Here is a 57,362-nt window from a genome sequence, read left to right as displayed (position 1 = left end):
AGGCCCCTGAGAACCAAAGGCCAGAATCCCTTTGAGATCCGGATACCTGGACATCAGCTCATTGGTTGTGCGGATGGAATCATCCAGCGATTCCCCCACGCCAAATTTGTCAGTGACTAATTGCATTTTTGGGTAATGCTGCTTTTGATATTCCAGCGCGGCGTCGGTCCACTGCTGGTGGAGCGGCACCGTCAGGCTGCCAACGTACATTGCGTATTGGCCTTCATCGTGCATACAGGCTGCCAGCGCTTTCATATGGTTGATGCCATGGGTAGTTGCATCCACCAACTCAAAGTCCCAGTTGGCAAACTTCTGGCCCGGTGACTCGTGGGTAATCACTTTGATGCCCGCATCACGGGCGCGCTGCAAAACGGGTTCCAGCACCTTGGGATCGTTCGGCACCACGCCAATGATGTCCACTTTCTGCGCAATCAAATCCTCAATGGCCCGCACCTGTAAGGCGGGGTCGGCTGCGGTGGGCCCGACCATCCACGCATCGATCCCACTTTTCGCCGCTTCACTTTTTATCCCGGCCTCCATGGCGTTAAACCACGGAATGCCGCCAATTTTCACCACGATCCCCATACGTATTTTTTCTGCTGCCTGGGCCTGGAATGCAAATAACGCGATCAGTGTGCAGGCGATAAGCTGTTTTTTCATAGCGACTCCATTTAATTATTCATAAGCTGTACGGACTGAGGGCGTTGCGAACAGTCGATAATATTTACCCCGTTCCACGCCAGTTCCTGTTCCAGTTCTTTATCTTTTAATTGGTCAGTAATGAGAAAATCCACATCACGGTAATGGCAAACACGCGCGAATGAGGGCCGAAGAAACTTAGAGCTGTCCATTAATAAATGTTTTCGTTCTGCTGCCAGAATGAGCTGTTGTTTTAAATGTGCATTACGTTCATTCCCTTCGCGTAAATAACCGTCATTGCCCAGACTGCTACAGGAAAAAAAGATTTTATTTATTTGAAACTCTTTTAAGGGTTGTTCAGTCACGATGCCGTGAAAATCTTCATAGCGATCGGAATATTCTCCGCCCAGGCAGATCGTGCGAATACTGCTGCGCGCCGCCAGCGTCTGCACAATGCGCAGAGAATTGGTTAATACCGTTAATTCTATATCGGGTAACTGTCGGGCCAGATAAAAACAGGTGGTACTGCTGTCGAGTAATACACAGTCACCCACGCTAATAAATCCCAGTGCCCGTTTGGCAATAGCCATTTTGGCATCGACATGTTCATTAATTCGCTGGCGAAAAGATAATTCATATTCATTAATGCCACGATTATTTATTTGTATAGCCGCATTATATTGTTTAACCGGGACTGCACCGCCATGACTTCGCTGTAATATGCCTTTCTTTTCCAGTTGCGCTAAGTCCCGACGAATCGTTTCCTGCGAAACCTGACACAATGCGGTAAGTTCCGCGACAATGACACGTCCATTACGCATTAATTCATCAATAATTCTCTGCTGGCGTTCAATCGGCAACATGCTGGCCTCCGAGGGTTATAAAGTACTGGAAGGCGCGCGGCAAAAATGTGGCCTGAGCGTGGGTACGCAGGACGCTATTTTCACGGCGCACATAAAGAGATATTTGTTGGGTTTTTATGAAACGGGATGTAATCGTTATTATTAAAAAGTGATTCTGATCACCTTATAAGGGCTTTTTAACCTGAGAAGAATCTGTTGATAACCTTTTATGTTTAATCTTGTGACGACTATATCATGCCTGTTTTTGACCGTTTATGTGTATTTGACCGATTGCACGGGCGGGAATGTCCGACGAATCCGATTGAGCGGCGCGAGGTGAATCAGCATGATAAATATTCTGCAGACTTTATTGCACTTCTCTTGTCATAAAGCGGATGTTTTTTAGACGGTTAGCTGCGCTTGCTGAGCACTTCACAGAATGCGGCCTTCGTGACGTGCGCGATTGCGCTATCATCTTCCACTCAAAGAAGTTGGGGCTGGTTTTTCTTAATGTGGTATGGGATGAAATCGCTGTTTGCGTTGCCTTTTTTTATGGTAGCAGCTGTTCAGGCTGAGCCGGTACAGAAGCTGTTTTCTGACTGGCAATTAACCTGCAATAATGCAGCGCATTGCGTTGCGCGAAGCATACCTGGCGACAAAGGCCTGGTGATGACCCTTTCCCGCCACACGGGAACGGATGACCAACCTTTACTGCGCATCGATTACGGCAGCGCCTACAGCGGAGCGCTTCCTGGCCCGGCACTAAAAGATAATCTGTTAGTCGATCAACGCCGACTCCGGCCCGATTTCAAGCACTGGACGGTCGAACCGCACCATCTTGCCACCAGTAATCCCATCGCTATTAATGAGTTCCTTGAACTGACCATGGATGCCAAAAGCCTGCAACTGACGTTCAATGCCGGTCCGCAGATTTCGTTGCGCGGTATGAAGGCGGCGCTGTTATATATGGATGACGTGCAGGGACGGGTTAATGACATCAGTGCCTGGGTCAGGCGCGGGGAACGAAACAGCGTGCCGGCCGCCCCTGCGGTGCCACAGCTGCAGCCCGCCGTAGCTGCGCCTGCGCCACTGACGCGTGAAGAGACCAGTGGCCTTATCGATTACGGCACCTGGCGCGTGAATTCGGACAGCTGTTCGCTCGATCCGCTGCGCCGGGAAGTGAGCGTATCTCCCCTGACCGATAAAAAAGCGCTGCTGCTGGTGAGCTGTGAGATGGGCGCGTACAACGTTATCGATCTGGCCTTTGAAGTGACGCGTGCGCCGCCCTACGTGGCGCGCGGTCTGACCCTGACTCTGCCTTTTACGCCGCCGGGTGACACAGACCGCCAGCTTGAGCTGATTAATGCGGATTATGATGCGGCAACCGGGCAGCTCTATACCTTTGGCAAGGGACGTGGATTGGGCGACTGCGGCACGGCCACCCGTTGGCAGTTTGATGGCGAGCGTTTTGTTTTAGCCGAATACGCGCAGGAATCGACCTGCGATGCCTGGCACAGCAGTGACGACTGGCCCACGCTCTGGGTGAGCCAGTCAGTCACGGCGGATAGCCGCGGTTAAGGAATCGCCTGCACCATCATCGGTGAGCCGTTCTGATTGCCCACCAGCTCCGCGAGCAGGTTGTTGACGCCGTCGCTCATCGGGGTAAAACGCGTTAGTGGCGAACGGGTGACGACCACGAAAACCCCAACGTTTTGCTGCGGAATCATCGCGATATAGGTGATAAAACCACCGCCACCACCGGTTTTCTGGATAATGCCAGGACGACCGTTTGCCGGGCCCATATAAACCCATCCCATGCCCAGCGCGTCGGCTTTGCCCGGCACATCCATGCCATCGACTTTATGCAGCTGGTCGCGACGGTAGATCAAGGTCTGCAGGCGGTCGATTTGCGGCGTACGATGATTCACCGATGAGTTCAGAAACTGCTGCATCCAGCGCCCCATATCATCAGGTGTCGAATAGACGCCGCCGCTGCCAATCGCTGCCAGTGTGTTGTTACAGGGGCTGGCCCCTTTTTCCGCGACCATCAGACGGGCGCACTGTTCAGGTGACGGTGTAAAGGTGGTGTCTTTCATGCCCAGCGGACGGGTAATCAACTGCTGTAGCAGTGCCGGGTAAGGTTTACCTGCTGCACGTGACAGCGCATCACCGAGCAGATCATAACCAAGGTTGGAATAGGCCGCGTTGGTGCCCGGTGCGGCTTTGAGGTTGGCCTTGTTTAACCAGCTCCAGCGTTCACTCTGCGTGGGCCACACGAACACCGGACGATGCGGTTTGCCGCCGGGCTGTTCACGCGGCAGGCCGCTGGTATGGGTCGACAGGTTAATCAAACGAATGGGCTGACCGTCAAAACTGGGAACCCGTTTTCCGGGCGGTGCATATTTACTCAGGGGATCGTCAAGACGGATCTCACCGCGCTCGGCCATCTTTACCATCACTTCACTGGTCATCAGCTTGCTGAGTGAGGCGATGCGAATTAATGAATCTTTTTGCGGACGAATATTGCTGCCTGGCCGCGTATCACCAAAACTGGCGAAAACCCGCTGATTACCGTCTATCGCGACCAATGCCATACCGGTGGCACCGCTGGCATAGAAGATGTGCTCGGCATAGCGATCGACAATTTGCGATGCCAGCAACGGATCGGGCGCAACCTGCGCCATGCTTTTAAGGGGAAGCAAAGAAACCATTAAGGCCAGTAAATAAGGAGTGCGCATTTTCAACGGGGACGGCTTCGCTATAGAAATCGGGAGAAAGCCTATAGTAATGCGTTTGCGAATGACGGGAAGAGGGAAGGGCAGTTTTTTTTGTTTCGGATTACAGCACGCTGCCGGGCTGATAGCGCATCCTGGCCCAATGTGGCGGTCACCTGTCGGACAGGTTTCCCTTGTGCCGTGATGCCTGGGCAGCTTAGCGCCGACAGCGTCAATCCCGGGATAACATCATGCGCGTTTATACATTCGTCTGGGATGTCCTACCTTGCCATACAACATTTCCACCGTCAGAAACCCTGTTTCAACGCAGTGCTCCAGATAGCGGCGGGCGGTCGTCTTACTCACTCCGGTCTCGGCCATCACATCATCCACCGAAAAAAGGCGCGTCGTGGCTGCCGCAAAAAGCGTTTGTACCCGTGCTAAGGTATTTTCTTCAATGCCTTTGCTGCCGTTGTCGTGCGGATAGTTTTTTGCCTGTAACTGATACAGCACGTCCACATTCTTCTGATCGACGATTTTCCATGTGCGTTGCTGTTCCGCAAAGGCGATAAAATTGGCGAGCGAACGGTTAAGCCGCTTCCATGAGACTGGTTTAAGGACGTAATCAAAGGCCCCATTACGAATGGCCTGGCTACAGGTATCCATATCGCTGGCGGCCGTAATAAAAATAATGGAACAGTTAGCGTTTGCCAGGAGAGGATCGCCAATCAGCGTGATGCCTTTGCCATCCGGCAGATAATTGTCCAGCAGCACAAGCTGCGGCAATCTTGTTTCAAGCTGCTGCTTCGCCTCAGACAGCGAGTGCGCTATTCCAACCAGCCGCAGCTGAGGATGGTTGTTAATCAGTTCTGCATGAAGTTGAGCCAGTTCATGCTCATCCTCAACGATCAGGACATCAATAGGATCATGTTGCATTGCTGACCTTCTCCGTTTCCGTGGTGGGATACTGATTTATTTCCACACAGGGAATAAACAGCGAGAAAATAGCACCGCGCGGCAGGTTATCGCTCACCTCAATCGTTCCGCCGGTGCGGGCAATATAGCTTTCGATTAAATACAGCCCGATGCCGTGATCGCCTCGGGTTTTGGTTGTCACGCCGCGTTCGAACATATGCTCACGGATTTCAGGACGGATGCCCACGCCGCGATCGGCGACTTCAATGATCAGTTCACGTGCGTTGAGCTTAATCAGCACTTCGACAGGATCGTGCGGCAGTGGCGCGCGTTGGGTGGCTTCAATGGCATTGTCCAGAAGATTGCCAGTCACCGAGATCAGTTCGGCATCCGTGAGCGGAAGAAAGGGGCGATCCATCAGACACGCGGGATCAAAGTGGATATCTACGCCTTTCTCGCGGGCACGTACCGCTTTGCCCAGCAGCAAACCGCAGAGCAGGGGCGACTGGAAGCGGGTGGAGACAAAGTCCAGCAGCTCCTGTTCGTGCTCTGACTGTGCCTCAATATAATCGATCGCCTCTTCAAAGCGGCCCATGTGCAACAGGCCAGAAAGAGTGTTCATGCGGTTAAGCTGTTCATGACGCATAATGCGCAGATTATCGACGTAACGTTTTACCTGGCTGAGTTGGGCGCTGAGTGAGTCGATATCATTGAGGTCGCGAAAGGATATCACCCATCCCATCAGGGACGATTCCAGCATAATACGGACCCGGCTGGCGATAACGGTCAGCGAATTGAAGCGGCTAATCTCATCATGGGTATCTTTTTCCAGCATGACCGGCTGCGACAAAAATGGAACGGGTGAGATCACCTGGCTGACAGATTGCCCGCGCAGTTGTTCGGCGGACTGCGCCAGTCCAAGCAGTTTTCGCGCCGCCTGGTTGATCACTTCGATTCGCAGATGTTCATCGATGACGATAACCCCTTCATAGATGGACTCCATCATCGCTTTTTGCTGACGCACCATCAGGCCAATCTCACGCGGTTCCAGCGAGCAAATCTGCTTTTTAATATTGCAGGTAAAAAACCAGGAGAAGATGAACAGGGCAATAAGCAGCAGGGCAGCCACGATCAGAATATTGACCATATTGCTGAAGGTAATCGCCTCAAGATAGCGGGTGAGATAACCCACGGAGACAATGCCAATGACCTGGCCTTGAGCGTTAACAATCGGTGCTTTGCTTCGCAGCGAAATCCCCAGACCTCCAGTCCGTATGGTGGTGATACTTTGGCCCGAGAGTACCGCAGCGTTGTCCCCACCGACTAACGGCTTGCCGACTTTATCTTCACTCACGGAATGAAAAAGATGCAGGCCCTGGTGGTCACCAATAACGATAAAACTGGCATCGCTCTTGCTGGCAATCGTCTGCATCAATGACTGGATGGCCTGAATGTTGTGGTCCGCTATCTCTTTTTTAAGGTCAGGTATCTGCGCAATCTCCTCGGCCTGAACTTTGGCACGCATGCTCATTGCCTGGTAGATCTGTTGGTTGATGCTGACGTAATAATAACTACCCAGTAGCACGAACAGGGCAGACGTAAAAACAACGAGCGAAAGAAACAGCTTCGTTTGAAATGACAATTTCATGACGATTACACGTGCTTTGAATTAATAACATTACTGTATCATCTTTTTAACAATATGGGCCAACCCAGTATAACCCCATGATAAGCAGCATAAAAAAAACGCTGACTGTTTTTTTGACCGCGTTGCCGCCCCTTAACGTGGAAAAGCAGACGGAACCGCAATAAAAACCATAAAAACCACGGCGCGAATCAGGACGACGATCACTCAATTTAAAAAAGACCATTAAAACTTTATGCCAGACACCTTCCCCTTCACGTAATTCATCCTCTTTTAACGGCATCCTGAAAAAAAATAATGATGCAAAGAGGATAATAATGAGCACACCTGATGATTCTTTCTTGTCTGAGAAACTGTCCAGTACATCGCGCCGTAAAACCCTGAAAGATCAGTGGTGGCATATTATGGATAACTGGAAAGTCGGGATTATTCCTCTGCCGCTCTTCGTACTGGCGGGCTTGCTTATCGCGGTAGACTGCCTGAGTGGGACGCTGAAAAGCGATATTGTGGTCATGGTCGCCACGCTGGCTTTTTTTGGTTTTGCCTGTGGGGAGTTTGGTAAACGTCTGCCCGTGGTCGGCAGGCTGGGGGCCGCCGCGATTTGCGCCACCTTTATACCTTCTGCGTTGGTTTACTACGGTTTGCTTCCCGACATCGTGGTGACGTCCACGACGCAATTCTATAAATCAACCAATATTCTTTATCTCTACATCTGCTGCATTATCGTCGGCAGCATTATGAGCATGAACCGCACGGTGCTTATCCAGGGCTTTCTGCGCATCTTTTTCCCCATGTTGTGCGGAGAAGTGGTGGGCATGATTGTTGGCATGGGCGTCGGGCTGGCGCTGGGGTTGGAACCTTTCCAGATCTTCTTTTTTATTATTCTGCCGATTATGGCGGGTGGTGTCGGTGAAGGCGCGATTCCGCTCTCCATTGGCTATGCGGCCTTACTGCATATGGATCAGGGCGTCGCGCTGGGCCGTATTCTGCCCATGGTCATGTTGGGTGGCGTAACCGCCATTATTATCTCGGGCTGCCTGAACCAACTGGGGAAACGTTATCCGCACCTGACGGGGGAAGGCCAGTTGATGCCGAACATCGCCAATGTTGAACCTGAGCCGCTGCAATCCGTTTTTTCGGGGAAAGTTGACGTCACCGCGATTGCTTCCGGGGCGCTGCTTGCGGTGTTGCTGTACATGGTGGGCATGTTGGGTCAGAAATTCACCGGTCTGCCTGCGCCGGTTGGGATGCTGTTTCTGGCTGTGCTGGTCAAGCTGGTGAATGGCGTTTCTCCCCGTATTCTGGCGGGTTCTCAGGTCGTTTACCGGTTCTTTCGCACTGCTGTCACCTATCCGGTGCTGTTTGCCGTCGGTGTCGCCATTACGCCCTGGCATATTCTGGTCACCGCGTTTACGCTCACCAACCTGCTGGTGATTATCAGCACGGTCAGCGCGCTGGTCGCCACGGGCTTTTTCGTCGGGAAAAAGATTGGTATGCATCCGATTGATGTCGCGATTGTCTCCTGCTGCCAGAGTGGTCAGGGCGGCACCGGCGATGTGGCCATTCTGACGGCCGGTAATCGCATGGGCCTGATGCCGTTTGCGCAGATCGCCACGCGCATCGGCGGGGCCATTAACGTTTCGCTTTCGTTGTTATTGCTGAGCCATTTTTTGAAATAAACCTGTTCCATGAATAACGCCAGGTCAGGCTGCGTAAACGGCAGTCTGACCTGGCGTCCTGATAAAAGCGTTGGCCTGGCTGATATTCACAGAGGTAAGCAGGATTCAATCAGGGTAAACCCACGTCATCGCTCGGCAATAGCGATTAATCCGCGCCACTCAACGCCATCGCATCCCATACGCGCGTTTTCCTCTTCTGTTCCGCTGGGGTTCCCACTGAATGGAGCGTAAAGCAGGGCTTCAACGGCATCATGCACATCGGCTGTCGGGCAGGAAGATACGTGAGATAACGCGCGGGATGCCATGCTCACTGGATATCGGTATCTCGCCTGTTCAGGACGGATAACGAAGACCAGGCGGGAAGCGATCTGCGACAGGAAGCGGATTTCAGAAAGCCGCGCGCCAGCACAGGGCTGGCGCGCAGTGGTACGCTGAACGAGCGACCTTGCCGGATAGCGGCAGGACGCTCAGGCGGGCAGGGATTACGCCGGTTTCAGCAGGGCTTCAGCATGGCTGACGATGTTTTCCACCGTAAAGCCAAATTCAGCAAAGAGTTTTTCCGCCGGAGCCGACTCACCGAAGGTGGTCATGCCCACGATGGCACCGTCCAGTCCGACGTACTTGTACCAGTAGTCTGCAATGCCCGCTTCTACCGCGACGCGCGCTTTCACGGTGGAAGGCAGTACCGACTCACGGTAAGCCGCATCCTGCGCGTCAAACAGGTCGGTGGATGGCAGCGAAACCACCCGGACCTTATGACCGCCGGTCGTCAGCTTCGCCGCCGCACCCAGGGTAATTTCCATTTCGGACCCGGTGGCAATCAGGATGATGTCTGGCGTGCCATCGCAATCCTTCAGTACATAACCCCCGCGCTTGATGTTAGCCACCTGCTCTGGAGTACGCTCAGGCTGTGCCAGGTTCTGACGCGACAGGATCAGCGCAGTCGGGCCGTGATGACGTTCAATCGCCGCCTGCCAGGCCACCGCTGTCTCTACCTGGTCACAGGGACGCCATACGCTCATATTTGGCGTCACGCGCAGGCTGGCAATTTGCTCAACCGGCTGGTGGGTCGGACCGTCTTCGCCCAGACCAATGGAATCGTGGGTATACACCATAATCTGGCGAGCCTTCATGAGTGCCGCCATACGGACCGCGTTACGGGCGTACTCCACGAACATCAGGAAGGTTGCGGTATAGGGCACAAAGCCGCCGTGATGGGCAATCCCGTTACCAATCGCCGTCATGCCGAATTCGCGGACACCATAATGGATATAGTTCCCGGCCGGATCGTCTTTAATGGATTTTGAGCCTGACCAGATGGTGAGGTTACTCGGCGCAAGGTCGGCGGAACCGCCCAGAAACTCGGGCAGCAGTTTGCCATAAGCTTCCAGTGCGTTCTGCGAGGCTTTACGGCTGGCAATCTTTTGCGGATTCGCCTGCAGCTCCGCCACAAACTTCGCGGTTTCCGCTTCCCAGTTTGCCGGCATTCCACCGTTCATGCGGCGCTCGTATTCTGCGGCCAGCTCTGGATAAGCCTGCTTATAGGCAGCCAGTTTGTTGTTCCAGGCTTTTTCGCGCTCAGCGCCTGCCTGTTTGGCATCCCACTGCTGGTAAATCTCTTTAGGGATCTCAAACGCCGGGTAGTTCCAGCCCAGTTGCTTACGGGTCAGCGCCACTTCTTCTTCGCCTAACGCAGCGCCGTGGGCTTCTTCTTTACCGGCTTTATTCGGTGAGCCGAAGCCAATGACTGTACGGCAGATGATCAGTGACGGTTTGTCGGTGACGCTCTGCGCTTCCTGGATGGCCGCTTTCACAGCATCGGCGTCATGGCCGTCAATCTCACCCACCACATGCCAGTTATAGGCTTCGAAGCGTTTGTGCGTATCGTCAGTAAACCAGCCTTCGGTTTCGCCATCGATAGAGATACCGTTGTGATCGTAGAAGCCAATCAGTTTACCCAGACCTAACGTACCGGCTAGCGAGCAGACTTCATGGGAAATACCTTCCATCAGGCAGCCGTCGCCCATGAACACATAGGTAAAGTGGTCGACGATATCGTGATTAGGACGGTTAAACTGGGCCGCCAGCGTACGTTCAGCAATCGCCAGACCGACGGCATTCGCCAGGCCCTGGCCCAGTGGACCGGTGGTGGTTTCAACGCCCGGCGTGTAGCCAATTTCCGGGTGCCCCGGTGTTTTGGAATGCAGCTGGCGGAAGTTTTTCAGTTCTTCGATAGGCAGATCGTAACCGCTCAGGTGCAACAGGCTGTAAAGCAGCATGGAGCCGTGGCCGTTCGAAAGGATAAAGCGGTCGCGATCCAGCCAGGCGGGATTGGTGGGATTGTGCTGGAGGAAATCACGCCATAATACTTCGGCGATATCTGCCATCCCCATTGGCGCACCAGGGTGACCAGATTTTGCTTTTTGTACCGCATCCATACTTAATGCGCGAATGGCATTAGCCAACTCTCTGCGTGAGGACATAAAGGGTCTCCCTTGTTAAGCATCAGGGCGGGAGTGCTCCCGCCCGGTAAAAGAGGGGAAAACTAGAGGCGTGCCGCCAGCACATCTTCGAGTTTTTGCTGGTCAACGGCGAACTGACGGATACCGTCTGCCAGTTTTTCTACCGCCATGGGGTCCTGATTATGCTCCCAACGGAATTCAGCTTCAGACAGCGGCGACGGCTGATGGAAACACTCGGTTGACGGCTCCAGCTTACGTTCAATTGGCTCATCACTGTTTTGCAGCTCTTCCAGCAGATTCGGTGAAAGCGTCAGGCGGTCACAACCGGCCAGCGCAAGTACCTGTTCAACTTTACGGAAGCTGGCACCCATGATGATGGTGTCATAACGGTGCTTCTTGTAGTAATCATAAATACGGCGCACGGATTTCACGCCAGGATCTTCATCAGCGCTGTACGGGTCCATCGGTTTGCGTGAGTTGTACCAGTCATAGATACGACCGACAAACGGTGAAATCAGGTAAACACCGGCTTCGGCGCAGGCGCGCGCCTGCGCAAACGAGAACAGCAACGTCAGGTTGCACTGGATACCATTTTTTTCCAGTTCTTCCGCTGCCTTGATGCCTTCCCACGTTGACGCCAGTTTGATCAGAATACGTGAGCGGTCAATACCGTGCTCTTCATACATGCGAACCAGCTTTTCAGCTTTCGTGACGCACATGCCACGATCGAAGGAGAGGCGCGCATCCACTTCGGTCGAAACACGGCCCGGTATGCTTTTCAGAATTTCCATACCGAGGTTAATAGCCACTTTGTCGCTGGCATTGATGATCTGCGTCTCTTTGCTGCCGCCCTGTTTTTTCGCATAGTCGATGGCGTCATCAATCAGATGTTTGTAAGGCTGGAGAGCAGATGCTTTCAGAATAAGCGAGGGATTGGTGGTCGCATCTTGTGGGTGATAATTTCGAATCGATTCAATATCGCCACTGTCAGCCACCACGGTGGTGAACTGTTTAAGGGCTTCAAGCTGGTTCATTTCTACACTCCTTGAAAATACATTGTAACGAAAGGGAACACCTCTGGCCTCGTGCCCTAATCCGTGCAGACATTACGGGTCGCAGTAACGCCGACTCACCACATTGCAACAGACGGGGTGCAGTGAAAATGCGTTTTCTCTGAATGTTGTGCGATGAGGGTAGCGCGTCACCACCCGAGAGAGCATTTCTGCGGATAACGACTGCCCGGCTATTAAGAATAGCAGCCATGACAAATGACGCAGGCCAGACTGTAACAATCTGTGCCCTAAGAAATGAGGTTCTTTGAAGCGCCTCACCGCTTTGTGGTGGTCTGCTTTCTATACTGGGCGCTCACTCACCTGGCGAAGAAGGACGTCAAATGGATGACCAACTGAAGCAAAGTGCGCTTGATTTTCACCAGTATCCCACTCCCGGCAAGATTCAGGTGTCGCCGACCAAGCCGCTGGCGACGCAGCGCGATCTGGCCCTGGCCTATTCACCCGGCGTTGCCGCACCCTGTTTAGAAATTGCCGCCGATCCGCTGGCCGCCCATAAATACACCGCGCGCGGCAATCTGGTGGCGGTCATTTCTAACGGCACGGCGGTGCTGGGCCTGGGGAACATCGGGGCGCTGGCCGGTAAACCGGTGATGGAAGGCAAAGGTGTATTATTCAAGAAGTTTGCCGGCATTGACGTCTTTGATATTGAGGTCGATGAACATGACCCGGACAAGCTGATTGAGATTATCGCGGCGCTGGAGCCGACCTTTGGCGGCATCAATCTTGAAGATATTAAAGCGCCGGAATGTTTTTACATTGAGCAGCAGCTGCGGCAACGGATGAAAATCCCCGTGTTTCACGACGATCAGCACGGTACGGCGATTATCTGTACGGCGGCGGTGTTAAACGGTCTGCGCATTATCAAAAAAGCGATCTCAGACGTGCGGTTGGTGGTGTCCGGCGCGGGCGCATCGGCGATTGCCTGTATGAACCTGCTGGTCGCCTTGGGCTTACAGAAACACAATATTCAGGTGTGCGATTCCAAAGGCCTGATTTATCGCGGGCGCGAACCCAACATGGCCGAGACCAAGGCTGACTATGCGGTTGAGGATCAGGGCAAACGTACGCTGGCGGAGGTGATTGAGGGCGCGGATATTTTCCTTGGCTGCTCCGGCCCGGACGTGCTCACGCCTGAGATGGTGAAAACCATGGCAAAGGACCCCCTGATTCTGGCGCTGGCGAATCCGCAGCCAGAAATCCTGCCGCCGTTAGCCAAAGCCGTGCGGCCTGATGCGATTATCTGTACCGGCCGTTCTGACTTTCCTAATCAGGTGAATAACGTCCTGTGCTTTCCGTTTATCTTCCGCGGTGCGCTGGATGTTGGCGCGACCGCCATCAATGAAGCGATGAAGCTGGCCGCGGTTCACGCTATCGCCGATCTGGCGCAGGCAGAACAGAGCGATGTGGTGGCATCGGCCTATAGCGATCAGGACCTGAGTTTTGGGCCGGACTATCTGATTCCTAAACCTTTCGATCCTCGTTTAATCGTGCAGATTGCTCCCGCCGTGGCGAAAGCGGCGATGGATTCCGGCGTGGCAACCCGGCCGATTAGCGACTTTTACGCCTACCGCGAACAGCTCACGGAATTTGTTTATAAAACCAATCTGTTTATGAAGCCGATTTTCTCTCAGGCCCGTAAAGCGCCGAAACGTGTGGTGCTGGCCGAAGGGGAAGAGGTGCGGGTGCTGCATGCGACGCAGGAACTCGTGTCGCTGGGGCTGGCAAAACCCATTCTGATAGGCCGCCCGAACGTGATTGCCATGCGGCTGGAGAAGCAGGGGCTGAAAATCGAAGCCGGGAAGGATTTTGAAATCGTCAATAATGAATCCGATCCGCGTTTCAAAGCATACTGGAATGAGTATTACCAGATGATGAAGCGGCGCGGCGTAACGCCTGAGCAGGCGCAGCGCGCGGTGATCGGTAATCCGACGCTGATTGGTGCCATCATGGTCTATCGCGGTGAAGCGGACGCGCTCATCTGCGGCACCATTGGGGATTACAACGAGCACTACGAGATTGTGGAAAAAGTGCTGGGCCTGCGTTCTGATGTGAAAGTCGCGGGAGCCATGAACGCGTTGCTGCTGCCAAACGGCAACACCTTTATTGCTGACACCTATGTGAATGAAGATCCCACGCCCGAGCAGCTCGCAGACATTACCCTTATGGCAGCTGAGACCGTGCGGCGATTTGGGATTGAACCGCGCGTGGCGCTGTTGTCGCACTCCAGCTTTGGCACCTCAAATGCACCCGGCGCGCGTAAAATGCGTGACGTACTGGCGCTGGTGCAGCAGCGGGCACCTGAGCTGGAAATTGACGGCGAGATGCACGGTGATGCGGCGCTGGTGGAAAGTATTCGTCGGGAAATCATGCCCGACAGCCCGCTAAAAGGCAGTGCCAACCTGTTGATCATGCCCAATGTGGAGGCAGCGCGAATCAGCTACAACCTGTTGCGCGTCTCCAGTTCTGAAGGCGTAACGGTGGGGCCGGTGCTGATGGGAATGACGAAGCCCGTGCACGTCCTTACTCGTATCGCCTCCGTGCGGCGCATCGTTAATATGGTGGCGCTGGCCGTGGTGGAAGCGCAAACCCAGCCGCTGTAATGAAACGGGGCCGCATTCAACGATGCGGCCCCGTGTTAACCTTCGCCCTGCAGAGGGCTGGTTTGCCTGCCTGTCATGCGGGGCAGGCGGACAGACTTCACGCCGGCAGGTTAAGCCAGTTCTTCACCGGCAGAAAGTCACGGTAGAGCGCCGCTTCCGGCGAGTCTGGCTCAGGATGATAGTTATATTCCCAGCGTACCAGCGGCGGCAGGGACATCAGGATAGACTCCGTTCTGCCCCCGGTTTGCAGACCAAACAGCGTGCCACGGTCCCACACCAGATTAAACTCCACATAGCGACCACGGCGATAGAGCTGAAACTGACGTTCCCGCTCGCCAAAGGGCACGTGTTTGCGGCGCGCTACGATTGGCTGATAAGCGTCCAGGAAGCCCCGGCCCACCGCCTGAATCAATGCAAAGCTGTTTTCAAAGCCGGGCTGGTGGATATCATCAAAGAACAACCCACCGATGCCGCGCTGCTCGTCGCGGTGTTTCAGATAGAAATAGTCATCGCACCACTTTTTAAAGCGCGGATAGACATCTTCGCCAAAGGGCTGACAAATATCGAATGCCGTCTGGTGCCAGTGCAGTGCATCCTCTTCGAAACCGTAAAACGGTGTCATATCGAAGCCACCGCCAAACCACCAAATAGGTTCAGCGCCAGGTTTTTCGGCAATAAAGAAACGTACGTTGGCATGACTGGTCGGCACATACGGATTATGAGGATGAATGACCAGTGAAACGCCCATGGCTTCAAAACTGCACCCGGCCAGTTCAGGGCGATGCGCGGTAGCAGACGCGGGCATCTGGTCGCCATGAACGTGCGAAAAGTTGACGCCGGCCTGTTCAAAGACCGCGCCATCACGCAGCACGCGGCTTCGTCCGCCGCCGCCGCCGGGGCGCTCCCAGCTGTCTTCAATAAACTGTGCACCGCCGTCTTCGGCGGTCAGCTTGCTACAAATCTCATCCTGCAGATCCAACAGGAACGTTTTTACACGGGAGATATCAGGCATGTGATGGGCTTCTCTTGGTAAAAATTGGACGTGATTATAGCTTATTCATTACGACATTCGGCGATCGTACTCATCAAAGTAGTTGATTATTCCGGTGGCGATAGCCGATGCAATTTTTTGACGGAATGCGCTGGTGCCCAGTAACTGCTCTTCCCGCGGGTTAGTGATAAATGAGGTTTCCACCAGCACCGAGGGAATCGACGGGGATTTTAATACGGCAAACGCGGCCTGTTCCGTGTGCTGACTGTGAAGGTGATGCACCGGACGGATCTGATCCAGCACGTGTTTGCCCAGCGTAAGACTGTTTTTGATGGTATCCGTTTGCACCAGGTCAAACAGGATCTGCTGCAGATAGTGATCCTGCGCTTCCACCTTTGCGCCACCGACCTTGTCGGCATCGTTCTCTCTGTTTGACAGATAGCGCGCCATGCTACTGCTGGCACCGCGGTTGGACAGGGCGAACACCGAGGCGCCGTTGGCATCCGGGCTGGTATAGCCATCGGCATGGATGGACATAAACAGATTCGCGCCATGCTGATGGGCAATTTCCACGCGCTGATAAAGGGGAATAAAGTGATCGCTGTCGCGCGTCAGGCGCACCTCAATGCGCGGATGTGACTGTAGCTCACGGCGGACGTTGTTGGCGATTTCTAAGACAATATGCTTCTCTTCCGCGCCTTCTTCGCCCACCGCACCCGAATCAATCCCGCCGTGGCCCGGGTCGATCATGACGATGCGTTTACCGTTACTGGCTGGCGGCTTTGGCGAGGTGTGACGGGAAGAGAGAGAAGCCTGCTGTTCTTTTGCCTGTACGGCGCGCGGAGACAACACGGCCAGTGCAAGTCCTGACAGCAGAAGCTGGCGGCGGTGAATTAAACGTTTAAGCAAATGCATGTGCAGGTCCATAAGCAACAATAATGCAAAGTGTTATAGCGTAACGTTAGCGCCACGGCGATCTTTCAACCATTTCAGGTTATTACTTTGTATTTCAGCTCACTAACAGCCAAATCCCTTTTTTTTAACGTTGCCCCCGGTAGGGAGGGTTGCGCCAGCCGAAGAAAGCGTGATAATCAGCAAATTGTGGTGAATAGCAGGTAAAGAAGATGGAAATCCGCACCTTCCGCCAGGAAGACTTTGAAGAAGTAATCACGCTCTGGGAACGCTGCGATTTGTTACGGCCCTGGAACGATCCCGAGCTGGATATCGAACGCAAAATGCATCACGACGCCGATCTTTTCCTGGTGGCAGAAGTGGGCGGTGAAGTCGTCGGCACGGTGATGGGTGGCTACGACGGGCATCGCGGCGCGGCCTATTACCTTGCTGTGCATCCTGATTATCAGGGACGCGGTTTTGCCAATGCCTTAATGAACCGCCTTGAGAAAAAACTGATCGCGCGCGGCTGTCCAAAAATTCATTTGATGGTGCGTGAAGAGAACGATCAGGTGGTCGCATTCTATGAAAAGCTCGACTACGAAACGGTCGATGTGGTGTTACTGGGCAAACGTTTAATCGAAGATCGTGAATATTAATTCTGTCTGGCCACCGGAAGAGTACGATGATAAAGGCCAGTTGCGCCTGCCGTTTCTTTTCTGGCTGATTCTGCTGCTACAGTCACGGACCTGGTTGCTGTTGATTATGGCCGGCGCGTCACGTCAGCAGGGGAACGATCTTCTGGCGCTCTTTTATCCTGACCGCCAGGCCTTCTGGTCAGGCCTGGCGCTGGGCTTACCGGCGCTGTTTGGCCTGCTGTTGACCGGCTACCGTTCGCGTCTGCCAAGACTGTGGCGCAGCTGGCGGCAGGTCTTAATGCTCGCTATGGCGATTAATCTGCTCTGGCAAGGCGCTCAACTGTATCTGGCTGATTTTCTCAGCTCGCCGCTCCCCTTATTGTTGACGCTGTTCGATCTGCTGGCGCTGCTGTGGTTATTCAGCAGCATCCGGCTTCGCGCCTGCTTTGTACCGCAACAGTATCCCGAATAAACTTTTTGCCGCTTTGCGACTCCAATCAGTTCTGCCTTATTGTCCTTTATTGTTCTTTTATTCACAGGAGTTTTCATGAAAGCTGTTCGTTACACGTTACTGACTGCGGCCATACTGGTCAGTGGGTGTGCCAGTTCCTCCGGTACTGATGCTAACAGCAGCCAGCAGGTAAGCTGGTGGAATCCACTGAGCTACCACTGGTCATCGGCGCTGCCCTGGAACTGGTTTGGGTCCTCGCTGACAGCCACAGAGCAGGGCGTGGGTGGCATTAATGGCTCCACCGCCATGACCGAAGCCGCCATAAAAGAGGGGCTGAAAGGCAAGTACGATCTGCGCCAGGGCATGCGCGGTCATAATGGTCAGGTGGTGTCGTTCTGGCAGGCCATGGATGACGGCAAAGTAATGCTGGTGGTTTATGGCCAGTCGCAGGTTGACCGCATTGAAGTGCTGGACAGCCGCATTGCCAGCGCCGATGGCAGCAAAATCGGTGACGCGTTCAGCGCTAAATTCGACAAAGCCTTCAATAACTGCGTGCTGGCGAGCGGACTGGACAACCGTGACGTAGAGTGCCGCGCGCCCAACAGTCAGCATCTTCGCTATGTCTACAGCGGAACCTGGCACGGGCCAGAAGGGTTAATGCCGTCGGATGACACACTCAAGAGCTGGAAGCTCAGCAAAATTGTCTGGCAGCGCTAAGGCCTTTTCGTACCACTAAACCGCAGGGCAGACCCTCAGCCCTGCGCGTCCAATGCCATTTTCCCGCTATCTTCTGCCACCGCCTTATGCCTTTTTCGACTTTGAAATCAGCAAACGATATATAAAACCGTTACGGGTTTACGCTGAGTTATAAATAAACTGCTGTATCGGCAGATGAGATCTGCATCAAATTTCTTCAGGGTGAACCATGACCTTACCAGCGATGAAAAAAATCGTGAGCGGACTCGCACTGTCGCTGAGCCTGGCCGGTGCCGCAAACGCGACCGAGCTGCTAAACAGCTCTTACGATGTTGCACGTGAATTATTCGTCGCCCTGAATGCGCCTTTTGTCAGTCAATGGGATGCCAGCCATCCTGACGACAAGCTGACCATTAAGATGTCCCATGCCGGGTCATCTAAACAGGCGCTGGCGATCCTGCAAGGTCTGCGTGCCGATGTCGTGACCTATAACCAGGTCACGGATGTGCAGGTGTTACACGATAAAGGCAAGCTGATTCCGGCCGACTGGCAAACGCGTCTGCCGAATAACAGTTCACCCTTTTATTCCACCATGGCGTTCCTGGTGCGCAAGGGAAACCCAAAGCAGATTCACGACTGGTCCGATTTAACCCGTGACGATGTGAAGCTGATTTTTCCTAATCCCAAAACCTCCGGCAACGGACGCTATACCTATCTTGCTGCCTGGGGCGCTGCCAGCCAGGCTGACGGTGGCGATCAGGCCAAAACCCGCGCGTTTATGACGAAGTTTTTAAAGAATGTTGAAGTGTTCGATACCGGTGGTCGCGGTGCCACAACCACCTTTGCCGAACGCGGCCTGGGAGATGTGCTGATCAGTTTTGAGTCAGAAGTGAATAACATCCGCAACCAATACGGCAAAGATGACTATGAAGTCGTGGTGCCAAAAACCGATATCCTGGCGGAGTTTCCGGTCGCCTGGGTTGATAAAAATGTCGCGCAGAATAAAACGGGCGATGCGGCAAAAGCGTATTTGACCTGGCTGTATTCCCCCGAGGCGCAGAAAATCATCACGGATTTCTATTACCGCGTGAACAATCCGCAGTTAGTGGCGCAGCAAAAAGCCCGTTTCCCTGCCACCAACCTGTTTCGGGTGGAAGAGGCGTTTGGCGGCTGGGATAACGTAATGAAAACCCATTTCGCCAGCGGCGGCGAGCTGGATAAACTGTTAGCGGCGGGGCGGTAATCATGTTTGCAGCCAGCCAAAAACGCGTTCTGCCCGGTTTCGGTCTGAGCCTCGGCACCAGCCTGCTGTTTACCTGCCTGGTGCTGCTGCTGCCCATCAGCGCACTGATTATGCAGCTGTCGCAGATGACGCTGCAGCAATACTGGGACGTGGTCACCAATCCTCAACTGATCGCAGCCTACAAAGTGACGCTGCTGTCGGCCGGTGTGGCCTCATTGTTTAATGCCGTATTCGGCATGTTAATGGCATGGATTTTAACGCGCTATCGCTTCCCGGGCCGCACGTTGCTTGACGGGTTGATGGATTTGCCGTTTGCGCTGCCGACCGCCGTGGCGGGCTTGACGCTGGCCGGTCTGTTTTCCGTTAACGGCTGGTACGGACAGTGGTTTGCCCATTTCGATATCAAGATTTCCTATACCTGGATCGGTATCGCGCTGGCGATGGCGTTCACCAGTATTCCCTTTGTAGTGCGAACCGTGCAGCCGGTGCTGGAAGAGTTAGGTCCCGAATACGAGGAAGCCGCTCAGACACTGGGCGCAACGCCCTGGCAGAGCTTTCGCCGGGTCGTGTTGCCCGAAGTCGCGCCAGCCCTTCTGGCGGGCACTGCGCTGTCGTTTACCCGCAGCCTGGGTGAGTTTGGTGCGGTGATCTTTATCGCGGGCAACATCGCCTGGAAAACCGAAGTGACCTCGCTGATGATTTTTGTCCGCCTGCAGGAATTTGACTACCCGGCAGCCAGCGCCATCGCCTCGGTGATTCTGACGGCATCGCTGCTGTTGCTGTTCGCGATTAATACATTACAAAGCCGATTTGGTCGTCGTCTGGGAGGCCACTAATGGCAGAGATTTCGCAACTCAACACGGCCGATCGCCAGCCGGTTAACTGGAGTAAGTGGCTGCTTATTGGTATTGGCGCACTGATATCGCTGCTTCTGCTGGTGGTGCCGATGGTCTCCATCTTCTGGGAAGCGTTGTACAAAGGGCTGGGCGTGACGTTTAGCAACCTGACCGACAGCGATATGCTGCATGCCATATGGCTGACGGTGCTGGTCGCGTTGATTACCGTGCCGGTGAATTTAGTGTTCGGCACGCTGCTGGCCTGGCTGGTGACACGCTTTACCTTTCCCGGTCGCCAGCTGCTTTTAACGCTGTTCGACATTCCGTTTGCCGTATCGCCTGTCGTGGCGGGCCTGATGTATCTCCTGTTCTGGGGCATCAATGGCCCGGCGGGGGGCTGGCTGGATGCCCATAATATTCAGGTGATGTTCTCCTGGCCTGGCATGGTGCTGGTCACCGTCTTCGTTACCTGTCCGTTTGTGGTGCGCGAACTGGTGCCGGTGATGCTGAGTCAGGGCAGTCATGAAGACGAAGCCGCCGTGCTGTTAGGTGCCTCGGGCTGGCAGATGTTCCGTCGCGTTACGCTGCCCAATATTCGCTGGGCCATGCTGTATGGCGTTGTGCTGACAAACGCCCGCGCCATTGGTGAATTCGGCGCGGTATCGGTGGTATCCGGTTCTATTCGCGGTGAAACCTATACCTTACCGCTTCAGGTTGAATTACTGCATCAGGATTACAATACGGTAGGCGCCTTTACTGCTGCGGCCTTACTGACCGTGATGGCAATCGTGACGCTGTTTCTGAAAAGCATTGTGCAATGGCGTTTAGAGCAACAGCATAAACGCCTGCAACTGGAGGACAATCATGAGCATTGAGATTAACCAGATCAACAAATCCTTTGGTCGCACAGCGGTGCTGAACGATATCTCACTGGATATTCCTTCTGGCCAGATGGTGGCATTACTGGGGCCGTCCGGTTCCGGTAAAACAACGCTGCTGCGTATTATCGCCGGGCTGGAGCATCAGAACAGCGGTCAGATCCGTTTTCATGACCACGATGTCAGCCGTCTGCATGCGCGCGAGCGTCAGGTAGGCTTTGTCTTCCAGCACTATGCGCTGTTCCGCCATATGACGGTATTCGACAACATTGCCTTTGGTCTGACGGTGTTGCCGCGCCGTGAGCGTCCGTCCAGTGCCGAGATCAAGCAGCGCGTCACGCGCCTGCTGGAGATGGTGCAACTGTCCCATCTGGCAAACCGTTTCCCGGCCCAGCTTTCCGGCGGGCAGAAACAGCGCGTCGCGTTGGCAAGGGCGCTGGCGGTGGAACCGCAAATCCTGCTGCTGGATGAGCCGTTTGGCGCGCTGGATGCGCAGGTGCGCAAAGAGTTGCGTCGCTGGTTACGCCAACTGCATGAAGAATTGAAGTTTACTAGTGTGTTTGTGACCCACGATCAGGAAGAGGCGATGGAAGTGGCCGATCGCGTGGTGGTGATGAGCCAGGGCAGCATCGAACAGGTGGGCACGCCGGACGAGGTCTGGCGCGATCCTGCCACGCGTTTCGTGCTGGAGTTCCTGGGTGAGGTTAACCGCTTTGACGGTGAAGTTCATGGCTCTCAGTTCCATGTGGGCGCGCATCACTGGCCGTTAGGTTATACCTCAGCACATCAGGGCGCGGTCGATCTGTTCCTGCGTCCGTGGGAAATCGACGTTTCACGCAGGAGCAGCCTGGAAACGCCATTGCCTGTTCAGGTCTTAGAGGTGAGCCCTCGCGGTCATTTCTGGCAGTTGGTAGTGCAGCCAAGCGGATGGCAGAGCGAGCCATTCTCGCTGGTCTTTGATGGCGAACAAACCGCACCGCTGCGTGGCGAACGCCTGTTCGTCGGGCTACAGCAGGCCCGACTGTATCAGGGGGCGACGCCGTTACGGGCGGTTGCCTTTGCGCATAGCGCCTGATATTTTCTTTTTCACGCAGGGCGGGACAGTGTCCCGCCTTTTTAATGACCGTTATACCGCAATGATTCAGGCTGAAGCCTGAACGATGGCGGATAGCGTTTTGCCAGGAAATGCACCGTGACCACTCTGGAAGACACCATCGGTAATACGCCGCTCATCAGGTTGCAACGCCTGACGCCTGACAACGGCAGTGAGGTCTGGCTTAAACTGGAAGGGAATAATCCCGCCGGTTCAGTGAAAGATCGCGCCGCCTGGTCGATGATTCATCAGGCGGAGCGGCGCGGTGACATTACTCCAGGCGATCGGCTGATTGAAGCCACCAGCGGCAACACCGGTATTGCGCTGGCGATGATTGCGGCAATGAAAGGTTATAAGCTACGACTGCTGATGCCGGATAACATGAGCCAGGAGCGGCAGGATGCGATGCGTGCCTATGGTGCCGAGCTGGTGCTGGTCAGCCGTGAACAGGGAATGGAAGGCGCCCGCGATCGGGCCCAGGAGATGGCTGCTCGGGGTGAAGGCACCGTACTGGATCAGTTTAATAATCCCGACAATCCACTTGGCCACTACCAAACCACCGGGCCGGAGCTGTGGCAGCAGTCGAAACAGCGGATGACCCACTTTGTTTCCAGCATGGGCACCACCGGCACGATTACCGGCGTAGGTCGGTTTTTAAAAGATCATCATACCGGCGTCAAAGTGATTGGCCTGCAGCCGACCGAAGGCAGCAGTATTCCCGGCATCCGCCGCTGGCCACAGGCCTATATGCCGGGCATTTATCGTCCTGAGTTGGTGGATGAGATTATTGATATGGGCCAGCAGGAAGCCGAAGAAACCATGCGCGCGCTGGCGCGTCGTGAGGGCATTTTCTGTGGCGTCAGCTCCGGTGGCTCGGTTGCCGGGGCGTTGCGCATTGCCAAAGCCTGGCCGGGAAGCGTGGTGGTGGCCATCGTCTGTGACCGTGGCGATCGCTATCTTTCGACCGGCATCTATCAGTAGCGTGTCGTCAATATCGACGCGTTAAGAAAGGCTTGTGCTATCCGCCGGGGGCATAAGCCTTTTTTATTTGCCTGGGTTCGCACTATGCTTAATCGCATCTGTAAGGATCGCGTAAAACCGGCTGCGCATTGCGCTGACTCGGGTCAAAATAGCGCCAGTTACACATGAGAGATAACAATGAAAATCTTGCTGGTAGATGACGACGTAGAGTTAGGCACGATGTTAAGCCAATATCTGATTACGGAAGGCTTTGACACGCAACTGGTTTTAACCGGCACGGCCGGGGTTCAGGGGGCGCTGTCCGGTGAGTTTAGCGCCATGATCCTGGATATCATGCTGCCCGATATGAGCGGCACCGATGTGCTGCGCCAGGTGCGTCAGCAAAGCCGCTTACCGGTAATTATGCTGACCGCCAAAGGCGATAACATTGACCGGGTCATCGGGCTGGAGATGGGCGCTGATGACTATATGCCCAAGCCCTGTTATCCCCGTGAGCTGGTTGCGCGTTTGCGCGCCGTACTGCGCCGCGTTGAGGAGCTTGCGCCGCCGCAGGACAAGAAAGAGACACTGCAATGGGGCGAGTTAACCCTCAATTCGGCCAGGCGCATTACGGAATGGCGTGGCAAAACCTTTGACCTGACCGCCTCAGAATTTAACCTGCTCGATTTGCTGTTGCGCTCACCCGACCGTGTCGTCACCAAAGACGAACTGTCAGAAAAAGGGCTGGGACGACCGCGTGAGGCTTACGATCGTAGCGTGGACGTGCACATCAGCAACATCCGTCAGAAACTCAGTGCGCTGACGGCGGAGAGCATTACGATTGAAACCGTCCGCAGCATTGGCTATCGCATTCGATGAATCACAGCTATCGCGGACGCATGTTCTGGAAGATCCTGCTGGGCTTCTGGCTGGTGTTTGTCATTATCAGCCAGCTTATCTGGTTGGGGTTTTCGCTTTCCGGTACCCGACACCATCCACCTGAACTCCTGGTAACACAGCGTCTGGCTGACGTGATAATGGCGTCAGCGTCATCTGTGTTGGAACGTGAAGGGCCCGCCGCACTTGCGGTAATGACAGCGGAATGGACGCCTGAAGAACGGCAATTTCTCAGCATCAATCCCGTTGATGATCTTCAGTCTGACGCCACCGCAATCCCCTCCGTTTCCGAAACACCCGACAAATCACTATTTCCCGACCAGTTGGTGCGCCAGGTGCAAGGAGCCGATGGCAAGGATTATGAGCTCCTGTACGATCTCAGAGGCATGCGTGAACGGAGTCGGGAAGGGCGGCCGCACAGTTTCCTGAATATTCCCGAGCCGATGTTTATCTTTGCTGGCTCGGTGGGGCTGCTGTTCAGTTTGCTTCTCGCCTGGAACCTGACCCGGCCGATGCGACAGCTGCGTGAAGGATTTTCACGGGTGGCAAATGGTGATTTGCGTGTCCGGCTTTACCCGGCGTTGCGTAAACGTCACGATGAGCTGTCCAGCGTGGCACAGGCCTTTGATGCCATGGTGGAGCGGCTGGATACGCTGGTGAAGGCGCGTGAAGCTCTGCTTCATGATATCTCCCATGAACTGCGTTCCCCGCTTGCCCGCCTGCAACTGGCAACCGGCCTGGCACGGCAACGGCCGGAAAACGTGAATGCTTCGCTGGATCGCATTGACGAAGAGGCACAACGGCTCGATAAGATGATCGGCGAGCTGTTGACCCTGGCGCGTGCGGAGCATGAAAGTATGCCGGGTGATCACTATTTTGATCTGGCGGGATTGTTAGAGGCGGTCGTGACAGATCTGCGTTATGAAGCGCAGATTCCCGGTGTTGAGGTGACGTTTGACGTTGACGGTCAGGCCGATCATACCGTGCGCGGCAATGCTGAACTGTGTCGTCGTGGCATTGAGAATGTGTTGCGCAATGCGTTGCGCTTCTCGCTTCCGGGGCAGCGGATTGAGGTGAGCCTGAAGGTGGAATCTCAGTGGCTGGCCATTCACGTGCGCGATCAGGGGCCTGGCGTGGATGAAACCAAGCTCTCCAGTATTTTCGACCCTTTTGTGCGGGTGAATTCACCCCTGATGGGGAAAGGTTATGGGCTGGGGCTCGCTATCGTGCGTAAGGTGGTTCTGGCGCATCATGGCGAAGTCCGCGCCGTTAACCGGCCAGAAGGCGGTCTTGAGTTGACCCTGCGTTTACCGCGTTGGCAGCCGCATTAATGTTGTCACAGGCCATAAAAAAACGGCACCTTTGAGGGTGCCGTTTTTCTTTTTACATCTTAGTGCGGATTACTTCTTAATACGAATCACCGGCGTTTCACCCACGATGACCTGACCAGAAAGCTTAGTCAGCTCTTTGATCTCATCCATGTTGGAAATGACAACCGGTGTTAACGTTGATTTTGCTTTCTCTTCCAGCAGCGCCAGATCGAACTCGATAACCACGTCGCCTTTTTTAACCTTCTGACCTTCTTCAGCGATACGTTTAAAGCCTTCACCTTTCAGCTCAACGGTATCAATACCGAAATGAACGAAAAGCTCGATGCCATTATCTGATTCAATTGAAAAGGCGTGATTGGTTTCAAAAATCTTGCCGATAGTACCGTCAACCGGTGCAACCATTTTGTTGCCGCTGGGTTTGATCGCAATACCGTCACCCACGATTTTTTCTGCAAACACCACATCTGGTACGTCTTCAATGTTCACGATTTCGCCTGACAGAGGCGCTACGATATCAATTGTCCCAGCGCTATCTGTTTTTTCGCCAAAAAGTTTAGAAAACAAACCCATGATCTTCTCCTAAGCAGTAATTTGGGGCCAGCATCTCGTGGATCAGCAGAGCGTTTTTTCTTTAATGAACTTGTTAACCAGGTTCATCAAGTCTTCCGCCGTAGGTTGAGCCAGTGCCTGCTCTGCCAACGCCTTCGCATCTTCGAAATGTGTATTACGAATAATTTTCTTGATGCCAGGGATAGAAATGGCACTCATGCTGAATTCGTCCAGCCCCATTCCCAGTAACAGTAGTGTAGCACGTTCGTCACCTGCCAGCTCACCACACATGCCAGTCCATTTACCTTCAGCATGAGACGCATCAATAACTTGCTTGATGAGGTTCAATACTGATGGTGTCATTGGGTTATACAGGTGCGAAATCAAATCATTACCACGATCTACTGCAAGAGTATACTGCGTCAAATCGTTTGTCCCAATGCTAAAGAAGTCGACTTCTTTAGCCAGGTGGCGGGCAATCACGGCAGAAGCGGGGGTTTCAACCATAATGCCGACTTCGATTGACTCATCAAACGCTTTGCCTTCTTCGCGTAACTGCCCTTTAAGCAGCTCCAGTTCCGCTTTCAGACTGCGTACTTCTTCGACCGAAATAATCATCGGGAACATGATACGCAGCTTACCGAAGGAGGAGGCTCGCAGAATGGCGCGCAGCTGAGCATGCAGGATCTCTTTACGATCCATCGCGATACGGATAGCACGCCAGCCAAGGAACGGGTTCTCTTCTTTTGGCAGGTTCATGTAAGGCAGGTCTTTGTCACCGCCGATGTCCATGGTACGCACGATAACGGCCTGCGATCCCATTGCTTCAGCAACGGCTTTATAGGCCTGGAACTGCTCTTCTTCGGTAGGCAGCGAATCGCGATCCATAAACAGGAACTCGGTGCGGTACAGACCTACACCTTCAGCGCCGTTACGCTCGGCACCGGCGATATCACGCACGGTTCCGATATTGGCGCAGACTTCGACCTGATGACCATCCAGCGTCACCGCCGGCAGGTCTTTCAGCTTGGCCAGTTCATGTTTTTCTGAATGATACTGATGCTGAACGGCTTTCAGCTCTTCCTGAACCGCTTCAGACGGGTTGATGTGAATCGCATTGTTCACGCCATCCAGAATAATGAAATCGCCGTTCTTGATCGTGGCAGTCACGTTACCGGTACCGACGATTGCCGGGATCTCTAACGAGCGAGCCATGATTGACGTGTGCGAAGTCCGACCGCCCAAATCGGTAATAAAGCCCAGCACCTTTTTCAGGTTCAGCTGTGCGGTTTCTGACGGCGTTAAATCTTTTGCCACCAGAATAGATTCGTCCTGGATTGCGCTCAGGTCGACAATGTGCAGACCTAAAATATTTTGTAGCAGGCGTTTGCCGATGTCGCGCACGTCCGCCGCGCGCTCTTTCAGGTATTCATCGTCCAGCTCTTCCAGGGCTTTAGCCTGGGCGTCAATCACTGAGTTCACAGCGGCATCGGCAGTAGCGTGATCTTTTTTGATCAGGTCGGTGATTTCCTGCTCCAGCTCTTCGTCTTCCAGCAACATGATGTGGCCTTCGAAGATCGCTGCTTTTTCTTCACCCAGGGTTTCGCTGGCTTTAATGCGAATGGCTTCCAGCTGCTCAGCCGCTTTGCCACGGCCCTGAAGAAAACGCTGAATTTCCTGCTCAACCTGATCATCTGAAATCTTTTTGCGGTTGATGACGATCTCGTCTTCTTTCAGCAGCAGAGCTTTGCCGAAAGCGATACCTGGTGATGCTAAAATGCCTGAAATCATAACCTTACCTTTTTATCACGATGGCTGACTGGACTCGTTGCATTGCCATAGTCGTGGGACACGTACTCTACGAAAGCAATAACGCGGACAGTTTGTCCGCGATCAAGATGTTGCACGCAATGGCGCAGAAGAGTCGTTTTAAAGCGGTGCAGAAAGGAGATTACTCCAGTTCCGCCATCAGCTTAACCAAATGCTCTACGGCTTTTTGCTCATCTTCACCTTCCGCAGAAAGTGTGACAACGGTGCCCTGGGTCAGACCCAAAGTCTGCAGCTTGAACAGGCTTTTCGCGCTGGCAGATTTACCATTGGAGGTGACAGTGATTTCTGACTGGAAGGCTTTAGCTTCTTTGACAAATTGCGCAGCAGGGCGAGTATGCAGTCCGTTTGGTGCGGTAATGGTAACTTCTTGCTGGAACATTCTATTTCCCCAACTTTTTCAGGATTAGTGTTATGGATCTAAAGTCTAGCCTGGAGCCGTAACTTTAGCCTGTGTAGGTGCGCGGGTATACATCTTACTGTCTGACAAATGCGCTTGAATGAGTCTTTCTTTCCCGCTGAGTGTCAAAAAGCGTTTTGAGCACGTCACCGGGTAATTATGCCGTGATTCGCCCTTTCACTAAATCTGAATATTGACTCAGCTTGATCCACTTCAAAGGAGGATTAATTTCAGGCTTCGAAATAATTGGCAGTCTAAATACCAGAGCCACGTTACTGAAATCAATCTGCCGCATGGTAAAAGTGAGATCTACGCCACAAAAAAGCACCCATCTGGGTGCTTTTTAAGCATTTATCCGAAAGCGTTCCCGCTTACTGCAGTTCTTTCTCGGTAAAGAGATCGGCAAACAGGGCAGTACTCAGATAGCGCTCACCAGAAGAGGGGAGAATAACCACAATATTCTTGTCGGCATAGGTTTCGTCTTCCTGCAGCTTCAGCGCGGCGGCGACGGCAGCGCCAGAGGAAATACCTGCCAGAATACCTTCTTCTTCCATCAGACGACGTGCCGTAGAGATAGCTTCTTCGTTGGTGATCGCGACAGCCAGGTCAATCAGCGCCAGATCCAGGTTGCCCGGAATAAAGCCGGCCCCGATGCCCTGAATTTTGTGTGGGCCAGGTTTCAGCTCTTCGCCTGCCATTGCCTGAGCAATCACGGGAGAATCGGTTGGCTCGACCGCCACCGTGATCAACGATTTTTTACCCTTGGTGTTTTTGATGTAGCGGCTCACACCTGTCAGGGTGCCACCGGTGCCGACACCGGCAATAAACACATCCACTTCACCATCGGTGTCTTCCCAGATTTCCGGACCGGTGGTCTTTTCATGAATTTCCGGGTTAGCCGGGTTGCTGAACTGCTGCAGCAGCAAGAATTTATCCGGATTGCTGGCAACAATCTCTTCAGCTTTGCCGATTGCGCCTTTCATGCCTTTTGCGCCTTCGGTCAGCACCAGGTTCGCACCCAATGCTTTCAGCAGTTTTCGACGCTCAACGGACATGGTGTCCGGCATGGTCAGCGTCAGCTTATAACCGCGTGCGGCAGCCACGTACGCCAGGGCAATCCCGGTGTTACCACTGGTCGGCTCAACCAGCTCAATGCCGGGCTTAAGAATACCGCGCTTTTCTGCGTCCCAAATCATATTGGCACCGATACGGCATTTCACACTAAAGCTTGGGTTACGGGACTCAACCTTGACAAGGATGCGGCCGTTACCGATGCGGTTCAGTCGAACCAGCGGCGTATGACCAATTGTTAAAGAGTTGTCTTCATAAATCTTGCTCATAGCCTGTCCTTAACTGTATGAATTATTGGGAACCCTCAGAGCATACCTGTTCTTCTTTCTGGCGGAAGGAAAGAAATCATATATCTATATGTCTCATGGCAATAAGACCTGCAAAAAATCGCATAAGGCTGGCTGATGAGTTTAGCCTGGGTTTGCGCGGGCAAGGCGCGTGCGATAGCGATCGACCCACATCGCCGTTGCGCCACAAACCGCCACCGGCATGATGGCAAGGTTAACCACAGGAATCATGGTAAACAGGCTGACCAGCGCCCCAAACTGCATATTCGCCGTCTTGTGCTGACGCAAGGCATGGCGCATCTGCTGAAAACCTACCTTATGGTTATCGAAAGGATAGTCGCAGTATTGAATGGACAGCATCCATGCGCTGAACATAAACCACAGCACCGGCGTGACAGTTTGCCCAAAGCCCGGAATAAAGTAGAGCAGCAGTAAGCCAAGCGCGCGGGGCAGGTAGTAGCCCAGCTTCTGTAATTCACGTTTCATGATACGCGGTATATCTTTGAGCATGCCGACCCAGCCGCTGTCGGGGAGCGGTTTGCCGGTCAGGCGCGCTTCCAGTTGTTCTGCCAGCAGGCCACAAAAGGGGGCAGCAATCAGATTGGCTATAGTGGAAAAGAAGTAGCTGAACACCAGCACGACGGAAATCACAGACAGCGGCCACAGCAAATAGCTCAGCCACTGCAGCCAGTCTGGCACATGGGACATTAACTGTGGTATCCACGTATCCAGCTGGTAAAAAAGCCACACGAAAGCGCCGCCCAGCAGAACGATATTGACCAGTAAAGGGATGATCACAAAGCGCCTGATGCCGGGTAATCTGACCAGCTTCCAGCCCTGGCTGAAGTAGTGCACACCGTTAAATGAGGATACCGAATTTTTTACAGCCATAGAGCCCATTCTCCTGAAGATGTTAAGGCGCGCCCACTATAACCTGGCTTTTTCTGCTGGCCAGGTGCCGTTTGGGTAAAAAAACAGCGAAAAAGCGTGGGTGGTCTATCTTATTTGTGAGAAAATACTGCACAGACTTGCACTTATCTGGCAGGGCAAATACAGTTAGAGAATAAAGTTTGCCGCGGTGGCAAGGTATTGGAACAACAGAGAATACAATGATGCAGGATTTGCGTCTGATATTAATCGTTGTTGGCGCGATCGCCATTATAGCGCTTCTTATTCACGGACTGTGGACCAGCCGTAAAGAGCGCTCTTCAGTGTTCCGCGATCGCCCGCACAAACGTTTGAAACAACGTGATGAACATGATGATGAGACCCTGACCGATGACGTAGCAGAAGGCGTCGGTGAAGTTCGTGTGCGCCACGCGCGCGAACACCGGGAGCCTCATTTCGACGACACTCGCGTGCAGCCGGACGAGCCTGTCACAGCAGCGCGCGCGCGTCAGTCATCCACCGCCGGGCCTGACAGCGATCCGCTTTTTGCCCCAGCGCCAACGTCTGAACCTACGCCCCAGCAACGGCCCGCGCCCGCGCGCCAGCAGCCTACCTTTGTTGCCGCGCCTCCGGTACAGGCGGACCCTCTGCTGGATGCCGACCCGCTGGATGCGGTGCAGCCTAATCCGGTGTACCAGGCGGCACCTGAGCCTGAGCCTGAAGTGGTTAGCCCGCCGCAGCCTAAGCAGCCCGAGTCCCGACCGGCGACCAGCAGCAAACCGAAAGAGGCCGTGTTGGTTTTGCATGTTGCTGCCCATTCTGGTGGTCAACTTAATGGTGAAGCGCTGTTACAGGGCATTTTGCAGGCCGGCTTCCAGTATGGCGAAATGAACATCTTCCATCGCCATCTCAGTCCGGCCGGAAGTGGCCCGGTGCTGTTTAGCCTGGCTAACATGGTCAAACCCGGCTCATTTAATCCAGACGAAATGACCGACTTCACTACGCCTGGCGTGTCCATTTTCATGATGGTGCCGTCGTATGGTGATGCGAATCAGAATTTCAAACTGATGCTGCAGTCGGCACAGCGCATCGCGGACGATGTCGGTGGCGTGGTACTTGATGACGAGCGCCGCATGATGACGCCGCAGAAACTGGAAACCTACAAAGCGCGTATCCGCGATGTGGTTGAATCCAGAGACTGATCCGCACTTTTTCAATTTGTTATGATAAACCCCCGCCTGTCGGGGGTTTTTTATCTGATGGGGTTATATGAAATCCGTCCAGGAACACATCACCGAACTGCGCACTACGCTGCGCCATCATGAATACCTTTATCACGTAATGGATGCGCCGGACGTTCCCGATGCGGAATACGACCGTTTGATGCGTGAACTGCGTGAGCTTGAAGAACAATATCCCGATCTGATTACCCCGGATTCACCGACGCAACGCGTGGGTGCTGCTCCGCTGATGGTGTTTGAGCAGGTACGTCATGAAGTTCCCATGCTGTCACTGGATAATGCTTTTGATGAAGCCAGCTTTAGAGCGTTCAACAAACGCGTTCAGGATCGACTAAAAAGCAGCGACGATCTGGTTTACTGCTGCGAACTCAAACTGGATGGCCTGGCCGTCAGCCTCTTGTATGAAGATGGACTGTTAACCCGTGCCGCCACACGCGGAGACGGAACGACCGGCGAGAATATCACCACCAATGTGCGGACGATTCGTGCCATTCCGCTGCGGCTCAAAGGCGAGAATATTCCCGCCCGCGTCGAAGTGCGCGGTGAAGTCTTTATGACCCAACGCGGTTTCGAAAAGCTGAACGCTGAAGCGCGCCGTACCGAGGGCAAAGTGTTTGCCAATCCGCGCAATGCGGCAGCGGGTTCCCTGCGCCAGCTTGATCCGCGAATCACCGCGAAACGACCACTGACCTTCTTTTGCTACGGGTTAGGTCTGCTGGAAGGCGGCGAGATGCCGCGCAGCCACATGGCGCGTCTGCAACAGTTTAAAGCCTGGGGTTTGCCCGTCAGCGATCGTATTCGTCTGGCTCATAATGCCGATGAAGCTCTGGCGTTTTATCACGACGTTGAAGCCCAGCGTACAGCGCTGGGGTTTGATATTGATGGCGTGGTGATCAAAGTCGATTCTCAGGATTTGCAGGAAAAACTGGGCTTTGTGGCCCGCGCGCCGCGTTGGGCGGTGGCCTTCAAGTTCCCCGCTCAGGAGCAGATGACCGTGGTGCGTGATGTCGAATTCCAGGTCGGCCGTACAGGGGCGATTACGCCTGTCGCCCGACTGGAGCCGGTGCAGGTGGCAGGCGTCATGGTCAGCAATGCCACCTTGCATAATGCGGACGAGATTGAACGGCTTGATCTGCGTATCGGCGATAAGGTGGTTATTCGCCGTGCCGGTGACGTTATCCCTCAGGTGGTGAATGTCATCGCCAGCGAACGTCCTGAGGATGCCCGTGAAATCGTGTTTCCTGCCCACTGTCCGGTCTGCGGGTCAGATGTGGAGCGCATCGAAGGCGAAGCCGTGACGCGTTGTACCGGTGGGTTGATCTGTGGCGCGCAGCGCAAAGAAGCGTTGAAGCATTTTGTGTCGCGCCGTGCCATGGATGTGGATGGCATGGGCGATAAGATCATCGATCAACTGGTGGAAAAAGAGTATGTCAAAACGCCAGCGGATCTGTTCCGTTTAACCCGTGAAACCCTGACCGGTCTGGATCGCATGGGCGCGAAATCAGCGCAGAATGTGGTCGATGCGTTAGAGAAGGCCAAATCCACCACGCTGGCGCGCTTCCTGTATGCACTGGGGATTCGTGAAGTCGGAGAAGCCACGGCGGCTAATCTGGCCAACCACTTTGGTGAGTTGCAGAAGGTGATGGACGCCGATCTTGATGCGTTGATTGCGGTGCAGGATGTCGGCACCGTCGTCGCTAAGCATGTCCGCAACTTTATGGAAGAAGAGAGCAATCGGGAAGTCATCCGTCAGTTGGTTGAGGATATTGGCATTCACTGGCCGCAAGTGGTGGTGGTGAAAGCCGAAGAGATTGACAGTCCATTTGCAGGCAAAACCGTGGTGCTCACAGGTTCGCTGTCACAGATGAACCGGGACGATGCCAAGGCCCGTCTCACCGAACTCGGCGCGAAAGTGAGCGGGAGTGTATCCAGGAAAACCGATTTGCTTATCGCTGGCGAAGCTGCCGGTTCTAAGCTGGTGAAAGCGCAGGAGCTGGGCATTGAGGTGATTGATGAGGCTGAAATGATTCGGTTATTGGGGGCCTGAAATGGACAAACAGTATCTGGTTGAGATAGCCAATACAGCCATGCCCTTTGGCAAATATAAAGGCCGGATGCTGATTGATTTGCCTGAACCCTATTTGCTGTGGTTTGCCCGCAGTGGTGATTTTCCGTCAGGGCGTTTAGGTGAGCTGATGCAGCTGACGCTGACCATTAAAATTGAAGGGCTGGAAGGGCTGGTGAAGCCCTTAAAGCGCAGTGAATAAGCACGCTGCCTCGTGGGTATCAAGCCAACGAGGCAGCGTTTGGGTTACTTCTGCGATTCCACCGCCGCGGCTTTTACTTTTTTAGCCTGCATGTCGTTGGTTTTCTTATAGCGCCCGGCTATAAACGAACACACCATTAACTGAACCTGATGAAAGATCATCAAGGGCAAAACGATGATGCCGACCGCACTGGCGGGGAACAGAATGTTCGCCATGGGCACGCCGTTTGCCAGGCTCTTTTTAGAACCACAGAACAGAACAACGATCTCATCCGGGCGGCTGAAGCCGAACAGACGAGAGGCAAAGTAGTTAATCAGCAGTACGATCGTCAGCAGCAGTACGCATCCCGCCAAAATCCACAGCAGCGTATCAACGCCCACGCGTTTCCAGATGCCGTTGACCACGGCTTCACTGAAGGCGGAATAAACGACTAACAGAATGGAGGTTTGATCGGTAATCCCAATCAGACCACGATGTCTTTCCACCCAGCCGCTAATCCAGCGACGCGACAGATGGCCCAGAACAAAAGGCACCAACAGCTGCAGCATGATTTTTCCCACCTGCTCCAGACCATCGCCCGGCCCGTTACTGTTGACGTCCATGACCAGATTCACCAGCAGCGGGGAGATAAATACGCCCAACAGGCTGGATGCCGATGCGCTACATACCGCGGCGGCAACGTTCCCGCCGGCCATCGAGGTAAAGGCAATCGCTGACTGCACGGTGGCAGGTAAGATACACAGATACAGGAAGCCGGTATAAATCTCTGCGCCAACGTTCACCGGATGCCACCAGACGATTAGCATGCCGATAGCCGGGAACATCACAAACGTACTGCACATAATCCAGAGATGGAGACGCCAGTGGCTGCTACCGGCAATGATTTTTTCCCGCGATAGCTTGGCACCATGCATAAAGAAAAGCAGGGCAATCGCGGCGGTAGTGAGGTACTGGAAAACGTCAACGAAGCCGCCTCTGGCAGGAATAAAAGAGGCCAACAACACGGTGATGATAAGCTTTATCATCATTGGGTCTATACGTAAAAATCCCATCGTTACAATCCGGTTAAATTAAGTCTGAGAGGATTGTGCGTGATGCGGGTTTAGAAATAAAATTAATTTATTAGATTAATCTATGTGAGAAATCGATGAATTACTCTTTGCGTCAGCTACGCACCTTTGTTGCCGTTGCCCACTATGGCGGCTTTAGCCAGGCCGGGCAGGCTATTGGCCTGAGCCAGTCAGCGGTGAGCCACAGTATAAAAGAGTTGGAAAATGAAATCGGCGTTCGCCTGCTGGACCGTACGACGCGCGAAGTAGTCCTGACCGAGGCCGGACAGCAGCTGGCATCGCGCATGGAAAGGCTGCTGGAAGAGATGAATACGACGCTGCTTGATATTCGCAGCTACGGCGAACAGCGCAGTGGGACGGTGAGAATCGCGGCCAGCCAGACCATTTCTGCGCACCTGATGCCGCAATGTCTTGCCGCCAGCCAGCATAGCTATCCTGATATTAAGATCATTTTGCACGATCGCGTTCAGCAGTGGGTGTTAGAAAGTGTACGCAATGCTGAAGTCGATTTTGGGATCGTCATCGGCCCGCTTAATGACACGGATTTTGACTGCTGTGCGATTCTGGACGAACCTTTTCTGCTGTTGTGCCGGGAAGACGATCCGCTTGCCGAGGTAGCACAGGCGCAGTGGTCTATGTTGGACGGCAGGACGATGGTGCTGCAGGATTACGCTTCAGGCAGCCGGGTATTAATTGATGCGGCTTTACGCCAGCAGAACGTGAATATTCACGTGATCCAGGAAATCGGCCATCCCGCTACGCTTTTTCCCATGGTCGATGCGGGCATCGGGATCAGCATTTTACCGGCTCTGGCATTACCGCTACCGGTGGGGCGCGCACTGACGGTACGGCGCCTCTATCCTGAGATCAATCGCACCCTGACGTTAATTAAGCGTAAAAATCGCTCTTTAACGCCAGCGGCCGAAGCGACATGGCAGGAAGTGCGTCAGCAGGCAAGATTGCTGACGCAACAACGCGAATCCAGACCTGCGTTTTAAATATAAACGTCAAGTTGGTTGTTTTGCGTAGGGCGATTAACACCATCTGCAGGGGCAGTATTACCTTCTTTTTGCGCCTGCTTTGCTTCAGCTTTCTGTTGCTCTTTGCGTTGTAACTGCTGGATTTGCGCTTCTAAAACCTGGATTTGTGCCTTAATCGTATCTTGCTGCTTCTTTTTCTCCTCTGTGGTCATCGTCTTATCGTCGCCCAAACTTTTCAGTTGATCGTTGAGACGAGAAATCTGCTTATTCAGGCTGGCGATTTGTGATGCGGTATCACTTGAATTGACCGTGTCTGATGAACTGCCGCTTCCGATACTCGGTGTGCTGGTTAATATAGTTGTCATGAGGCTCTCCTTACAATTAGACGTTTTAGGTTATCGGACGTTAACAGGAAAAGCTTAATGTCTCTGAGTGTTAAATATGTGAAAAGATTCTTACATTCTTACGTGAGGTTAAGGCGGGCAGGGAAGAGAAGCGGTGACGAGCAGGTAAGATGGACCCGACTGTCATCTGAGCACATAAAAGAAAAAGGGCCGCCAGGGCTTTATGTGGAGAGGGATGTTGGGCAGGGTTTCTCCCGTCCGGGCCTCGCCCTTCGGGTGATGCTGGCGCATCAGCCTGAACCGCTTTGCGATTCAGTCGAACCTGCAGCAGGTTCTCATCCCGCACGTTTTACGCATAGCAAAAAGGCGCCTTTAGGGCGCCTTTCAACATTGGTGGGTCGTGCAGGATTCGAACCTGCGACCAATTGATTAAAAGTCAACTGCTCTACCAACTGAGCTAACGACCCGAAGTGGTGGGTGATGACGGGTTCGAACCGCCGACCCCCTCCTTGTAAGGGAGATGCTCTACCAACTGAGCTAATCACCCACTTCGGTACTGCTTCACAAGAGTGTCATCTGACTAAGATATGGTGGGTGATGACGGGTTCGAACCGCCGACCCCCTCCTTGTAAGGGAGATGCTCTACCAACTGAGCTAATCACCCATATCTTATCTCTTGCACACTGCGGGCCATCTTAAACCTTGTTAAGAGTGGTGGGTGATGACGGGTTCGAACCGCCGACCCCCTCCTTGTAAGGGAGATGCTCTACCAACTGAGCTAATCACCCCCGCTGTGTGGAGTCGCATTATAGGGATAGTTGATTTTGAGTCAACGCTTTTTAAAACATAATTGTGCGTTCGGTTTAATTTTAAACATCCCGTAGCGATTTTATCCAATGTGCTGGTTTTCTTAGCAGAAATATAGGGTTTGCTGGCGCTCAGCTGCCTTGCATGCATTGAGGATTCATCATCAGATGCTAGAATATGCGCACTCTTTTCGCGTCTAACCTGTTTTTTGTCATCCAGACAACGAACCTGCGCATTTAAGGCAATACTGAATGAAAATCAAAACTCGCTTCGCGCCAAGCCCCACCGGCTTCTTACATGTAGGTGGCGCGCGTACCGCCCTCTACTCATGGCTCTTTGCCCGTCATCATCAGGGCGAGTTTGTGCTGCGCATTGAAGATACCGATCTTGAGCGTTCAACACCGGAAGCCATTGAAGCCATTATGGATGGGATGAACTGGCTGAGCCTGGATTGGGATGAAGGTCCCTATTACCAGACTAAACGTTTCGATCGCTATAACGCCGTTATTGATGAAATGCAGGAAGCGGGTACGGCTTATAAATGTTACTGCTCCAGAGAGCGTCTGGAAGCGCTGCGTGAAACGCAAATGGCTAACGGTGAAAAACCGCGTTACGACGGCCGTTGCCGCGACAGCCATGAACATCATGCCGATGATGAACCGCATGTGGTGCGTTTCCGTAATCCACAAGAGGGATCGGTTATTTTTGATGACCAGATTCGTGGCCCGATTGAGTTCAGCAATCAGGAGCTTGACGATCTGATCATCCGTCGCACCGATGGCTCACCGACGTATAACTTCTGCGTCGTGGTCGACGACTGGGATATGGGCATTACCCATGTTGTGCGTGGTGAAGATCACATCAACAACACCCCGCGCCAGATCAATATTCTCAAGGCTATCGGTGCACAGGTACCGGTTTATGCCCACGTTTCTATGATCCTGGGCGACGACGGTAAAAAACTGTCTAAGCGACATGGTGCGGTAGGCGTCATGCAATACCGTGATGACGGCTATCTGCCAGAAGCCTTGCTTAACTATTTAGTCCGTCTGGGCTGGTCTCATGGCGATCAGGAAATCTTCTCTGTCAAAGAAATGACAGCGCTGTTTAGCCTGGACGCGGTCAGTAAGTCCGCCAGCGCCTTTAATACCGAAAAGCTGCAGTGGTTAAATCATCACTACATCAACGCGCTGCCCCCAGAGTATGTGGCAACACATCTGCAATGGCACATTGAACAGCAGAATATTGATACCCGCACTGGCCCGGAGCTGGCGAAGCTGGTGACCTTGCTCGGTGAGCGCTGTAAGACGCTGAAAGAGATGGCGGCGTCCTGCCACTATTTTTATCAGGACTTTTCAGAATTCGATGCTGATGCCGCGAAAAAGCATCTGCGCCCGGTTGCACGTCAACCGCTGGAAGTGGTTCGCGATAAGCTGGCTGCATTGACTGACTGGAATGCCGAAACCGTGCATCAGGCGATTCAGCAGAGCGCGGATGAGCTGGGCGTAGGCATGGGTAAAGTGGGAATGCCACTGCGCGTTGCCGTGACCGGCGCAGGTCAGTCCCCAGGACTGGATGTCACGGTGGAAGCGATTGGTCGCACCCGCAGTGTCGCGCGTATTGAAAAAGCGCTGGCTTTTATTGCCGAGCGCGAAGCACAGAACTAATAAAAAAAACCGGAAGCATTACGCTTCCGGTTTCTTACTCTTCACTAATCCCCAGACGGCCGAGTACACCTTTAATCCCTTCCCGCAGAATCAACGCCGTAAGCTGATCTTGTTCATTCTGACTCATTTGCTGGACAGAGCTTATCAATAACGCAGGTAAAGAATTCGCTGGAGGCGTGTAATTTGCCGTGGGTTCATTAAGATTGCGCGTCGACTGAATGAAACTTTTCACGCGTTCATCAATATGAATCAGTCTTGCTTTTCCGCCCTGAACACCCGGCTTTGGCGTGGTCGTCCAGTTCTCGCGTTTGATCCATTTGTTCACCGTCTGCCGACTGTAGCCCGTTTCGATTGCCAGTTCTTCCGGAGTTAGCCATTCCTTTTTCACGATGCTGTCCCTGTTAAATACATTAGCCATACATATTACAGCAAATCGTAACGCGTGAAAGTAACTGGAAACGAAATTGCCTTTTGTCTCTCAACAAAAGGCAAAGAAAGTTTATTGCGCGGTGCGTGGCTGCTCGGCAGCGGGGCGGAAAGCGAGGAAGTAAGCCAGACCAACGAAGACGGCACCGCCAACGGCGTTACCTAAGAATACCGCCACGAAATTGGGGAAATATTCAGCCCAGCTCATCTGTCCGGCGAAAATCGCAGCAGGGATGATGAACATGTTCGCGACAACGTGCTGGAAGCCGATGGCGACGAACGCCATAACCGGGAACCACATAGCGAAAATTTTGCCTACCACGTCTTTACTGGCGAATGCCAGCCACACGGCAAGACATACCAGCCAGTTACAGCCGATGCCAGAGATAAAGGCGTGCAGGAAATCGGCATGCACTTTTGCGTTAGCAATAGCCAATGTCTTTTTCAGGTAGTCGCCTTCGGTCATGGCCAGCATATGCCCAAAGAACCAGGCGATAGCGATGCTGCCAAGGAAGTTAGCAATGGTTACCCAGAACCAGTTACGCAATACGCTGTAGCCACTCACGCGGCGTGCAAACCAGGCAACAGGCAACGTCATCATATTGCCGGTTAACAGCTCGCCACCGGCCAGAATGGTCAGGATTAAACCGACCGGGAACACCGCAGCACCTAAAAAGCCGCCAAATGAACCCCAGTCCGCTGGGAGTGAGTTGATAACGTGGACATCCAGCAAGAAGCCTGTAGCGATGAAGGCACCTGCCATGAAGCCAAGAATAATTAAGGAACTAATGGAGGCATGGCTTTTTGCCACGCCAGCCTGAATCGCCAGTTGGGCGATCTCTTTGGGTGTATGCAGCGACATATATTCTCTATTGATTTTAGTATTGGAGCGAAAACGCCTGGTTGAAGAACGGTGCGCTGGAGAAAACCATGCAGCCGTATTACATAGCGGGCTAAGTTTTACACGACATTACAGGGAAGACAAGATAATTCCTATAACATATTTAACCGTGTATTAACCTAGCAGCCGATAAAAAATTACTCATCAAACCCAGGCTCCTTTCATGATGTTAACAAGGGCAAGAGAGAAACAAACGCCCGTCATCACGCTGAGTTTGCCGTCTTTTTCAGCGATCAAACACAGAATGTGATTTTGCCGTTGACACTCCATGGGGGGTTTCATATTATGCCGTCCGTCGCTTAACACGACGGTTTTTTCGGTACGGGGCTATAGCTCAGCTGGGAGAGCGCTTGCATGGCATGCAAGAGGTCAGCGGTTCGATCCCGCTTAGCTCCACCAAACTTCTTCCCAAAAGTTTGGCACTGAAAAAACGATTTCCAGATGTGGGGGTATAGCTCAGCTGGGAGAGCGCTTGCATGGCATGCAAGAGGTCAGCGGTTCGATCCCGCTTATCTCCACCAAATCTCTGGCTTTTCAGCCATTATCATTTTGTTCCTAGCGCTTGCTTATAAGCGCATCTGTTATACATATCCCGCTTATCGCCTCCTGACATCTTTCAACTGCACTGCGTTGCGTTCTCACTCCACTTACGCCTGGATTCCGCCCCCGTTCAACCTAATCGCTGCAACAGCCATCGACTGAAATCATTAAGGTGTGAAGTAAATTCCGCAACAGTTGCCTGTGGCGTCTTGCTCTCTGCTAAAAAGAAGGCGATCGCGTCTTCACGTTCCGGATGACGCGCAACGAATCGCACAACATGATCCTCCAGGCTGCGTGGCCAGTCGATATCGTTATCTGTGCGTAACATATTGGTTGAGCGAATCAGTTTTCTGGCCGCCGCACGCTGATATTGCTGCTGCTCACGAGCCTGGCTGGCGCGGGATAATAACGTGGCATAGCCACTCAATACCGCTGCGACATCACCGTTTATTGCCCGTGCCAACGCGCGGGACGGGCGGAAGCGTTCAAAGTACACAGAGAGATCCTGGCCATAGAGGCAGCGGCAGTGGTGCTTTAACCAGTAGCCCCAGGAAAGGCGGTTTTCCGGCGCGAGTGCCTCATTGACCGTGCCGATATCAAAATCGACTTTACTCACCACAGGATGCTCTTCCGCCAGCGCCTGTTTTAACGCTGACAGTCTGTCTTGCTGCTCTAGCCGGAGTGGATGGCTGAAGAGTAAACACAGATCTAAATCCGATCTGCACTTGACGGCGTTTCCGCACGCCACGCTACCGTAAAGATAAATGCTGTGCAGGCCATCCCGATAGTCAGCGCTCAGACGGGCCACGGCTGCGTTGACGACAGCCTGAAACGCCGGCTGAACGTCAGCTGTCGGCAGCGTGGGGATGTAGCCGTCGGGGTCCAGACTCATCATGGCTCCTGTCAAACAAACATAACCGGTGGAAAGAGGGGATTCGCTCTGGATTATAATCGGGGCGCGCTCCCACTAGTCGGGCAGTATTGATGAGGGTGGTAAGCGTGATCAAGCATTGTGTCTGAACACAAGCCAGCAAGCAGGCGGGATAAAGACAAAAAAGGCGAGTCATTTGACTCGCCTTAATGTTTTGCAGAGCGCTAACTCAGAATGCCAGTACCAGGCCTGCAATCGCCGCAGACAGCACGCTGACCAGGGTTGAGCCGTACAGCAGTTTCAAACCAAAGCGAGAAACCACGTTACCTTGCTCTTCGTTCAGGCCCTTGATCGCACCGGCAACGATACCGATAGACGAGAAGTTAGCGAACGAGACCAGGAACACCGACAGGATGCCTTCTGCATTGGGTGACAGCTGACCGGCAACTTTCTGCAGATCCATCATAGCCACAAACTCATTGGAAACCAGCTTCGTTGCCATGATGCTGCCAACCTGCAGCGCTTCGCCAGACGGCACGCCCATTACCCAGGCAAACGGATAGAAGACATAACCCAGCACGCCCTGGAAGGTGACACCGAAAATGAAGTCAAACAGCGCGTTCAGGCCGGAAATCAGTGCGATAAAACCAATCAGCATGGCCGCAACGATAATGGCGACGCGGAAACCAGCAAGAATGTATTCGCCCAGCATCTCAAAGAAGCTCTGACCCTGATGCAGGTCCTGCAACTGCAGATCTTCTTCGCTGTCTACGCGGTAAGGGTTAATGAGCGACAGCACAATAAAGGTACTGAACATATTCAGCACCAGCGCCGCGACCACATACTTAGGCTGCAGCATGGTCATGTAAGCACCCACGATAGACATAGAAACCGTCGACATCGCGGTTGCCGCCATGGTGTACATACGACGTTGTGACATTTTGCCCAGGATATCTTTGTACGCGATAAAGTTCTCAGACTGTCCCAAAATCAGAGAGCTTACGGCGTTGAACGATTCCAGTTTGCCCATTCCGTTAATCTTGGACAACACAGTACCGATACCGCGAATCACCCATGGCAGGATGCGGAAGTGCTGGAGAATACCGATCAGCGCCGAGATGAACACAATGGGGCACAGCACGTTCAGGAAGAAGAAGGCGAGGCCTTTATCATTCATGTTGCCGAAGACGAAATTAGTGCCCTGAGCCGCATATTTCAGAAGATGATCGAAGAAACCGGCAAATCCTTTGACGAAGCCCAGACCGGCTTCCGAGTTCAGGAAGAACCATGCCAGAATGATTTCGATGACCAGAAGCTGTACGATGTAGCGAATTCGAATACTTTTTCTGTCGTGGCTGACCAGCAAGGCCAGCACACCGACAACCACTAGTGCTAAAAGAAACTGCAAAATATGGGACATGATTGCTCCAAATTTGAGGAGGATTGTATTTTGCTGCGTATTCTATGTAACGGCTTACCGAAAAACGAGATCTCTACCACAATATAAGTATTCAATATCGCCAAATTTCTCAGAAAACTCTCACCGATCACGCCCTGTAACCAAATTGTTCACATCATATTCACTTAAATCTATTGTCTGTAATTTACACAACACGTAGAGTGACGGAATTGCGCCTTAAGTTGTAGGGTTTTTACATACCCAGGGTATAGCAAAGGCTATACTTCATAGCACTATCTATTACAGCGATTACCAAAACCAAATTTCACTTGCGCCTGCGTCGCCTTAAGCTGCACAGGTAAAACAAAGACAGGGTAGCCACTATGTTTGAAAGCCGTGCCGCCGAGCGCGCCGCTCGCGGAGCCAGAAAAGTCAAACTCGCCCTGTTGGGGCCTGCTTTTATCGCCGCTATCGGCTATATCGATCCGGGTAACTTTGCGACCAATATTCAGGCCGGTGCCGCTTACGGTTATCAACTGCTGTGGGTGGTGGTATGGGCCAACATCATGGCCATGCTTATTCAGTTAATGTCAGCGAAGCTGGGCATCGCAACGGGTAAAAACCTGGCTGAACATATCCGCGATCGTTTTCCCCGTCCGGCGGTATGGTTCTATTGGGTGCAGGCAGAAATCATTGCCATGGCGACCGATCTGGCAGAGTTCATCGGTGCAGCCCTGGGGTTCAAACTGCTATTGGGGATATCTCTGATGCAGGGCGCCGTGCTGACCGGCGTGGCCACCGTGCTAATTTTGATGCTGCAAAATCGTGGGCAAAAACCGCTGGAGCTGGTGATTGGCGGGCTACTGTTGTTTGTGGCGGCGGCTTACATTGTGGAGCTGTTTTTCTCACAGCCAAAAGTGAGTGAACTGGTTAAAGGCATGGCACTGCCGTCACTGCCCAATACCGACGCGGTCTTTCTTGCCGCCGGCGTACTGGGAGCCACCATTATGCCGCACGTGATTTATCTGCATTCCGCCTTAACCCAGGGGAAAAGCGATGACAGTCAGGCTCAGCGCTATTCCTCAACCAAACTGGATGTCGCCATTGCCATGACCATTGCGGGGTTTGTAAACCTGGCGATGATGGCCACGGCCGCTGCCGCCTTCCATTTTAGCGGCCATAGTGGGATTGCCGAACTCGATCAGGCTTACACCACGCTACAGCCTCTGCTGGGGCACGCTGCCGCAACGGTATTTGGCCTAAGCCTGGTCGCGGCGGGGCTGTCTTCAACCGTGGTCGGCACCCTGGCCGGTCAGGTGGTTATGCAAGGGTTTATTAAATTCTATATTCCACTGTGGGTACGACGTGCAGTGACCATGGTGCCCTCGTTTCTCGTGATCTGGGCGGGCTGGGACCCGACGCGCGTGTTAGTCATGAGTCAGGTGCTGCTCAGCTTCGGTATCGCACTGGCGCTCATTCCGCTGCTGGCGTTTACCGGCAACCGCGAGCTGATGGGCGATGCGTTGGTCAATTCACGGCTGATGCAAAATACGGGGCGCGTCATCGTGGTGCTGGTGGTGAGTCTTAACGCTTATCTGTTAATCGGTCAGGCAATGGGAATGTAACGCGTCTGCCTGATAAACGGTCAGGCAGGCGTCTGTTTTCGGTGTGAATGATATTGTCTTGAGGTTTATCCGCATTGGTTTATATTTTCTTCTGTCTTGATGATTCAGGAGCAGAATGATGCGGAAGCCGGATTACCCTTCAGAAGACCACGCAAAATGGGCCGCGGTCGACGACTATTTTTCTCAGTTACTCCTCCCTACCGATCGCCTTGCTCAAGCCGCGCTGGTTGCCAACAGTCAGGCGGGGCTGCCTGCCCACGACGTTTCTGCCCTGCAAGGCAACATGCTTGCACTGTTTATAAAAATGCTAAACGCAGCACGCGTACTGGAAATCGGCACGCTTGGGGGTTACAGCACCATCCTGATGGCGCAGGCGCTGGGCGAAGAAGGGAAAATCACCACCCTTGAAGCCGACGCCCATCATGCGCAGGTTGCCAGTGATAACATCCGCAATGCCGGGTTGTCTGGACGCGTCGATCTGCGCATCGGTGCGGCGCTGGATGTACTGCCTCACCTGCAGGGACCCTTTGATCTCATCTTTATCGACGCGGATAAGAAAAATAATCCCGCTTACCTGAATTGGGCATTAGCCCTGGCTCGTCCTGGCAGCGTGATTATCGCCGACAACGTTGTGCGCGGCGGGGCGGTAACCGATGCCGATTCCGCAGACATCAACGTGCAGGGGGTACGTGCGTTTTTCGAGCTGCTTTCCAGCGATGCCCGTCTGGAGGCCACAGCCATTCAAACCGTAGGTGAAAAGGGCTGGGATGGGTTTGTTATGGCAAGAGTGAAACACCTCTAACTCTAGCGCTATCGCCTCAGGTGATCTGCCGACGCGTGGGCCGACAGAGGCGCTTTAGCGATAGCGTTCCGGGTAACGATGGTGCGCGCGGCGTTCGTGGTGCCAGTGGCGTCGTTCATGCTCCCAACGACGTTGCCGGTCGCGCGCGTGCCACTGGCGTTCGCGTTCCCACTGCTGATGACGTCGCCACGTTTCGTGTCGCCACCAGCGACGCTCTTTATACGCATAGCGATCGTTAAACCAGCGCGGCTCGCGCCAGCGGTTGCCGTCCCAGTAGTAGCCGCGGCGGTCGCGATCGCCCAGATGAAGCGATACGCCCGGCGCAAGATTAATTGATGTCCCTGAGGCCTGAGCGGTGTGCATTGCCAGCGGCGTTAACATGGCTACAAAGGCAGCCAGTAAAATTCCACGTATCATGATTTTCTCCTGACGGCAGCGTGTCTCCGCTGCCGGTTCGCTATTCTGTCGATATTGCGTCTGAGAAACCTGTGGAAACCGTCTGAAAAACCGCAAAAAAATCAGGGTTTAAGAGTATTCCGGGATGGCCGCCCGGCGAAGCAGGCGGCGCATGTTACTGCAGGGCAGACTCAATGGCGGCAAGCTCGTCATCCGTGAGAGTAGCCTGATTCAGCATCTGTACTGCATCATCGATTTGTGCCGTTTTACTGGCCCCAATCAGCACTGATGTAATGCGTGGATCACGTAACACCCACGTTAACGCCATCTGCGCCAGCTTCTGGCCGCGCTGTTGAGCAATGGCGTTTAGCTTGCGGACTTTTTCCATTTTTTCATCAGTAAGCTGATTTTCGTTGAGGAACTTGCTGCCGCTGGCAACGCGTGAATCCTGCGGAATACCTTGTAGATAGCGATCGGTCAGGACACCGCCTGCCAGGGGTGAGAACGCGATACAACCTGCACCATGTTCATCCAGTGTCTGAAGTAATCCCTGCTCTGGCGTGCGTTCAAATAACGAATAGCGAGGCTGATGGATCAGGCAAGGCGTACCCAGATCGCGCAGAATCGCCATCGCTTCAGCCGCCCGTTGCGCGGGATAGTTTGAAATCGCGGCATACAGCGCCTTTCCCTGGCGTACGACATGATCCAGCGCGCGCATGGTTTCTTCCAGCGGCGTCTCTGGATCGGGACGGTGGTGATAAAAGATATCAACGTATTCCAGTCCCGTTCGGCGCAGACTCTGATCCAGGCTGGCCACCAGATATTTGCGCGAACCCCAGTCACCATACGGGCCTTCCCACATGGTGTAACCGGCTTTCGTCGAAATAAGCAATTCGTCGCGGTGTGCCTGAAAATCTTCACGCATGATACGACCAAAATTCGTTTCAGCTGAGCCAGGAGGCGGGCCGTAGTTATTCGCCAGATCGAAATGCGTGATACCGCAGTCGAAAGCGTGGCGCAATAGCTGGCGGCTGACATCCAACTGTGTGCTGTCACCAAAGTTATGCCACAGGCCCAGTGAAATCGCAGGAAGTTTCAGGCCACTGCGCCCACTGCGACGCCACTGCATATGCTGATATCGGTCCGGATGAGGGAAAGCTGTCATATAAGGGTCCTGAGTGAAAACGAATAAATGTGCCAAAACCGGAGGAGTGTATACGCTTACACTCAGTATTAATCCGCGTGAAGTCGCATATTCACGGAATAATACACGGTCGTAACGCGGGCTTGCCATGCAATAGATTGGCTAAATCTGCAGCCGTTCTCGCCAAATTTACGCCATGTCAGATACTTATCAGAACAATCCCCTAAAAGGAACGCGCTATGTCCGATTTTACGGTTGGTGATTATCTGTTGGCTCGCTTGCAGGAGTGCAGTGTCAGGCATTTATTTGGTGTGCCGGGCGACTACAATCTGCAGTTTCTCGACCGTGTTATTGCCCATCCGGACATTAGCTGGGTGGGATGTGCTAACGAACTGAATGCAGCCTATGCAGCCGATGGCTATGCGCGTTGCTCCGGCGTAGCGGCGTTGCTGACTACGTTTGGCGTGGGTGAACTCAGCGCGATTAACGGTCTGGCGGGCAGCTTTGCCGAGTATGTGCCCGTTATCCACATTGTGGGCGCGCCTTCGAGTCAGGCGATGCAGCAGGGGGATTGTGTGCATCACACGCTGGGAGACGGCGACTTTGGTCACTTCATCCGCATGGCGCAGGAGGTGAGCGCTGCCACGGCACAGCTTACGGCCGACAATGCCACGGCTGAAATTGACCGGGTCATCCTGGCCGCGCTTCAGCAGCACCGTCCTGGCTATTTAATGCTGCCGGTGGATGTGGCCCAGCGGCAAACCTCAGCGCCTGAGCAGCCGCTAATGCGCCGTACCGCTTCACCTCATGAGGTGCGCGTCGCATTTCAGCAGGCGGCAGAGCGGTTGCTGGCACCTGCGAAGCGTGTATCGCTGCTCGCCGATTTTCTGGCGCAGCGCTGGCAGCAGCAACCGGCACTGGCAGCCTTGCGGACGGGACGCGCGTTTCCCTGTGCCACCTTGTTGATGGGCAAAGGTGTGCTGGATGAACAGCAACCGGGTTTTGTCGGCACCTATGCGGGAGAAGGCAGTGAAGGTGACGTGCGCCAGCAAATTGAAAACGCGGACGTGACGATTTGCGCTGGCGTACGCTTTACCGACACGATTACGGCCGGTTTTACCCAACAATTCAGCCCGGCCCGGCTTATTGACATCCAGCCGCACAGCGCCAGCGTGGGCGGGCAAACGTTCGCGCCCCTGACGATGGCGGATGCGCTAAGCGCGTTACTGCCTGTGTTTGAACGTCATGGTGCAGCCTGGCAGGCCGCCTGTCCGCCGTCGCCCCCAGAGCCGGTTCCGGATGCAGCCATCATCAGCCAGTCTGCTTTTTGGCAGGCGATGCAGGCGTTCCTGCAGCCGGGTGATATTATTCTGGCCGATCAGGGGACGGCGGCTTTTGGTGCCGCGTCGCTGCGGTTGCCCGTCGGTGCGCAGCTTTTGGTACAGCCGCTCTGGGGCTCTATCGGCTATACTTTACCCGCCGCGTTCGGTGCGCAAACTGCCCAGCCTGCTCAGCGCGTTATCCTGATTATTGGCGACGGTTCGGCCCAGTTGACCATTCAGGAGTTAGGTTCCATGCTGCGGGATCAACAGCATCCCATTATTTTTCTCCTCAATAATGAAGGCTATACTGTAGAGCGGGCGATTCATGGTGCCGCTCAACGTTATAATGATATCGCGCAATGGAACTGGACAGCGCTGCCGCAGGCAATGAGTTTGCAATGCCAGGCGCAGAGCTGGCGCATCAGTGAAACCGTGCAGTTGCAGGCACTGATGACGCTACTTAAACAACAGCACAGGCTGTCGTTTATTGAAGTGGTGATGCAAAAAGATGACCTGCCGCCGTTACTGCGTAAAGTCTCAGCCTGCCTGAGCCAGCGCAACGGCGGTTGAGATTCGGAAAGTTGCCTCTGTGCACGCCAGACTAACGCGGTTAGGCTGTTGCACACACGAGTCAGACGCTCACCCATAGCTTCGGTGAGCGTTGTTGTTTTATCGGCAGGATTTTATAGTGTCCTCCAACTCTTTAAGACCCCCAAGCGGAGCACCAGAAGAATGACAACTTATGCCTTGGTCGGCGATGTCGGCGGCACCAACGCCCGCCTCGCTTTGTGTGAGGTGGAAAGCGGCAGCATCTCCCAGGCCAAAACATTCGCAACATCAGACTACGACAGCCTCGAAGCCGTCATCCGCCACTATCTTGATGAACAAAAGCAGGATATCAAAGACGGTTGTATCGCCATTGCCTGCCCGATTACCGATGACTGGGTTGAAATGACCAACCATGACTGGGCTTTTTCCACCAAAAAGCTCAAAGAGAACATCGGTTTTGAACACCTGGAAATTATTAACGACTTCACCGCGGTGTCCATGGCCATTCCCATGCTGGGCGCAGAACATGTGATCCAGTTTGGTGGCAAAGAGCCGGTTAAAGACAAGCCAGTGGCCATTTACGGCGCGGGGACTGGACTGGGCGTCAGTCATCTGGTGCATGTTGATAAGCGCTGGGTCAGCCTGCCTGGTGAGGGTGGCCACGTTGACTTTGCGGCCAACAGCGAAGAAGAAGATCAAATCCTGGAAGTGTTGCGGGAAGAATTGGGCCATGTGTCAGCCGAGCGCGTGCTGTCAGGCGCGGGTCTGGTCAATCTCTATCGGGCGATTGTGAAAGTGGATCAACGCGTTCCCGAGAATCTGAAGCCGAAAGAGGTGAGTGAGCGTGCGCTTGCGGACAGCTGTACAGATTGTCGTCGTGCGCTGTCGCTGTTCTGCGTCATCATGGGGCGTTTTGGCGGTAATCTGGCGCTGAACCTCGGCACCTTTGGTGGCGTGTACATCGCAGGCGGCATTGTGCCGCGCTTCCTGGAATTCTTTAAATCCTCGGGTTTCCGTGCGGCATTTGAAGACAAAGGGCGTTTTCGCGATTACGTTGCCGATATTCCGGTCTATATGATCACCCACGATCAGCCAGGCTTGTTAGGTGCAGGTGCACACCTGCGTCAAACCCTGGGCCGTATTCTCTGATAACCGCCATTGCCCTTCCCCAACGGGAAGGGTTCTCTCCGTCCTGTGGTTTCCCTACAAACGCATGAGCAGCCTGAAGGTTTTTACCTTGCTACGGCTGACGGGCACCTGAAAGTCCTTGTCCCTTAATTTGAGCAGATAGGTATTATTGAACCAGGGTTCAATCTCTCTGATCTTATTCAGATTAACGCAGTACGAGCGGTGACAACGAAAGAATTGCTGCTCGGGCAGGCGTGAGCAAAATTCGCTGATATTCATCGACATGACATAGTCTTCACGGCGGGTATACACAAAGGTTAACTTCTCATGAGCCTCGACGTAGTAAATATCATTCACGTCGGTCACGATGATGCGATCGTCTTTGGTCAGGTTAACCGTAAGGGGGTTTTGCGCGCTGGGTGCCTGGGTAATTGTGTGCTGCTGTTGCCAGCTGGCTTCCAGCTTGTTGAGCATCGTGATAATACGTGACTCATGATAGGGCTTCAGGATGTAGTCAAACGCCTCCAGCTCAAAGGCCTCTACCGCATGTTCTTTCCAGGCGGTAATAAAAACAATCAGAGGCTTATGCACAAACTGATGAATATTCTGCGCCAGTAACATGCCATCCAGCGACGGAATATTAATATCGAGAAATATCACATCAACCCGGTGCTGTTGCAGGTATTTCAGCACGTCGAGTCCGTCATCAAAGCAGGCTTCAATCTCAATGTTGCTGTGCTGCTGAATCATCCAGCTCAGCTCTTGCTGGGCAAGGAACTCATCCTCTACGATGATGGCTTTCATGCAAGATTTCCCACCAGTGGCTGTCCGGTTTTGCTCAGGGTAAAGGCGATTTCTGTCCCGGGTTGATGACGCACGATATGCAGTCCCTGGCCCGACAGCAATTTAACCCGGTGATGCACGTTTAACAGGCCGATTTTATTGCCCGGCATTTCGTTGCGTGCAACTCTGTCAATGACCTCATCGCTGATGCCTTGCCCGGTGTCCCGCACCGCAATGCGCACCCGGTCGCCCAAATCGCGCACGCTCAATGTCACCACACCTTTGCCTTTGCAGGGCTGAATGCCGTGCACAATGGCGTTTTCGACTAAGGGCTGAATAAGCAGGCTGGGCAGAGAAAAATGCAAATCCTCATCCACGTCGTAAATCATCGTGAGCTTATCGCCAAAGCGGGCCTGCTCAATGGCGATGTAATCCTTTACCTGCCACAGCTCTTTTTTGATATCGATAAGCTCATCGTCGTTCAGTTCGAGGTTGTAGCGCAGATAACGCGATAAATTGATGACTAACTGACGCGCTGTATCTGGATTGAGCCGGATAGAAGACGAAATCGCATTGAGCGCATTAAACAGGAAATGCGGATTTATTTTGCTCTGAAGCGCGCGGAGTTCCGCTTTATTGGCCATTTCACGCAGCTGCTCGGTGCGGGAGACTTCAAGCTGGGTCGAGATAATCTGCGACAGGCCAACGGCCATCTCTTTCAGCGAGCCGGTAATACGGTGTGCGCGACGATAGTAGATTTTTAAGGTGCCGGTGACGTTGCCTTTTTCCCGTAACGGAATCACTATCATGGAGTGAATGTCTTTTGTTCTGTGGGCTTCATCATTGTTTTTAATGATGATTTTACCGCTGTGGATAGCCTGAGCCGTGGTGGGGCTGATGCCGTCATCGCCGTGCTGATAGTTTTGCTCGCCGTAACCGACATAGGCCAAAATTTTCTGCTTGTTGGTCATGGCGACGGCATCTGCTTTGATTTCTCGCCGGATAATGTCGCAAATGTTCCGAAGTGAATCGCTGTTTACCTGCCGGAACAGCGGCAGCGTCTGGTTAGCAATATCCAGCGCCAGCTTGGCCTGACGTGCCGCGCTGGCCTCTTTTTCACCCTCAACGCTCTGCACCAGTAACACGATTAAGCCAATGCTTGATGCGCCGAGGATCATCGGCAGGGCGATTTCGGACACAATCGCCAGCCCCAGGGCGACAGGCTTCGCCCATAACAGAATGAGCAGCATCGTCAGGCTTTCACAGAACATCCCGCCCAGAATGCCTACCAGCCAGCGTCGCTCGCGCTGCACCCGACGATTGATCCCGCCCGCAACCACCCCGGCAATGATGCTGGTAATCAGGCAGGGCACGGACGTCACGCCGTGAATATCAATCAAAAAACGATGCAGGCCCGCAATCACGCCTGTCACGATCCCCACCCAGGGGCCAAAAAGAATACCGCCCGCCATCACGGCGATAACCCGCACGTTAAGCAATGAACCTTCGACGTTAACACCTGACCAGGTACTGAATAAGGCAAACAGGGAAAAAATGGCAATGACAGCGCTTTTTTCCAGCGAGGTGTGCTCATCTTTTTGTAATAACTGACGAAAAGGCCGGGTTCGCGTCAGAAAAAACAGGCAAATCAGCATGAGCGCCGCGCGATCAAAGACGGCCAGGAGCATGTTAAAGTGTGAGGTCACAGGCGACTCTTCAGCTATGTTAAAGAACGCTATGATAAAAAATGTAATGATAATGCGCCAGCGCGCCCAACGGTCAGCATGACTGTTCATGTTTTAGATCAATTTCTCTAAAACAGCGAAAAGGGGAAATGTTGACCACGATAAAGGGGAACGCTTATTTCCCTCTTTTGGATTCGGGGCGGGGTACTGAAGCCTGACAGGATTATCAGCGCAGTCGTTTTCCTTTGAGACCTGTCTGCCGGGAGCAGAGTATGCATCTGACCACTTCACGTTTGACGTTAACGACATTACGCCCGGAAGACTGGCAACTGTTCCGGGCGGTGCACGAAGATCGCGACACGATGAACTGGGTGAGTGAAATTCCTGACGAAGAGGATATCCGTGAACGGTTCAGCCAGCGTTTGGCACCCTGGCAGGTAGGCAGCTTTCACATGTTGTGCCTGGTCGCCAGGCTGCGTGATAGCGGAGAAGCCATTGGCTTATTTGGCTGTACGCCTGAATGGCAGCCCGCTCGCCAGGCCGAAATCGGTTACATGCTGCTGCACCGCTACTGTGGCCAGGGCTTCGGCAGTGAAGCCCTGGGGGCGTTGTGTCAGTGTTTGTTCGACGCCGATTTCCTCAAGCTCAAGGCGCTGGTGGTGGAGGGCAACTGGGCATCACGGCGGATTCTGGAAAAAAATGGCTTCACGCTACAGCGCACGCTGCAAAATAATTATCTGTTAAATGACCGCTGGGTGAATGACTGGCTGCTTGAACGGCTCAATCCGCAAATATAAAAAATTTTCTGCTCCTCTCGACAAAGTTGTTATCTGCAAGTTATGTTCTTGTAGAGGTCACCGCAGTGACCAGCGTCGCTCGGACGGTCCGGGCGCTAACGTTTCCCAGAGGACACCATGGCTGATAACAGCACAACCCGTCGTTTCACACGTATTGAACGCCTGCCGCCTTACGTTTTTAACATCACCGCTGAACTGAAGATGGCTGCGCGTCGGCGTGGCGAAGATATCATCGACCTTTCAATGGGCAACCCCGACGGGGCAACGCCGCCTCATATCGTAGAAAAACTGTGCCAGGTGGCACAACGCGAAGACACGCACGGTTATTCGACCTCACGCGGTATTCCTCGCCTGCGTCGCGCGATTTCTCGTTGGTATGAAGAGCGTTATCAGGTTGATATCGATCCTGAATCTGAAGCTATCGTCACCATCGGGTCCAAAGAGGGGCTGGCTCACCTGATGCTGGCGACGCTTGACCATGGCGACACGGTGCTGGTGCCCAACCCCAGTTACCCTATTCATATCTACGGTGCCGTTATCGCGGGTGCACAGGTGCGATCTGTACCGCTGGTGGAAGGGATCGATTTCTTCAATGAGCTGGAACGCGCTATTCGCGAAAGCTATCCCAAGCCCAAAATGATGGTGCTCGGTTTTCCCTCCAATCCCACATCTCAGTGTGTCGAACTGGACTTTTTCGAGCGCGTAATTGCGCTGGCGAAGCAGTACAACGTCCTGGTGATTCACGATCTGGCCTACGCGGACATTGTCTATGATGGCTGGAAAGCGCCTTCCATCATGCAGGTGCCAGGGGCACGTGATGTCGCGGTAGAATTCTTCACGCTGTCAAAAAGCTACAACATGGCGGGCTGGCGCATTGGCTTTATGGTGGGTAACAAAGAGTTGGTCGCCGCGCTGGCGCGTATCAAGAGCTATCACGATTACGGCACATTTACGCCCTTACAGGTGGCTGCGATTGCGGCGCTGGAAGGCGATCAGCAGTGCGTGCGCGATATTGCTGAGCAATATAAACGGCGGCGTGATGTGCTGGTAAAAGGGCTGCACGAAGCGGGATGGATGGTCGATATCCCGAAAGCGTCGATGTACGTGTGGGCGAAAATTCCTGACCACTATGCCCACCTTGGTTCGCTGGAGTTTGCGAAGCACATGCTGCAGGAGGCGAAAGTCTGCGTCTCGCCAGGCATTGGCTTTGGTGACTACGGTGACACGCATGTCCGCTTTGCGCTGATTGAAAACAGCGATCGTATACGTCAGGCAGTCAGAGGGATTAAAGCGATGTTTCGTGCGGACGGCATTTTGCCGGGCAGCGTGAAAAACATGGAAGAACAGATCTAGTCCGCCACTGGGGCGACCGTCTGTCGCCCCCTGCGGAATGCTTGCAGATACTACAGCATCAGCACAAAGGTGCCGACCCAAAGCAGTACGAAGAAAGAAATTCCCATCAAAGCATATTTCACAAGCGAACTCCTCTGAGCGGTTACGATGTTGGCGATCCCGATCCAGCGCAACGCGGACAGATGGGACAAGGTCGCCGTTCAGGTCAACGGTCAACGGTCTCCCGGACGAACTGAATAACTCAGAACAGGATCGGGGCTAATCTACGCGTAATCAGACCGAAAAGAAATAGTTTGGTTCTGAGAGTTTGTTCACATTTTTTACTGAACGTTAATTTCTGGAACCGCAGACATGCCGACGCGTAACTGGGCCAGATTCGGCTGTCCTTCATCCAGCACAATTTTCACCGGTAATCGCTGAACGACCTTAGTGTAGTTGCCGGTAGCGTTATCAGGAGAAATCGCTGAAAACGTCGCGCCCGTGGCGGGCGCAATGCTGTCGACATGACCGGTAAAGACCTGATCGGGCAAAGCGTCGACCTCAATGCGCACGGGTTGTCCCGGACGAACATCCTTCAACTGCGTTTCCAGATAATTTGCCGTGATATAGGTGTGCTGCAACGGCACCACCGCCAGCAGACGCGTGCCTGCTGACACCCAGGCACCCAGGCGCAAGGTACGCTGTCCCACCATGCCGGCCACCGGTGCCACAATGCGGGTATAAGACAGGTTCAGACGCGCCTGATCGACGCTGGCCGTCGCTGCGGCGACATCGGCTTCTGAGGATCTGACCGCCGCCTGTAACACGCCGACCTGCTTAACCGCCGAGGCCAGGGCCGCTTCACTCTGGCGCACCGTGGCGCTCGCGGATCGTTGTGCAGAACTGGCTTTTTGCTGTTCATCTGCGGCCACCGTGCCGCGCTGATAAAGACGGTTATAGCGTTCTGCACTCTGACCGGCATACTGCGCTGTGGCCTGGCTGGCCGCGACGCTGGCCTTTTGCTGCGCAATCACCGATTGCTGCTGCTCCAGCTGTGCCTGACTGCTCAACAGTTTGGCTTCACTGACCTGCAGGTCGGCCTTGGCACTCTCAAGCGCCACCTGATAATCACGATCGTCCAGTGTGGCTAACAGTTCGCCCGCCGCGACCTGCTGGTTATCCTTCACGTTGATACGGGCGATGTAGCCCGACACTTTCGGGGCGACAATGGTGTAATCGGCATTCACCCAGGCATCATTGGTGCGGTGATCGTTACGGGTCATCACCGCCCATACCGCCAGCGCCATCGCCAGTAAAACCAGCAGCAGGAGGGAAAGCAGCAGGGTTCTTCTCATTGCTAAAGCACGCATATTCAGTTATCCCGACGTGGAGGTTGCAGGTTGGATCAAGGTTTGAGGAGGCCAGACCCGTTTGGGTACCAGAGCCGTCACCAGCAGCAGCAGTAGCGCAAAACCGATCAGTAGCATCCAGGTATCACTCAGGCCGAGTACCAGCGCCTGATGCTTGACCTGCATGGCAAAGCCGCGCAGATTTTCGACAGAGCTGGCGCTGCCGTCGGGCAGGAGCGGATAGCTGGCGCTGGCCTGGCTGCTGTCTGGCGCCGTCATCAACCAGGGCCTGCTGGCTGCCTGATTAATCAGAATGTTGGAGTGAAACTGCTCTCGGTGGCTGACGAACCACGACACCAGCGTGGAGGCGGCAATGCTGGAAAAACCCCGAACCGTATTAAACATCGCTGAGGCAAACGGGCCTTCCGGTGGGGCAACGACGCTGGTGGCACTCATCAATACCGGCAGAATGACCATCGGCTGACCCACGGCCTGTAAACCCTGAATCAGCCAAAAGTTGTCCCGCGACCAGCCCGTCGTGATCTGCATACCCAGCAGGCATGAGGCGATAAGAAAGATCAGACCCAGAGACAGCATCCAGCGACAGTCGATCCAGCGAATATTCAGCAGGGCGGCGATAACCGGCGCAATAATCAGTTGCGGCAAGCCGATGGTTAAAGCCAGCGGCGCAAACTGTCCAATGCGAAATCCGTCGACCTGAGCAAAATAGGTTGAAGGCAGGGCCGAGCCGGATAACGACACAATGAGCACGCCCGCCAACACCAGTAAACCGTGCATCAAATTACGCCGTCTCAGCATCTGCAACTTAAACAGCGGCAGCGGATGAAACCACTCGTTAACCAAAAACACCACCAGGAGCGGTAACGCCGCGAAAAGCATTGCTGTGATAAGGGGGGAATCAAGCCAGTCCAGACGTTCGCCCTGGCTGAGAACCAGAATGATCAGCGCCATGCCGCTACAACCGGTGACCATACCAAACAGGTCGATCTGCTGAAAACGTTCAGTACGGAGCGGATCCTGAGGTAATCCCCAGGCCATCAGTAAGATGGCAATCAGCATACCGGGCACGACCTGCCAGAAGACAAACATCCAGTTGACTTCATCTGTCCAGAAGGCAGCCAGAGAAGCCGCCATATTGGGCCCAAAGGTGGCGGTCAGCGCGTAGGCACCCAGGCCGTAGAGCTTAATCGGCGGCGGCAAAAAGCGTAGCGCGACGGTCATCAGCATAGGCGGAAGTGCGCCGCCAAACAAACCCTGTACGACGCGCAACGCCATAAACAGAACAGGGTTGGTCATGAGCGGCAGCAGTATGCCGGACAGTAAAAACCCCGCAGACATGATCAGCGAAAAACGCCGTAGGGAAAACGTGACGGCAAACCAGGGCGCAATCATCATGGCGGCGACTTCGGCAGCCTGATAG

At 53.7% G+C, this 57,362-nt stretch carries 52 protein-coding genes, 6 tRNA genes and 1 other RNA gene (2 of these 59 running past the window's edge); 26 read left to right on the top strand and 33 right to left on the bottom strand.

Translation table 11 applies throughout. The features are described 5' to 3' along the window. A protein-coding gene (locus tag FBY13_RS09835) for a substrate-binding domain-containing protein (protein WP_145394054.1) crosses the window boundary here: on the bottom strand, positions 1-660 show its 5' portion. 321 nt of this gene lie to the left of the window's left edge; 660 of the gene's 981 nt are visible here — the first part of the coding sequence; the start codon lies at positions 658-660; its stop codon lies off the left edge, out of view. An 11-nt stretch (positions 661-671) separates the two neighbouring features. Further along, positions 672-1,502 (bottom strand): DeoR/GlpR family DNA-binding transcription regulator, encoded by an 831-nt coding sequence (locus FBY13_RS09830; RefSeq protein WP_063880503.1) that lies wholly within the window; start codon positions 1,500-1,502, stop codon positions 672-674. A gap of 489 nt (positions 1,503-1,991) precedes the next feature. Between FBY13_RS09830 and FBY13_RS09825 the strand changes: the two genes are divergently transcribed. After that, a complete protein-coding gene (locus FBY13_RS09825) occupies positions 1,992-3,059 on the top strand; it encodes a DUF1176 domain-containing protein (RefSeq protein WP_145394053.1) in 1,068 nt (355 codons plus the stop codon). Here FBY13_RS09825 and ampH read toward each other — a convergent pair. The 4 genes from ampH to FBY13_RS09805 all read right to left on the bottom strand — a co-directional run bounded on the left by ampH (position 3,056) and on the right by FBY13_RS09805 (position 7,080). Then, entirely contained in the window at positions 3,056-4,219 is a 1,164-nt protein-coding gene (gene ampH, locus FBY13_RS09820; RefSeq protein ID WP_172823932.1) for a D-alanyl-D-alanine-carboxypeptidase/endopeptidase AmpH, read from the bottom strand. The two genes, FBY13_RS09825 and ampH, sit on opposite strands and share 4 nt — an antisense overlap. Before the next feature lie 225 nt (positions 4,220-4,444). Beyond that, positions 4,445-5,131, bottom strand: a complete 687-nt coding sequence (locus tag FBY13_RS09815) for a response regulator (RefSeq protein ID WP_096012857.1) — start codon at positions 5,129-5,131, stop codon at positions 4,445-4,447. Further along, positions 5,121-6,758 (bottom strand): sensor histidine kinase, encoded by a 1,638-nt coding sequence (locus FBY13_RS09810; protein WP_063880499.1) that lies wholly within the window; start codon positions 6,756-6,758, stop codon positions 5,121-5,123. Before FBY13_RS09810 ends, FBY13_RS09815 begins: the two co-directional genes overlap by 11 nt. A gap of 46 nt (positions 6,759-6,804) precedes the next feature. Continuing rightward, positions 6,805-7,080 carry a hypothetical protein gene (locus tag FBY13_RS09805; protein WP_145394052.1) on the bottom strand — a complete coding sequence of 92 codons (276 nt, stop codon included), beginning with the start codon at positions 7,078-7,080 and terminating at the stop codon, positions 6,805-6,807. Here FBY13_RS09805 and FBY13_RS09800 point away from each other — a divergent pair. Continuing rightward, positions 7,073-8,434 (top strand): 2-hydroxycarboxylate transporter family protein, encoded by a 1,362-nt coding sequence (locus FBY13_RS09800; protein ID WP_063880495.1) that lies wholly within the window; start codon positions 7,073-7,075, stop codon positions 8,432-8,434. The genes FBY13_RS09805 and FBY13_RS09800 overlap by 8 nt on opposite strands. A gap of 482 nt (positions 8,435-8,916) precedes the next feature. Here the strand turns inward: FBY13_RS09800 and tkt are convergent, their stop codons facing one another. Together tkt and tal are read right to left on the bottom strand one after the other, a co-directional pair. Continuing rightward, a complete protein-coding gene (tkt, locus tag FBY13_RS09795) occupies positions 8,917-10,917 on the bottom strand; it encodes a transketolase (protein WP_063880493.1) in 2,001 nt (666 codons plus the stop codon). Between the two features lie 62 nt (positions 10,918-10,979). Beyond that, entirely contained in the window at positions 10,980-11,930 is a 951-nt protein-coding gene (gene tal, locus FBY13_RS09790; protein ID WP_063880491.1) for a transaldolase, read from the bottom strand. Positions 11,931-12,289: 359 nt separating this feature from the next. Here tal and maeB point away from each other — a divergent pair, with 359 nt between their 5' ends. After that, positions 12,290-14,569, top strand: a complete 2,280-nt coding sequence (maeB, locus tag FBY13_RS09785; protein WP_063880489.1) for an NADP-dependent oxaloacetate-decarboxylating malate dehydrogenase — start codon at positions 12,290-12,292, stop codon at positions 14,567-14,569. 97 nt (positions 14,570-14,666) lie between these two features. Here the strand turns inward: maeB and hemF are convergent, their stop codons facing one another. Both hemF and amiA read right to left on the bottom strand, forming a co-directional pair. After that, entirely contained in the window at positions 14,667-15,581 is a 915-nt protein-coding gene (gene hemF / locus FBY13_RS09780; RefSeq protein WP_145394051.1) for an oxygen-dependent coproporphyrinogen oxidase, read from the bottom strand. Between the two features lie 48 nt (positions 15,582-15,629). Then, positions 15,630-16,475, bottom strand: coding sequence for an N-acetylmuramoyl-L-alanine amidase AmiA (gene amiA / locus FBY13_RS09775; protein WP_241567980.1), 846 nt, complete (start codon positions 16,473-16,475; stop codon positions 15,630-15,632). Positions 16,476-16,684: 209 nt separating this feature from the next. On the opposite strand from amiA, the gene FBY13_RS09770 reads away from it, so the two are divergent. The 10 genes from FBY13_RS09770 (at position 16,685) to FBY13_RS09725 (ending at position 25,474) form a co-directional block, all read left to right on the top strand. Continuing rightward, a complete protein-coding gene (locus FBY13_RS09770; RefSeq protein ID WP_006117810.1) occupies positions 16,685-17,110 on the top strand; it encodes a GNAT family acetyltransferase in 426 nt (141 codons plus the stop codon). Beyond that, complete coding sequence (locus tag FBY13_RS09765; protein WP_063880483.1) at positions 17,100-17,561, top strand: DUF2919 domain-containing protein; 462 nt, start codon at positions 17,100-17,102, stop codon at positions 17,559-17,561. Before FBY13_RS09770 ends, FBY13_RS09765 begins: the two co-directional genes overlap by 11 nt. Before the next feature lie 75 nt (positions 17,562-17,636). Continuing rightward, complete coding sequence (locus FBY13_RS09760) at positions 17,637-18,257, top strand: RpoE-regulated lipoprotein (RefSeq protein WP_145394050.1); 621 nt, start codon at positions 17,637-17,639, stop codon at positions 18,255-18,257. 208 nt (positions 18,258-18,465) lie between these two features. After that, complete coding sequence (locus FBY13_RS09755; protein ID WP_145394049.1) at positions 18,466-19,479, top strand: sulfate ABC transporter substrate-binding protein; 1,014 nt, start codon at positions 18,466-18,468, stop codon at positions 19,477-19,479. Between the two features lie 2 nt (positions 19,480-19,481). Further along, complete coding sequence (cysT, locus tag FBY13_RS09750; RefSeq protein WP_063880477.1) at positions 19,482-20,315, top strand: sulfate/thiosulfate ABC transporter permease CysT; 834 nt, start codon at positions 19,482-19,484, stop codon at positions 20,313-20,315. Then, positions 20,315-21,190, top strand: a complete 876-nt coding sequence (gene cysW, locus FBY13_RS09745) for a sulfate/thiosulfate ABC transporter permease CysW (protein ID WP_109717586.1) — start codon at positions 20,315-20,317, stop codon at positions 21,188-21,190. The genes cysT and cysW overlap by 1 nt, the downstream gene beginning before the upstream one ends. Further along, a complete protein-coding gene (cysA, locus tag FBY13_RS09740; RefSeq protein ID WP_109717587.1) occupies positions 21,180-22,268 on the top strand; it encodes a sulfate/thiosulfate ABC transporter ATP-binding protein CysA in 1,089 nt (362 codons plus the stop codon). Before cysW ends, cysA begins: the two co-directional genes overlap by 11 nt. 117 nt (positions 22,269-22,385) lie before the next feature. Then, on the top strand, positions 22,386-23,267 hold the full coding sequence (cysM, locus tag FBY13_RS09735; RefSeq protein WP_063880471.1) for a cysteine synthase CysM: 882 nt from the start codon (positions 22,386-22,388) through the stop codon (positions 23,265-23,267). 177 nt (positions 23,268-23,444) lie between these two features. After that, the gene (locus FBY13_RS09730; RefSeq protein ID WP_063880470.1) at positions 23,445-24,125 is read left to right on the top strand and encodes a response regulator transcription factor; all 681 of its coding nucleotides are present in this window, start codon (positions 23,445-23,447) and stop codon (positions 24,123-24,125) included. Continuing rightward, complete coding sequence (locus FBY13_RS09725; protein WP_096012868.1) at positions 24,122-25,474, top strand: ATP-binding protein; 1,353 nt, start codon at positions 24,122-24,124, stop codon at positions 25,472-25,474. Before FBY13_RS09730 ends, FBY13_RS09725 begins: the two co-directional genes overlap by 4 nt. A 69-nt stretch (positions 25,475-25,543) precedes the next feature. On the opposite strand, the gene crr is transcribed toward FBY13_RS09725, so the two are convergent. The 5 genes from crr to cysZ form a co-directional block, all read right to left on the bottom strand. After that, positions 25,544-26,044, bottom strand: a complete 501-nt coding sequence (gene crr, locus FBY13_RS09720) for a PTS glucose transporter subunit IIA (protein ID WP_063880468.1) — start codon at positions 26,042-26,044, stop codon at positions 25,544-25,546. Between the two features lie 42 nt (positions 26,045-26,086). Further along, positions 26,087-27,814 carry a phosphoenolpyruvate-protein phosphotransferase PtsI gene (gene ptsI / locus FBY13_RS09715; RefSeq protein ID WP_145394048.1) on the bottom strand — a complete coding sequence of 576 codons (1,728 nt, stop codon included), beginning with the start codon at positions 27,812-27,814 and terminating at the stop codon, positions 26,087-26,089. Between the two features lie 160 nt (positions 27,815-27,974). Beyond that, positions 27,975-28,232, bottom strand: a complete 258-nt coding sequence (ptsH, locus tag FBY13_RS09710; RefSeq protein ID WP_003848868.1) for a phosphocarrier protein Hpr — start codon at positions 28,230-28,232, stop codon at positions 27,975-27,977. A gap of 389 nt (positions 28,233-28,621) precedes the next feature. After that, positions 28,622-29,590 carry a cysteine synthase A gene (cysK, locus tag FBY13_RS09705; RefSeq protein ID WP_145394047.1) on the bottom strand — a complete coding sequence of 323 codons (969 nt, stop codon included), beginning with the start codon at positions 29,588-29,590 and terminating at the stop codon, positions 28,622-28,624. Positions 29,591-29,731: 141 nt separating this feature from the next. Further along, positions 29,732-30,499: a sulfate transporter CysZ gene (gene cysZ / locus FBY13_RS09700; protein WP_145394046.1), complete on the bottom strand. Its 768-nt coding sequence runs from the start codon at positions 30,497-30,499 to the stop codon at positions 29,732-29,734. A gap of 218 nt (positions 30,500-30,717) precedes the next feature. Here cysZ and zipA point away from each other — a divergent pair, with 218 nt between their 5' ends. The 3 genes from zipA to FBY13_RS09685 all read left to right on the top strand — a co-directional run bounded on the left by zipA (position 30,718) and on the right by FBY13_RS09685 (position 34,004). Then, entirely contained in the window at positions 30,718-31,698 is a 981-nt protein-coding gene (gene zipA / locus FBY13_RS09695; RefSeq protein WP_145394045.1) for a cell division protein ZipA, read from the top strand. Between the two features lie 67 nt (positions 31,699-31,765). Continuing rightward, on the top strand, positions 31,766-33,784 hold the full coding sequence (ligA, locus tag FBY13_RS09690) for an NAD-dependent DNA ligase LigA (RefSeq protein ID WP_145394044.1): 2,019 nt from the start codon (positions 31,766-31,768) through the stop codon (positions 33,782-33,784). Position 33,785: 1 nt separating this feature from the next. Further along, positions 33,786-34,004 (top strand): DUF3820 family protein, encoded by a 219-nt coding sequence (locus FBY13_RS09685; RefSeq protein ID WP_145394043.1) that lies wholly within the window; start codon positions 33,786-33,788, stop codon positions 34,002-34,004. A gap of 44 nt (positions 34,005-34,048) precedes the next feature. Here the strand turns inward: FBY13_RS09685 and FBY13_RS09680 are convergent, their stop codons facing one another. Next, positions 34,049-35,056 (bottom strand): bile acid:sodium symporter family protein, encoded by a 1,008-nt coding sequence (locus tag FBY13_RS09680; protein ID WP_063880461.1) that lies wholly within the window; start codon positions 35,054-35,056, stop codon positions 34,049-34,051. A gap of 95 nt (positions 35,057-35,151) precedes the next feature. Here FBY13_RS09680 and FBY13_RS09675 point away from each other — a divergent pair, with 95 nt between their 5' ends. Continuing rightward, positions 35,152-36,072, top strand: a complete 921-nt coding sequence (locus FBY13_RS09675; protein WP_145394042.1) for a LysR family transcriptional regulator — start codon at positions 35,152-35,154, stop codon at positions 36,070-36,072. Here the strand turns inward: FBY13_RS09675 and FBY13_RS09670 are convergent. From FBY13_RS09670 to FBY13_RS09645, 6 genes are all read right to left on the bottom strand, one after another. Beyond that, positions 36,069-36,419, bottom strand: a complete 351-nt coding sequence (locus FBY13_RS09670; RefSeq protein WP_096012872.1) for a FlxA-like family protein — start codon at positions 36,417-36,419, stop codon at positions 36,069-36,071. The two genes, FBY13_RS09675 and FBY13_RS09670, sit on opposite strands and share 4 nt — an antisense overlap. A 210-nt stretch (positions 36,420-36,629) precedes the next feature. Next, a non-coding RNA gene (locus FBY13_RS09665) (RtT sRNA) lies at positions 36,630-36,758 on the bottom strand. A gap of 31 nt (positions 36,759-36,789) precedes the next feature. Then, positions 36,790-36,865 (bottom strand) — tRNA-Lys (locus FBY13_RS09660). 4 nt (positions 36,866-36,869) lie between these two features. Next, positions 36,870-36,945, bottom strand: a tRNA-Val gene (locus FBY13_RS09655). A gap of 41 nt (positions 36,946-36,986) precedes the next feature. Continuing rightward, positions 36,987-37,062, bottom strand: a tRNA-Val gene (locus tag FBY13_RS09650). Positions 37,063-37,110: 48 nt separating this feature from the next. Continuing rightward, positions 37,111-37,186, bottom strand: a tRNA-Val gene (locus FBY13_RS09645). A 270-nt stretch (positions 37,187-37,456) separates the two neighbouring features. On the opposite strand from FBY13_RS09645, the gene gltX reads away from it, so the two are divergent. Further along, positions 37,457-38,872: a glutamate--tRNA ligase gene (gltX, locus tag FBY13_RS09640; protein ID WP_063880458.1), complete on the top strand. Its 1,416-nt coding sequence runs from the start codon at positions 37,457-37,459 to the stop codon at positions 38,870-38,872. A gap of 34 nt (positions 38,873-38,906) precedes the next feature. On the opposite strand, the gene FBY13_RS09635 is transcribed toward gltX, so the two are convergent. Beyond that, positions 38,907-39,260 (bottom strand): YfeC-like transcriptional regulator, encoded by a 354-nt coding sequence (locus FBY13_RS09635; protein WP_063880457.1) that lies wholly within the window; start codon positions 39,258-39,260, stop codon positions 38,907-38,909. Positions 39,261-39,371: 111 nt separating this feature from the next. Continuing rightward, positions 39,372-40,160, bottom strand: coding sequence for a formate/nitrite transporter family protein (locus FBY13_RS09630; protein ID WP_063880456.1), 789 nt, complete (start codon positions 40,158-40,160; stop codon positions 39,372-39,374). A gap of 362 nt (positions 40,161-40,522) precedes the next feature. Here FBY13_RS09630 and FBY13_RS09625 point away from each other — a divergent pair. Together FBY13_RS09625 and FBY13_RS09620 are read left to right on the top strand one after the other, a co-directional pair. Next, positions 40,523-40,598 (top strand) — tRNA-Ala (locus tag FBY13_RS09625). A 46-nt stretch (positions 40,599-40,644) separates the two neighbouring features. Further along, positions 40,645-40,720 (top strand) — tRNA-Ala (locus tag FBY13_RS09620). Positions 40,721-40,869: 149 nt separating this feature from the next. Here FBY13_RS09620 and FBY13_RS09615 read toward each other — a convergent pair. Both FBY13_RS09615 and FBY13_RS09610 read right to left on the bottom strand, forming a co-directional pair. Next, positions 40,870-41,631 carry a nucleotidyltransferase domain-containing protein gene (locus FBY13_RS09615; RefSeq protein ID WP_145394078.1) on the bottom strand — a complete coding sequence of 254 codons (762 nt, stop codon included), beginning with the start codon at positions 41,629-41,631 and terminating at the stop codon, positions 40,870-40,872. Between the two features lie 208 nt (positions 41,632-41,839). After that, positions 41,840-43,030, bottom strand: a complete 1,191-nt coding sequence (locus FBY13_RS09610) for a NupC/NupG family nucleoside CNT transporter (RefSeq protein WP_063880451.1) — start codon at positions 43,028-43,030, stop codon at positions 41,840-41,842. A 362-nt stretch (positions 43,031-43,392) separates the two neighbouring features. Between FBY13_RS09610 and FBY13_RS09605 the strand changes: the two genes are divergently transcribed. Beyond that, positions 43,393-44,634: an Nramp family divalent metal transporter gene (locus tag FBY13_RS09605; protein WP_063880450.1), complete on the top strand. Its 1,242-nt coding sequence runs from the start codon at positions 43,393-43,395 to the stop codon at positions 44,632-44,634. A 118-nt stretch (positions 44,635-44,752) separates the two neighbouring features. Further along, a complete protein-coding gene (locus FBY13_RS09600; RefSeq protein ID WP_096012879.1) occupies positions 44,753-45,436 on the top strand; it encodes an O-methyltransferase in 684 nt (227 codons plus the stop codon). 54 nt (positions 45,437-45,490) lie between these two features. Here the strand turns inward: FBY13_RS09600 and FBY13_RS09595 are convergent, their stop codons facing one another. Then, positions 45,491-45,853: a DUF2502 domain-containing protein gene (locus tag FBY13_RS09595; RefSeq protein ID WP_145394041.1), complete on the bottom strand. Its 363-nt coding sequence runs from the start codon at positions 45,851-45,853 to the stop codon at positions 45,491-45,493. 154 nt (positions 45,854-46,007) lie between these two features. Next, a complete protein-coding gene (gene mgrA / locus FBY13_RS09590) occupies positions 46,008-46,997 on the bottom strand; it encodes an L-glyceraldehyde 3-phosphate reductase (RefSeq protein WP_145394040.1) in 990 nt (329 codons plus the stop codon). A 218-nt stretch (positions 46,998-47,215) separates the two neighbouring features. Here mgrA and FBY13_RS09585 point away from each other — a divergent pair, with 218 nt between their 5' ends. Both FBY13_RS09585 and glk read left to right on the top strand, forming a co-directional pair. Beyond that, the gene (locus tag FBY13_RS09585) at positions 47,216-48,868 is read left to right on the top strand and encodes a thiamine pyrophosphate-binding protein (protein WP_145394039.1); all 1,653 of its coding nucleotides are present in this window, start codon (positions 47,216-47,218) and stop codon (positions 48,866-48,868) included. A 162-nt stretch (positions 48,869-49,030) separates the two neighbouring features. Continuing rightward, entirely contained in the window at positions 49,031-49,996 is a 966-nt protein-coding gene (gene glk, locus FBY13_RS09580; RefSeq protein WP_063880445.1) for a glucokinase, read from the top strand. Positions 49,997-50,050: 54 nt separating this feature from the next. On the opposite strand, the gene FBY13_RS09575 is transcribed toward glk, so the two are convergent. Then, the gene (locus tag FBY13_RS09575; protein ID WP_063880444.1) at positions 50,051-50,779 is read right to left on the bottom strand and encodes a LytTR family DNA-binding domain-containing protein; all 729 of its coding nucleotides are present in this window, start codon (positions 50,777-50,779) and stop codon (positions 50,051-50,053) included. Beyond that, positions 50,776-52,446, bottom strand: coding sequence for a sensor histidine kinase (locus FBY13_RS09570; RefSeq protein WP_063881224.1), 1,671 nt, complete (start codon positions 52,444-52,446; stop codon positions 50,776-50,778). Before FBY13_RS09570 ends, FBY13_RS09575 begins: the two co-directional genes overlap by 4 nt. Before the next feature lie 269 nt (positions 52,447-52,715). Here FBY13_RS09570 and FBY13_RS09565 point away from each other — a divergent pair, with 269 nt between their 5' ends. Together FBY13_RS09565 and alaC are read left to right on the top strand one after the other, a co-directional pair. Then, complete coding sequence (locus FBY13_RS09565; protein ID WP_063880443.1) at positions 52,716-53,240, top strand: GNAT family N-acetyltransferase; 525 nt, start codon at positions 52,716-52,718, stop codon at positions 53,238-53,240. A gap of 117 nt (positions 53,241-53,357) precedes the next feature. Beyond that, entirely contained in the window at positions 53,358-54,593 is a 1,236-nt protein-coding gene (gene alaC, locus FBY13_RS09560) for an alanine transaminase (protein WP_096012884.1), read from the top strand. 50 nt (positions 54,594-54,643) lie between these two features. Here the strand turns inward: alaC and ypdK are convergent, their stop codons facing one another. From ypdK to FBY13_RS09545, 3 genes are all read right to left on the bottom strand, one after another. Beyond that, positions 54,644-54,715 (bottom strand): membrane protein YpdK, encoded by a 72-nt coding sequence (gene ypdK, locus FBY13_RS09555; protein ID WP_006120362.1) that lies wholly within the window; start codon positions 54,713-54,715, stop codon positions 54,644-54,646. A gap of 198 nt (positions 54,716-54,913) precedes the next feature. Continuing rightward, positions 54,914-55,942 (bottom strand): HlyD family secretion protein, encoded by a 1,029-nt coding sequence (locus FBY13_RS09550; RefSeq protein ID WP_063880441.1) that lies wholly within the window; start codon positions 55,940-55,942, stop codon positions 54,914-54,916. Between the two features lie 6 nt (positions 55,943-55,948). After that, positions 55,949-57,362 carry the 3' portion of an MFS transporter gene (locus tag FBY13_RS09545; protein WP_145394038.1) on the bottom strand. 188 nt of this gene lie beyond the right edge of the window, so the window shows 1,414 of its 1,602 coding nt (coding positions 189-1,602); its start codon lies beyond the right edge, outside the window — the gene reads right to left on this strand; its stop codon occupies positions 55,949-55,951.

Origin of the sequence: Pantoea sp. SJZ147, from assembly GCF_007828605.1 — a bacterium.
Classification (GTDB): Bacteria; Pseudomonadota; Gammaproteobacteria; order Enterobacterales; family Enterobacteriaceae; genus Pantoea; species Pantoea allii.
Note: the sequence above shows the minus strand (reverse complement) of the source record. Positions and strands in the feature narration are given on the sequence as shown.

Bases quoted from the DNA above. Each gene is read 5' to 3' on its own strand.
- FBY13_RS09830 (WP_063880503.1), bottom strand. From the start codon at position 1,502: ATGTTGCCGATTGAACGCCAGCAGAGAATTATTGATGAATTAATGCGT.
- FBY13_RS09825 (WP_145394053.1), top strand. From the start codon at position 1,992: ATGTGGTATGGGATGAAATCGCTGTTTGCGTTGCCTTTTTTTATGGTA.
- ampH (WP_172823932.1), bottom strand. From the start codon at position 4,219: ATGCGCACTCCTTATTTACTGGCCTTAATGGTTTCTTTGCTTCCCCTT.
- FBY13_RS09815 (WP_096012857.1), bottom strand. From the start codon at position 5,131: ATGCAACATGATCCTATTGATGTCCTGATCGTTGAGGATGAGCATGAA.
- FBY13_RS09810 (WP_063880499.1), bottom strand. From the start codon at position 6,758: ATGAAATTGTCATTTCAAACGAAGCTGTTTCTTTCGCTCGTTGTTTTT.
- FBY13_RS09800 (WP_063880495.1), top strand. From the start codon at position 7,073: ATGAGCACACCTGATGATTCTTTCTTGTCTGAGAAACTGTCCAGTACA.
- tkt (WP_063880493.1), bottom strand. From the start codon at position 10,917: ATGTCCTCACGCAGAGAGTTGGCTAATGCCATTCGCGCATTAAGTATG.
- tal (WP_063880491.1), bottom strand. From the start codon at position 11,930: ATGAACCAGCTTGAAGCCCTTAAACAGTTCACCACCGTGGTGGCTGAC.
- maeB (WP_063880489.1), top strand. From the start codon at position 12,290: ATGGATGACCAACTGAAGCAAAGTGCGCTTGATTTTCACCAGTATCCC.
- hemF (WP_145394051.1), bottom strand. From the start codon at position 15,581: ATGCCTGATATCTCCCGTGTAAAAACGTTCCTGTTGGATCTGCAGGAT.
- amiA (WP_241567980.1), bottom strand. From the start codon at position 16,475: ATGCATTTGCTTAAACGTTTAATTCACCGCCGCCAGCTTCTGCTGTCA.
- FBY13_RS09770 (WP_006117810.1), top strand. From the start codon at position 16,685: ATGGAAATCCGCACCTTCCGCCAGGAAGACTTTGAAGAAGTAATCACG.
- FBY13_RS09760 (WP_145394050.1), top strand. From the start codon at position 17,637: ATGAAAGCTGTTCGTTACACGTTACTGACTGCGGCCATACTGGTCAGT.
- FBY13_RS09755 (WP_145394049.1), top strand. From the start codon at position 18,466: ATGACCTTACCAGCGATGAAAAAAATCGTGAGCGGACTCGCACTGTCG.
- cysT (WP_063880477.1), top strand. From the start codon at position 19,482: ATGTTTGCAGCCAGCCAAAAACGCGTTCTGCCCGGTTTCGGTCTGAGC.
- cysW (WP_109717586.1), top strand. From the start codon at position 20,315: ATGGCAGAGATTTCGCAACTCAACACGGCCGATCGCCAGCCGGTTAAC.
- cysA (WP_109717587.1), top strand. From the start codon at position 21,180: ATGAGCATTGAGATTAACCAGATCAACAAATCCTTTGGTCGCACAGCG.
- FBY13_RS09730 (WP_063880470.1), top strand. From the start codon at position 23,445: ATGAAAATCTTGCTGGTAGATGACGACGTAGAGTTAGGCACGATGTTA.
- FBY13_RS09725 (WP_096012868.1), top strand. From the start codon at position 24,122: ATGAATCACAGCTATCGCGGACGCATGTTCTGGAAGATCCTGCTGGGC.
- crr (WP_063880468.1), bottom strand. From the start codon at position 26,044: ATGGGTTTGTTTTCTAAACTTTTTGGCGAAAAAACAGATAGCGCTGGG.
- ptsI (WP_145394048.1), bottom strand. From the start codon at position 27,814: ATGATTTCAGGCATTTTAGCATCACCAGGTATCGCTTTCGGCAAAGCT.
- ptsH (WP_003848868.1), bottom strand. From the start codon at position 28,232: ATGTTCCAGCAAGAAGTTACCATTACCGCACCAAACGGACTGCATACT.
- cysK (WP_145394047.1), bottom strand. From the start codon at position 29,590: ATGAGCAAGATTTATGAAGACAACTCTTTAACAATTGGTCATACGCCG.
- cysZ (WP_145394046.1), bottom strand. From the start codon at position 30,499: ATGGCTGTAAAAAATTCGGTATCCTCATTTAACGGTGTGCACTACTTC.
- zipA (WP_145394045.1), top strand. From the start codon at position 30,718: ATGATGCAGGATTTGCGTCTGATATTAATCGTTGTTGGCGCGATCGCC.
- ligA (WP_145394044.1), top strand. From the start codon at position 31,766: ATGAAATCCGTCCAGGAACACATCACCGAACTGCGCACTACGCTGCGC.
- FBY13_RS09685 (WP_145394043.1), top strand. From the start codon at position 33,786: ATGGACAAACAGTATCTGGTTGAGATAGCCAATACAGCCATGCCCTTT.
- FBY13_RS09680 (WP_063880461.1), bottom strand. From the start codon at position 35,056: ATGGGATTTTTACGTATAGACCCAATGATGATAAAGCTTATCATCACC.
- FBY13_RS09675 (WP_145394042.1), top strand. From the start codon at position 35,152: ATGAATTACTCTTTGCGTCAGCTACGCACCTTTGTTGCCGTTGCCCAC.
- FBY13_RS09670 (WP_096012872.1), bottom strand. From the start codon at position 36,419: ATGACAACTATATTAACCAGCACACCGAGTATCGGAAGCGGCAGTTCA.
- gltX (WP_063880458.1), top strand. From the start codon at position 37,457: ATGAAAATCAAAACTCGCTTCGCGCCAAGCCCCACCGGCTTCTTACAT.
- FBY13_RS09630 (WP_063880456.1), bottom strand. From the start codon at position 40,160: ATGTCGCTGCATACACCCAAAGAGATCGCCCAACTGGCGATTCAGGCT.
- FBY13_RS09615 (WP_145394078.1), bottom strand. From the start codon at position 41,631: ATGAGTCTGGACCCCGACGGCTACATCCCCACGCTGCCGACAGCTGAC.
- FBY13_RS09610 (WP_063880451.1), bottom strand. From the start codon at position 43,030: ATGTCCCATATTTTGCAGTTTCTTTTAGCACTAGTGGTTGTCGGTGTG.
- FBY13_RS09605 (WP_063880450.1), top strand. From the start codon at position 43,393: ATGTTTGAAAGCCGTGCCGCCGAGCGCGCCGCTCGCGGAGCCAGAAAA.
- FBY13_RS09600 (WP_096012879.1), top strand. From the start codon at position 44,753: ATGCGGAAGCCGGATTACCCTTCAGAAGACCACGCAAAATGGGCCGCG.
- FBY13_RS09595 (WP_145394041.1), bottom strand. From the start codon at position 45,853: ATGATACGTGGAATTTTACTGGCTGCCTTTGTAGCCATGTTAACGCCG.
- mgrA (WP_145394040.1), bottom strand. From the start codon at position 46,997: ATGACAGCTTTCCCTCATCCGGACCGATATCAGCATATGCAGTGGCGT.
- FBY13_RS09585 (WP_145394039.1), top strand. From the start codon at position 47,216: ATGTCCGATTTTACGGTTGGTGATTATCTGTTGGCTCGCTTGCAGGAG.
- glk (WP_063880445.1), top strand. From the start codon at position 49,031: ATGACAACTTATGCCTTGGTCGGCGATGTCGGCGGCACCAACGCCCGC.
- FBY13_RS09575 (WP_063880444.1), bottom strand. From the start codon at position 50,779: ATGAAAGCCATCATCGTAGAGGATGAGTTCCTTGCCCAGCAAGAGCTG.
- FBY13_RS09570 (WP_063881224.1), bottom strand. From the start codon at position 52,446: ATGCTCCTGGCCGTCTTTGATCGCGCGGCGCTCATGCTGATTTGCCTG.
- FBY13_RS09565 (WP_063880443.1), top strand. From the start codon at position 52,716: ATGCATCTGACCACTTCACGTTTGACGTTAACGACATTACGCCCGGAA.
- alaC (WP_096012884.1), top strand. From the start codon at position 53,358: ATGGCTGATAACAGCACAACCCGTCGTTTCACACGTATTGAACGCCTG.
- FBY13_RS09550 (WP_063880441.1), bottom strand. From the start codon at position 55,942: ATGCGTGCTTTAGCAATGAGAAGAACCCTGCTGCTTTCCCTCCTGCTG.